The sequence below is a fragment of the Drancourtella sp. An57 genome (genome assembly GCF_002161525.1).
Lineage (GTDB): Bacteria > Bacillota > Clostridia > Lachnospirales > Lachnospiraceae > Sellimonas > Sellimonas catena.
Map to the genome: position 1 here is coordinate 1 of NZ_NFHY01000015.1, position 57,671 is coordinate 57,671.

The following is a 57,671-nucleotide window of genomic DNA, read 5'->3' on the forward strand; positions in this document are numbered from 1 at the left end:
GTTTTCAAAGCTATCAACATAATAACAGCAGTCAAATCTGTGTCCACAATATAGGATTAAATCTCAAAATACGTACAAAAAGGATTTTACCCGTGTCCTCTTTATAGGGCTCATTTTAACGGTCTGGTACGGTTAAAAGTGTGTATTCAGAATAAGATAACCGTATTCAAATCGGAAGAAATACCTCTGAAATAGAGCAATCGCTATTTTTAACCGTATTTTGATTCAAATCCGTACGGTTAAGACAGAGCATTTATAAAAAAGAACCGTAATTGCTGCAGGCAGCTTCAGTTGCAATGAAAATAACTTGATAAAAAGAGAGGAAAAAGCGATGATGACAAATAAGGAGATCCTTCGGACTGCCATGGAACAGTCTGCCGTTGACGCAAACTGTCAGCCGGAGGATTTTATGAAAACGGAACCGGTTATTGTAACATCCAGGAAGAATCCGGATGCACGCAGATATCTGAAACTGCCGCTTGCGTGCAACCTGATTTCTTATGGAAACAATATTGTGGCATCCATTGATAGAAGATATGAGGAAATTGTCCGGAATTATATTCAGAAATATCCGGTGGAGCACTGTTTTGAGACGCCGAATCTACATGTGCTGAATGAAGCATTTGCAAAGCACGATATGATGGTGTGCTTTATGGCTGAGTATTTTCTGCCGGATGTGAATGCTCTCACAAGGGGAGACTGCCGATATGAGATGCGGCTGCTGGAAAACAGCGATTTTCACGAGCTTTATCGGCCGGAGTGGCAAAATGCGCTTTCTGAGGGCAGAAAAGAACTGGATGTGCTTGGGGTCGGAGCGTATGACAATGACGGCCGCCTGATCGGGCTGGCAGCGTGTTCAGCGGACTGCGACAGTATGTGGCAGATTGGAATTGACGTACTGCCACAATACCGCCGTCAGGGAATTGCGTCGGCACTCACCGGCACCCTTGCACTGGAAATACTGGAACGTGGGAAAGTGCCGTTTTACTGCTGTGCATGGTCCAATATCCGGTCTGCCAGAAATGCGATACGAAGCGGATTCAGGCCGGCGTGGGCCGAACTGACCGTGAAACCAAAAGAGTTTGTAGAGCGGATGAATCGATAATATTCCTGAAGTCCAATTAAATCATGGCCAGGCTGTAGATTTTTTATCGAAACAGATGTATAATGAAAAAAAGGAAAGAAGGGATGAATATGAAGCGGTTTGCAATGTTATCCGAGCGTTTGCAGGAGTCCATATCATTTGGATATTTTATGGCAGTCTGGCTGATGAGTGCTGTCGTCCTGATGTTGCTGAACTATCTGACGGTGAACAGCAGAATTCTTGAATTTCTGATTAAGTCCACCTGGGGTGTCTTTTTATTCCTTGTTCCGGTATGTCCGCAGAATCTGGTATTCCGTTACGGAAGAGAAAACTGCCGTTTGTTTATCCGTGTTCTGGCTGTGATGATGATCGGGCTTTATGGGATAGCATTCTTTAGCGTATAAAAGAAACAACTTTCAGATATCCATAAAATGAAAAAATGCCGTTGCTGTGTGATGCACAGTGACGGCAGTTTTGTTTAACAGGAAACTCAAACACTACTAAAATTTAGTAGTTATTTTAAAATATATTTCTTGATTTTAGGGATAAAAGAGATATACTTATATCAAAGGACGACATTTAAACGACATATAAAAGGAAAATCCGGAGGTGTGATATGGAATTTGCCATACAGAAGACAGTATCCGCAGAAGAAGTAAAGGTGATACGGCAGAGACTGCATTTGAAGCAAAAAGAACTGGCAGATCTGATGAATGTATCGGTTAAGACAGTGGAACATTGGGAAAGCAGCCGGGGGACGGTAAAGGGTGCGGCGGCTGTACTGCTTGGAATTCTCTGGGACAGGATGTGGCTGGCAGAAGAACTGGAAATACCGGAAAAAACATTTCCACTTCGTCTCAGATACATGTATCATGACCGCCTTTGCACAGTGATTGATGTGGAGGAACGACAGAAAAGAATAAAAATAAAAAATTTTGTGCAGGATCCGGTTTTCTGTGCGTTTGGAAGAAATGAAAATCCGGACTACAAAGATTATGAGGAATTTTTAGAATCCCGCTGTTTCCCCAGGACACGGGATAAAATGAAAATCATGCTGGAAGAGCTGAATCTTCCATTTTATGATCCGTTCCTGATTGTTCAGAAAACAGAAGGGCGGATGGCAGAGGATGATTTTTGGATTCAGATTGAGGAGTAAAGATCATGGTTAGACTGTTAGAAAAAGATTTGAGAAATTCCCCGATACAATCATCCAAGGGAAATCAGTTGAAATGGGAAGAGGATGGTACTTGGTATAAAGCGGACCATATCGGATATGAAGGACTGGCGGAATATATGGTTTCATCTCTTCTGAAGTATTCTGATATGGATGAAAATGAGTATATTATGTATCAGACAGAAAAGATTGAATATAAAAGCAGCACCTACTGCGGATGCAAAAGCAGAAATTTCCTGCCGAAAGGATATCAGCTGATCACATTGGAGAGGCTGTTTGGAAGTTTTTATGGAGGAAGCTTGTATCGAAATATATTCAAGATACAGGGAGTCAAAGAACGAGCACTTTTCCTGACAGAACAGGTGGAAAAGATGACTGGCTTAAAGGAATTCGGAAGATATCTGTGCAGAATGTTGACAGTAGATGCGCTGTTTCTGAATGAAGACAGGCATATGCATAATATCGCGGTACTATATGATCCGGCCGGAGTCTATCATTATTGTCCGATCTTTGATCATGGATCGGCCCTGTTGTCTGATCTGACAGTAGATTATCCCATTGGAGAGGATATTGTGGAGCTGATTCCGAAGGCACAGGCAAAAACAATAAGCTCAAGCTTTGAGGAACAGCTGGATGCAGTAGAAGAACTATATGGACAAACGGTATCTTTTTCATTCGACGACCGTGTGATCACACGGCTTCTGGATGAAGAATCATACTATCCGGCGGAGATCAAAAAAAGAGTACGAAACATTCTTCTGCAGCAACGCCGGAAATATGAGTATTTATTCAAGTAGTATGATTAGTAGATATAGTGTATTTCAAAACCCATAAACAGCGAAAACCCGTCAGTCTTTCAACTGACGGGTTTCGCTGTTTATAAGTTATCTAAAGGAATGAGAGTAAAGTGGCACTTGGAGGTATCTCTCCGAAGTGCTTACTTTATGAGGGGGGAGATAGTGATTTGTTTATCAACTATCTGAGTCCTAGTATAACCAGAAAATGTGTCTAAAATGTGTTGATTCTATAAAAGAAATGCAAAAATTATTAAGAAAAACAGAAGCCGGGGTACTGGAAAAGTCCCGGCTTCTGCAGTTTCGTGCGCTGGGAGGCGCACATTTTTAAGGGATTTACCCTGTATGTTTTACATCATTTCTTCGGTTTCCAGACCTTCAAACTGCATCTTGTAATAGTGTGCGTAGATGCCGTTTCGTTTCAGAAGATTCTGGTGGGAACCGCGTTCAGCGATACCGTTTTCCGTGATGACGATAATCTCGTCGGCGTTCCGGATCGTGGAGAGCCGGTGTGCGATTGTGATGGTAGTACGGTTCTTTGCCAGAGCCTCAAGACTCTTCTGAATATGGCGTTCGCTTTCGTTGTCCAGTGCGCTGGTCGCTTCGTCGAGGATCAGGATCGGCGGGTTCTTCAGGAAGACACGCGCGATGGAGATCCGCTGCTTCTGTCCGCCGGAGAGCCTTGTTCCACGTTCGCCCACATAGGTGTCATAGCCATCAGGCAGAGACATGACGAAGTCATGGATATTGGCGCGTTTGGCAGCGTCCACGATTTCATCCATGGAAGCGCCCGGTTTTCCGTAAGCAATGTTTTCCTTAATGGTTCCGCAGAACAGATAGACATCCTGCTGGACAATTCCGATATTATTCCGAAGGGATTTTAATGTCAGCCCTCGGACATCTTTGCCGTCGATGGTGATGCGTCCGCCTGTGACATCATAAAAGCGCGGCAGCAGGTTGCAGATTGTCGTCTTTCCGCCGCCGGACGGGCCTACCAGTGCGATGGAGCGGCCGGCCGGGATCTGGAAGGACACATTCTGGAGAACCGGTGTATCATCGTCATCATAACAGAAAGATACATCCTCGTAGGAGACAAGGCCTTTCACATCGGTCAGGTCTTTTGCGTCCGGCTTGTCCTGAATGGACGGCTCTGTATCCATGACATCGAGGAAACGCCGGAATCCGGAGAATCCCTTCTGAATCATCTCTGCCAGCTCCACAAGGATCTGGATCGGGCTGATGAAGATTCCGATATACAGCGCATACATGGCAAGATCCGCCGGATCCATCTGTCCGTGTGCGATGAGATATCCGCCGAATACCAGTGTGACAAGATACATCATGCCCTGGAAGAACAGATTCCATCCCATGAACCCGCCCATGCAGTTATAGTTGGCGTCCTTGGAAAGCAGGAACGCATGGTTGCTCTTTGAGAATTTTTTCTTTTCAATTTCTTCGTTTGCAAAGGACTGCACAACACGGATTCCGCCGAGGGTATCCTGCAGGCTTGCATTGACATCACCGATCTTGCGGCGGTTCTCCATAAAGGTTTCCTGCATACGTTTGTTCTGCTTCAGGGAGAAGAAGAACATGATCACAACGATGACTGCCAGAGGAATGGCGAGCCGCCAGTTGATCAGGAATAAAAAGATAAAGGAACCGATGATCTTGATCAGTGAAATGAACAGGTTTTCCGGTCCGTGGTGGGCAAACTCGGCAATATCAAACAGGTCGGATACGAGCTTGCTCATCATCTGGCCGGAATTGTGGCTGTTATAATAGGAAAAAGAAAGCGTCTCGTAGTGCTCAAACAGCTGCTGGCGCATATCCCGTTCCATATTGGCACCCATCATATGTCCCTGGTAGCTGACGTAGTACTTGCAGAGACTCTGGATGGTGTACATGACGAAAAGTCCGATACCGATCGGCAGAAGCATCTTCAGGATGGTGCTGCTGTCTCTGGTGAACAGAGAGTTTGTAGCGGTCCTTAGAATCTGCGGGTAGACAAGATCGATCAGACTGATGACAGCCGCGCAGAGCAGATCCAGAAAAAAGACCGTCCGGTAAGGTTTATAATAGTGAATAAAACGTTTTAGTGTATCCATAGACTAACCTCTCTTCCATTTTAAAATTTCCCCTCCTAATAATTTACCATATTTGATTGGACCCTGCAATGAATAAAAACGGACATATTCATCAACAATTAAGAATTTATGCTTTGGCTCTTAAAAAATTTCTGGTATTCTAATAAGTAGAAAAAAGAGCGGGGATTCTGCGTGCGAAAACAAGGGGGGGGAGGCCCGCTTTCTATTTCAGGAATATTAGAGAGGTGAGAGACGATGTATACCGTTTTAGTATGTGATGATGATAAGGAAATTGTAGAAGCGATTGAGATTTATCTGTCTCAGGAAGGATACCGGATACTGAAAGCGTATGACGGGGAGCAGGCACTGAAAGTTCTGAATGAGGAGAAGGTGGATCTGCTTGTGATCGATGTGATGATGCCAAGGCTTGACGGGATCCGGGCGACGCTGAAGATCCGGGAGAAAATGAGTCTTCCGATTATCATTCTTTCAGCGAAATCAGAGGACTCAGACAAGATTCTCGGGCTGAATATCGGAGCCGACGACTATGTGACAAAGCCGTTCAATCCGCTGGAGCTTGTGGCGAGAGTCAAGTCACAGCTCCGCAGATATACGAAGCTTGGCAGCACGGTCGGCGCCGGAGATCAGGAAGAGATCTACACGGTGGGAGGTCTTTCCATCAACGATGATCTCAAGGAAGTGACGGTGGACGGCGAGGTTGTGAAGCTGACGCCGACGGAGTACGATATTCTCCTCCTGCTTGTAAAGAATCAGGGCAAGGTCTTTTCCATCGACCAGATCTATGAAAACATCTGGAACGAAGAGGCGATCGGGGCGGATAATACCGTGGCGGTTCATATCAGGCATATCCGTGAGAAGATTGAGATCAATCCGAAAGACCCGCGCTATCTGAAGGTCGTATGGGGAGTCGGATATAAAATTGAAAAGCTTTAGGAAGGAGCAGATAGAAAAACGATATGAATAAATGGTTTTATTCTGCAACATGTAAGGGACTGCTCCTGATTCTGGCGCACCTGTGCATTGTCGTAAGTGTGGTGAGCTTTGTCTGGGTCGGGACCTCGGCAGGACTTCGTTATCTGATTCCGTTTGAAAAGGTGCAGAGCCATTATGAATCAACTGCCCAGTTTGAGAACAGGATGAAGACTATGTCCCGGGAAGTCCTGGATCAGCTGGATACCAAAGCAAAGTTCGAGACAAACGGAAGCTACAATCCCGATAAGCTGATTGATGTGGTACGTTATGATAATGGAAGCCTGGACCAGGACGGGACAAATCATTCCGGCATCGCCTACCGGCTGAAAGACCTGGAGCAGTGGAGCCGGGGATATCAGAACGCGGCGGCGGATCAGGAAAGCTGGGACCAGTTCCTGCATGACTATGTGACAACCGTGATTGTGTGCCTGAAAGAGGACGGAAGCTACCACTATTATTATGGGGATGATTTCCGGAACAAAATGTCCGCAGGAGAGCTTGTCTTTGCGTCAAATGGTGAATTTGTTTCCAATGAGGAGAAGCTTTCGGCACTTCTGGAAGATGATTACAATACGGCAGGCTATGGAGAAGTGCTGGATCAGAACGGGCAGAAACTTTATGCGGACTGCTGGAATCTGGGGCTGGGCGAAGAAGTTTTAAAGGAACCGTATTCTCTGGATGGAGCTGCAAATCTGGTGGAGCTTGCAAATACAGATGAGCGGTGGAATGGAAAGCTTGCAGATGCATATCATGCCCTGTCCAACACACTGGCGGCGATTTCAGGTGATATTCAAAACTATAAAGAAGCGCCGGGAGGATGGGAAGAAGGAAATACCAATTACAGTTACATTTATGTAGACTATGACGAGAACGAGATTTATTCCAACCGGCAGGAATTCCAGGATATTAAAGAGATTGATCATTATCAGGAGAAGATCAAGCAGGCAGGTGCATACGTTATTGTGACACCGAAGCTTGCCGGGTTTGAGTCAACGTTTGAGAATCCGGCGCAGAGCGCGCAGGAGTGGAAATCGGATATTGTGGAATCCCACCGGATCATCGGACGTAATACCAATTATGTCTTTATGGCATCCGTTGATACGACCTACTCGGTTCCGGATGAGTTTGAGAGTGACAGAGAATATTATCAGGAGATTGTGCCGTATATCACGATTGCGTGTGAGGCGGCATGGGGAACGCTGATTCTTTTCTTTATCCTGCTTGTATGTCTGACTGTAATCTCCGGACACAGCAACCGTTCTGAGAACGGGGAGATTGCGCTGTCCGGATTCGACCGGTGGAAGACAGAGATGGCGGCGGCATTTGTAATCATATTCTGGATCATGAGCATGTATCTGATTTCCGAGTGGGGATCCCAGTACGTGATGGCATACGATTATTACTACTCTTCCGATATCTGGAGGGAAGACGGACTGCCGATCTACACTATGGTGATGGCGGGAACAATCGCTTTTGTAAGCTGTCTGTTCTTCTTCTGGTTCTACCTGAGCATGGTTCGGAGGATCAAGGCTCATACGCTCTGGAAGAACAGTATTATGAAAGCGGTCTGCGAGATTTTCAGACATGGATGGAGAAATAAGAAGACGACAACCAAAATCGTGGTGGCTTACATTGCTTTCCTTCTTGTAGAGCTGATTACGTGGGGAAATACTCCGCTGATGGTTATCGGCATTGTGGTCAATATTGGAGTGGGCGTATTTCTCGTGAGGTATGCTCTGGCAAGGCAGAAGATTAAAAAAGGGCTGCTTGAGATTGCGAAAGGAAATGTAAACTACAAGATTCCGTTGGATGATTTAAGAGGCGAAACGCTGGAAATCGCCCAGACGATCAACCGGCTGGGCGAGGGCCTGAACCGTGCACTGGAGAAAAGTGTCCGGGATGAGCGGCTCAAGACTGATCTGATCACGAACGTGTCGCATGATATCAAGACGCCGCTGACGTCCATTATCAATTACGTGGACATCTTAAAACGAGAAAATTTCCAGGATCCGAAAATTCAGAATTACCTCAACATTCTGGAGATGAAGGCCCAGAGACTGAAGACCCTGACAGAAGACGTGGTGGAGGCTTCAAAAGTCAGCAGCGGAAATATCAAGCTAGAATTTATGACGTTGAATCTGGTGGAACTGATCTATCAGGTGGAAGGAGAATACGAGGAGAAGTTTGAAGCGCGCAATATCAAAGTGATCCTCAATATGCCGGATGAACCGGTAACTGTCCGGGTGGATGGCAGAAGGATGTGGCGGGTATTTGCCAATATCTTTAACAATGCGGCAAAATACGCCATGGAAGGAAGCCGCGTCTATGCGGATCTGATGCTCCAGCCGGGGACGGCAAAGTTTATCCTGAAAAATGTTTCGGATCAGCAGCTGAATATTTCAGCCGATGAACTGACAGAGCGGTTTATCCGGGGAGACGTATCACGGAGCACAGAGGGAAGCGGACTTGGCCTTTCCATCGCGAAAAATCTGACGGAGCTTCAGGGAGGAACGTTTGAGCTTTATCTTGACGGCGATCTGTTTAAGGTAATCATTACTTTTCCACGGGTGAGACGGCTGATCAAGGAGCAGACGCCGAAAAAAGAAGACAAGAAAACGGAGCCGGAGACAAAACCGGAAGAAACAGATAAAAAATAAGGAAATCTTTAGATTCAGGAGAGGGTATTTCGATATCCTCTCCTTGCGTTTTGGCGGAATACGCATTACAATAATACAAGAAAAAAGTGGAAAGGAAGTTCCAAATGGAAGAACTGAGAGCATACCTGGAACAGGTATTTTGCATAGAGCTTCTGTCCGCGGTTCTGAGTAACCCAAGAGACAGAGAAAAAGCGTTCAAGGGCCGGATCCGTCCGGTGCTTAAAAAAGGAAATCTCGTATATCAGTTTGAGATTTTTAAAGGGAAACAGGTTTTTCATGAGAATCTGGAAGCGAAGGCAGCGGTGGACCGCGCCTGTGAGTGGATGGAGCATTTCCGCCAGATGCAGATTGACACAAAAAGCGAACGGGCATCGGTGCTGATCAGCAAGAAGGGGAAAGTGACCATCAACAGAAAAAAGGTAACACGCCCGGATCAGGGGAAACAGGATCTTTCCCACAACCGGGAGAAACAGTATATATTAAAGGAAGGAATGGATATTCCGTTCCTGCGTGATCTTGGAGTCATGACGCAGGAGGGAAAGATTGTCCGCTCCAGATTCGACAAATTCCGCCAGATCAACCGGTATCTGGAATTTATCGAGGATGTCCTTCCGAAGCTTCCGAAAGACCGGGAGATCACGATTCTGGATTTCGGATGCGGGAAGTCGTACCTGACCTTTGCCATGTATTATTTTCTGCATGAGATGAGAGGGTACGAGGTCCGCATGGTGGGACTGGATCTGAAGGAAGATGTGATCGAGCACTGCAACGCACTTGCAGAGAAATATGGCTACGACCATCTCCACTTCCTGACCGGAGACATTGCGCAGTATGAAGGAATGACGAAGGTCGATATGGTGGTGACGCTCCACGCCTGCGATACGGCAACAGACTATGCCCTTGCAAAGGCGGTTTCCTGGGGTGCGGACGTGATTCTTTCCGTGCCGTGCTGCCAGCATGAGCTGAACCGGCAGATTGAAAATGACATTTTAAGCCCGGTATTGTCCTACGGGCTTCTGAAAGAAAGAATGGCGGCTCTGGTCACAGACGGGCTCCGCGCCGAGTATCTGAAAAAAGAGGGGTATGATACTCAGATTCTGGAGTTCATCGACATGGAACACACGCCGAAAAATATTCTGATCCGTGCAGTTAAAACAGGGAAGAAAGCGGAAAATCAGCACATAATAAAAGCGTGCGAGGAATTTCTTCATGTGAAACCGACAATAGGAAAGCTTTTATAAAAAAGGGGAGTTATTCATGAGAAAAAAAGCGATACATGCAGGTATTCTGGCCTGCGTATTCGTAGTGGCGATTATCATATTCAGCTATGCGGTGAACAGAAACCATGTGGATATGACGGCAGACATTGGAAATGCGTCGCTTCCGCAGGTTTCTTTTACCCATGATTCTTATACATTCAACACGCTTGCCGGATATACGAATGAGATGGAAATGGCGACCATGCGTGACCAGATCACACCGGTCATGGACGGCAAAATCAGCATGCAGGTGAAGGAAAACGACAAAACGGTCCGTTCCGCATCCTATGAGATCTATTCCATCGACGGCAGGAAAAAGCTGTATTCGGCCGATCTGGAGCTGAAAGAAAATGCGGCTCAGATCGAAATTCCGGAGAAGGTTCTGGAAGAGGGAGAGCGCTTCCTGAGAGTGACGCTTTCCTTTGACGATGACGAACGGGCATATTATTACACACGGATTTCAGACGGATCCAACTGGAATATGAACCGCTGCATGGCCTATATCAAGAACTTTTTTGACAAAGAGAGGGACAAAGATGCGGCAGCAGAACTGCAGTCCGCGCTGGAGCCAAGCAGCGAGGGCGACAACACAACGTACCAGACGGTCACGATTCACTCGGATTTTGAGCATGTGACATGGGGAGACCTTGCGCCTGAGATCGTCGGGGATGTCCGGTGGGATATCAAGGAAGCCAACTCGATGTACATGTCTGTCCTTCTGACCTATCAGGTTGACTGTAAAGGGGAAGGCGAAAACGAGACAGACCGGTATAATGTCAAAGAGTTTTTCCGTGTCAGATATTCGGAAAATCAGCAGATGTATCTTCTGGACTATAACCGGACGATGAACCAGCTCTTTGACGGGGAAGAGAATGACATCGATGAGAATGGTGTTCTTCTCGGCGTGACAGATTCCGATGTGGATTATCTGATCAATCAGGAGGGAACAGTCGTCTCCTTTGTACAGGAGAGGGAGCTTTGGAACTACAATAAGGAAAATGACGAACTCTCCCGTGTATTCAGCTATGAGGACAGCGGCAGCCAGAATGCGCAGAATGGTTACGACCGGCACAGCGTACAGCTTGTATCCATGGACGAGGATGGAAGTACGACATTTACGGTGTCCGGCTATGTAAACAGGGGCACCCATGAAGGTGAGGTCGGCGTCAGCGTATATTATTACGATATCAATAAAAATTCCGTGGAGGAGAAGGTATTTATCCCAAGTACGAAGTCCTACCCGGTGCTGACAAATGATCCGGGCAAGCTTCTTTATTACAGCAATTCCAGCGGAAAGCTGTATGTGATGCAGGAAGGAACACTGTATGAGGTAGATCTGGTTAATAATACGCGTACCACCCTTGTGACCAATCTGGAAACGGGGCAGTATGTAAGCTCCGGGGACGGCCATCTTCTGGCATACCAGAAGGATGGGGAGATCAATAACGCGACTCAGATAGAGGTGTTGAATCTTTCCACCGGGAAGGGATATCAGGTGGAGGCAGGTGCGGATGAAAGCATCCGGCCGCTCGGATTTATCCGGAATGACTTCGTGTTTGGAACTGCAAGGAGCGGCGACTCGGGCACGACAGCATCCGGCGAGACAGTGCTTCCGATGTACCGTCTGGAAATCCGCAACCAGAAAAACGAAACGGTCAAAGACTACCAGGCGGATAACATCTTTATTCTGGACGTCGTATTTGAAAACGATATGGCGACGTTGAAACGTGCCGTAAAAAGCGGAGATTTCTATACGTATACAAGCGAAGATTATATTACGAACAATGAAGAGAGGGAAGAGAGCAATATCACGATTGATTCCTATACAAGCGAGCTCAAAGGCCGTGAAATGCGGATTACCTACGAGGATGGAGTGGACGACAGTTCTCCGAAGATTCTAAAGCCGCAGCTTACGATCGCAAGGGAGCAGATGACGCTTTCCTTTGATTCACCGTCCCGGAAGGGAACCTACTATGTCTATGGATACGGTGAACTTCAGGGGATCTACCAGAATGCGGGATATGCGGTGCAGAGAGCATCCGAATTCAGCGGAGTAGCGGTGACCTCCAGACTGGCAAATGTATATGAAAGCGGCAACAGGCCGTCTGCGTATGAGATTTCGGATTTTGGGGATACTGCGGTCCGTGAGGGTGAGAGCACGCTGGAAGCATGTATGAGGATCATCCTTGCCTCAGCAGGAAATGAGATTGATTTCCAGAAGGATATGGAGGATGGAGAATCCATCATTGACTTCATAGGCAGCCAGGTTTCCGGGGAAGCGCTGGAACTTTCCGACTGCCGGACAGAAGACGTCCTTTATCTGATCGGACAGGGCACTCCGGTGGCGGCGTTGACAGGAAACGGCAATGCAGTACTTTTGACGGGATACAGTCGGACGAATGTTCAGTATCTCAATCTTTCCACACAGGAAGTGGACACGGTGACATTTGAAGAGATGGATCAGATGGTAAATGCAAGCGGGAATACGTTTGTGGGATATACACAATAGCACAAACCATGCTATAATGATACAAAGTCGAAAAGAGACTGGAGGATAATAAAGATGGAATTAGTAACAGTAAAAGAATTATACAGGAAAACAGATTCGTACCTGGACAAGGAGGTATCCATCGGAGGATGGGTAAGAAGCATCCGGGATTCCAAGGCGTTTGGTTTTATTGTAGTAAATGACGGCTCTTTCTTTGAGCCGATTCAGGTGGTATACCACGATACGATGGAGAACTTCAAAGAGATCTCCAGATTAAACGTAGGGGCAGCCATTGTAGTAAAGGGAACTCTCGTTGCGACGCCGCAGGCAAAGCAGCCGTTTGAGATTCAGGCAGAAGAGATTACGGTAGAAGGAGCTTCCGCTCCGGACTACCCGCTTCAGAAGAAGCGCCACACACTGGAATTTTTAAGAACAATGACACATCTGCGCCCAAGAACAAATACGTTCCAGGCAGTGTTCCGCGTACGTTCTCTTGCAGCCTACGCGATTCACCAGTTCTTCCAGGAGAGAGGATTCGTGTATGTGCACACTCCGCTGATCACTGGAAGTGACTGTGAAGGTGCAGGAGAGATGTTCCAGGTAACGACAATGGATCTTCAGAATCCGCCGAAACTGGAAGATGGAAGCATCGATTACAGCAAGGATTTCTTCAACAAACACACAAGCCTGACGGTAAGCGGACAGCTCAACGCAGAGACATTTGCACAGTCCTTCCGTGATGTCTATACATTTGGACCGACATTCCGTGCGGAGAATTCCAACACGACCCGCCATGCGGCAGAGTTCTGGATGATCGAGCCGGAGATCGCATTTGCGGATCTGGAAGACGATATGGATCTTGCAGAAGCAATGTTAAAATATGTGATCCGCTACGTGATGGAAAACGCACCGGAAGAGATGAAGTTTTTCAACTCCTTTATTGACAAAGGACTTCTGGACCGTCTGACAAATGTGGTCGAATCCGAATTCGCAAGAGTGACATATACAGAAGCGATTGAGATTCTGGAGAAAAACAACGACAACTTCGAGTATAAGGTATCATGGGGATGTGATCTTCAGACCGAGCATGAGAGATACCTGACCGAAGAAATTTATAAGAAACCGGTATTTGTAACCGACTATCCGAAGGAAATCAAAGCATTCTATATGAAGCAGAACGACGATGGAAAGACCGTTGCCGCCATGGACTGCCTTGTGCCGGGAATCGGTGAAATCATCGGAGGAAGCCAGAGGGAGGACGACTACGGGAAACTCCGCAGCAGAATGGAGGAACTCGGCATGGATCTGGATGAATACGGATTCTATCTGGATCTGAGAAAGTACGGATCCACCCGTCACGCAGGCTACGGACTCGGATTTGAACGGTGCATCATGTACCTGACCGGAATGTCCAATATCCGTGACGTACTGCCGTTCCCAAGAACGGTCAACAACTGTGAACTGTAGATAAAATTCAGAAAAGGGGAGAAATCATGAATCATATTCTGGTTGTGGATGATGAGAGGGAGATAGCGGATGTTATTGAGCTGTATTTGAAAAATGACCAGTATGAGGTGTTGAAATTCTATACGGGCGAGGAGGCCCTTGCCTGTATAGAAACCACGAAGATTGATCTGGCGCTTCTGGACGTCATGCTGCCAGATATCGATGGATTTACGATTCTGAAAAAGATCAGGGAGAAGTACAATTTCCCGGTGATCATGCTGACGGCAAAGACCGAGTATATCGACAAGATTACCGGACTGACACTCGGAGCGGACGATTACATCGCAAAGCCGTTTAACCCGCTGGAGCTGGTTGCCAGAGTAAAGGCACAGATCCGCCGCTACACGAAGTACAATGACGGCGGCAGGGCGGAGAGCGATGTCATTGATTTTGGCGGTCTGTTTCTGGACCGCAATTCCCACGAGTGTGTCTTCAATGAAAAAAATCTGACACTGACTCCGATCGAGTTTGACATTCTGTGGCTGCTCTGTGAGAACAGAGGAAAGGTCATCAGTTCGGAAGAGCTCTTTGAAAACGTGTGGCACGAGAAGTACTATAAGAACAGCAACAATACCGTCATGGTACATATCAGACATCTTCGGGAGAAGATGAGCGGTCCTATGGGAAAATCAGATTTCATCAAGACGGTCTGGGGAGTGGGATACAAGGTTGAAGAGTAGATTGAAAAAATTTAAGAAAAGTAAATACAGGAAACTGAAGATCAGCCTGCTTCTGCAGACAGTATTGATCACCGCGCTTACAGTTCTGGTCGGTGGATTTCTGCTGGAATACATTATCGATGGGGTCTACAACGATGACGTATCCGAGATTTTCATTGGCTTCCTGAAATTCTTTCATGTAGAAGAGCAGCATGCCATCGCATTGTACTGGCAGATTCTTGGAAACAATAAGACGTTCTTCATGATGATCGGGTTTTTGGCACTGTTTGCGCTTTTTTTCTATATTGCGCTGTCAAAAATGATTACGTATCTGGAAGACGTTGAAAAAGAGATCGGGAAACTCGTCTCCCGTTCCCAGGAGCCGATCCATCTGATTCCGGAACTGGAGCCGATCGAGACAAAGCTGAACAATATCAAGTATACGCTGGAGCGGCAGGAGCGTGAGGTGCAGGAAAGTGAACAGAGAAAGAATGATCTGGTCGTCTTTCTGGCGCATGACCTCAAAACGCCGCTGACATCCATTGTGGCGTATTTGAGTATGCTGGAATCCCATCCGGATCTTCCGGAGGAGGAGAGGATCAAGTACACGGGGATTTCCCTTGAGAAGGCAATCCGACTCGGGAAACTGATCGAAGAGTTTTTTGAGATCACGAAATTTAATGCACAGGACATTGTTCTGGAAAAGACAGAACTGAATTTAAGCAGAATGCTGGAGCAGATTGCAGATGAGATGTACGCGGTCCTTCAGGGCAAGAACTTAAAATGTGAGGTGGAGGCGGATGACGATATCGTTGTCCGGGCCGACCCGGACAAGCTTGCCAGAGTATTTGACAATCTCATGCGGAATGCCATTGCCTACTGCAGGAAGGATTCGACGATCCGGATCCATGTTTCACAGGATGAGAGTAACGCGCTGATTGTCTTTGTCAACGAAGGACCGAAAATTTCCAATGACAAGCTGCAGCATATTTTTGAGAAATTCTTCCGGGCGGACGATTCCAGGTCCAGTGAAACCGGAGGAGCGGGGCTCGGTCTTGCCATCGCAAAAGAGATCGTGGAACTTCACGGCGGCAGAATCTCTGCCCAGAGCGATGATCATGAGACCCGGTTTATCGTAGTCCTTCCAAAGAAAGAGAAAGGGGAACTTCAGGATGAAATTCATACATACATCGGACCTGCATCTCGGAGTGAGGCCTGATGCGGGACCGGAATATACGAAGAGACGCCCGGAAGAGATCTGGGAGACCTTCAAAAGCATTCTTGACCGGTGTGAGGACGAGCAGATTGACCTGCTTCTGATTTCGGGGGATGTGTTCCACAGACAGCCGCTTTTACGGGAACTGAAAGAGCTCAACGCCATGTTTGCGGGACTGTCTCATACAAAAGTCGTATTTACGGCCGGAAATCATGATTACTTAAAACCTAATTCCATGTACCGGAATTTCAAGTGGGCGGGCAATGTCGTCCCGCTTCTGGAAGGACGCCTTCTGAAAGTCGAGTTCCCGGAATTTCGGACCGCAGTATCCGGATTCAGTTACCTGGACAGAGAATTGCAGGGCGGAATCAGGGTAGAGTGGAAGTGTGTCCGGAGCATGGAAAACGAGATTCTTCTCCTTCACGGAGGAGACGAGAAACATCTTTCGTTTAAGAGGGCAGAGGTGGATCTGCTCGGTTATGATTATACGGCTCTTGGCCACATTCACAAACCGGATCCGGAAATAACGGGAAAATGCCGGTACAGCGGTTCTCCGGAGCCGACAGACCCGAATGACACCGGAAAACACGGGTATGTGATAGGAACCGCAGAGAATGGCGTAGTCGAGACGGAGTTTGTTCCTGCGGCAAAGCGGGAGTACATCCATCTGGATATTCCGGTGGACGAGGACATGACAGGCCGTCTCCTTCTGGATACCCTCCGGGAGAAGATCGAGGAAAACGGCGTGGAAAATATGTACCGCTTTACACTGAAAGGACTCCGGGACCCGGATATCCGTTTTGATACCGTAAATATGGATGCGGGCGGAGGTGTCGTTGACATCCGGGATATGACAACCCCGGCTTATGACTATGAAAAGCTGTGCGCTTCCAACGGCCAGAACCTCCTTGGAAGATTTATCCAGAGTTTTCTTGAACAGGAAGAGGAAAGCCGCGGCGAAGTAGAGCAGATGGCGCTGTACGAGGGTGTACAGGCGATTCTGGAGACGAGAAAAGAGTAACCGATACACAAAAGAGAGAAAAAGGGGATACAAGAAGAGATGAAGTTAGAGCGACTGGAACTTTGGAGTTTCGGAAAATTCCATAACAGAACGATTGAACTTTCCGACGGGATCAATCTGTTCAGCGCAGAAAATGAGGCGGGGAAATCGACGGTCTATGCGTTTATTAAAAGTATGCTCTTTGATGTGGAAAGAGGACGCGGAAGAGGCGCGGCAAAGGATGAGTTCCACCAGTATGAGCCGTGGAGGAATCCGACTCAGTACTGCGGAATGGTCCGGTTTGAGAGCGGAGGACGGCATTTCCAGCTGGAAAGGGATTTTGCCAGAAAGGGAAAGAAGACAAGGCTTTTCTGTCTGGATGATGGAGAGGAACTTTCCGAAGAGAGCGGGGATCTTCAGGCGCTGCTGCTGGATCTGGATGTTGCCGGGTTTGAAAATACAGTGGCAGTCGGACAGCTGAAGGTCAGGCCTGGAGAAGAGCTTTCCTCTGCTCTGAAAAATTATGCGGCCAACTATTATGCATCGGGTGCGGGAAATATGGACCTGGAGGCGGCCCTTGCAGGACTTCAGAAGCGAAAAAAGGAGATAAGCATTCTTCTGCGCGAGGAAGCCCGGAAACGGCTTCAGAAACGGGAAGAGGCGGAACGTGCGGCCGAATATATCGCAAAAGATCTGGACCGTATTCAACGGGAAGCGGCAGCAGGCGAAGAAGAGATCCGGAGAGGGAAGCGGCTCCTGGATACGTATGAGCAGGCGCGGGGTGAACAGAAAAAGAAGAAGTTCCCGCTGAAAGGAGCGGCGGTCTGGTTTGCAGTGCTGATTCTCCTGATGATACTTCTTCCATCCTCCATCCGTTATTTTACAGCTGTGATCTGGGCAGTGGCAGGGCTTCTGGCCGAACTTTGGGTAATGCGGCCGGAGCCGGAGAGAGAGCAGACAGAGGAAGAACAGGCTGTCAGAAGAAGAATTGACAAGCTGAAATGGAACAGGGAGAAGCTGAGATCGGACCGAAGAGACAGACAGGTGGAATATGAGAACCTGCAGGAAATGATTTCCGAGGCATGTACTGTTTCCGAAGAGGAGAAGAACCTGGAACAGAAAAAAGCGGCACTGGAACTTGCGGCCGAAAGAATGCAGGAGGTATCCGGAGATGTAAGAAAAGAAACAGGAAACCGCCTTGCAAAGCGGGCAGCTGAAATTCTGGGAGAGCTTACGGACGGACGCTATACCAGGATCTTTATCGAAGAAGGGCTGGAAATCAGCATTTTTGACGGCATCCGTAAGATTCCGATTCACATGATGAGCCGGGGAACGATTGAGCAGATCTACTTTGCGGTAAGGATGGCGGCATCTGAAATTCTTTACGAAGAACCACTCCCGATCATTCTCGACGACACCTTTGCGTATTACGATGATAAACGAATGGAAGCGGCACTCCGGTGGCTGGCCGGACAGAAAAAACAAGTGCTCCTCTTCACCTGTCAGAACAGGGAAAAAGAAGCACTTGATCATATGCATCTTGCATACCGTGACGGATGGGATTAAATCTCCTCTCCGTTGCGGTATTTGTTTACTACATGCTGGATACGCTCGCTCGGACTTAAGATACTGCTGATAGAATCGTCATGATTCAGTGTATCGATCAGAAGAGCGATGTACTTGCTCATGTCGCAGTTGATATAGTACGGACGGCTTAAAAGCTCCGGCGTCTGATAAATCAGGTTAGTTGTGAGGATATTGTTGATGATGCCTTCCTCGTATGCCTTGTCGAATTTCTCAAGACCATTTGTGAACAGACCGAATGTTGCAGCGGCAAAGATCCGGTTTGCCTTTCTTTCTTTCAGCTGTTTTGCGACATCGATCATACTGTCTCCGGAGGAGATCATATCGTCAAGAATGATCACATCCTTGCCCTCTACGGAATCACCGAGGAACTCGTGGGCAACGATCGGATTGCGGCCGTCAACGATTCTTGTGTAATCACGGCGTTTATAGAACATACCCATATTCAGGCCAAGGACATTGGCAAGATAGATTGCACGTCCGGTCGCACCTTCGTCCGGGCTGATTGCCATCATGTGATCACTGTCGATCTTCAAATCTTTTACAGTTCTTAAAAGTCCCTTTACAAACTGATAAGTCGGACGGACAGTTTCAAATCCGCTCAGCGGAATCGCGTTCTGTACCCGTGGATCGTGGGCGTCAAAGGTAATGATATTGTCCACACCCATTTTTACAAGCTCCTGAAGAGCCAGCGCACAGTCCAGAGACTCACGGCTGCTGCGCTTGTGCTGGCGGCTCTCGTAGAGGAACGGCATGATGACATTGACACGGCGCGCCTTCCCTCCGATCGCGGCGATGATACGCTTCAGATTCTGAAAGTGGTCGTCCGGGGACATGTGGTTGATCTGACCGTTCAGGGAATAGGTCAGGCTGTAGTTGCAGACATCCACCATCAGATAGATATCCTTTCCACGGATGGATTCGCTGAGTACGCCTTTTGCTTCTCCTGATCCGAAACGCGGTGTAGCGGCGTGGATCAGATAATTGTCTTTTTCATATCCGGTAAAAACAACGTCGTCTTTGAAGACATGTCCATCTTCTTTTCGCCATTTGACAATATAGTCATTGACTTTCTGGCCCATCTCCTCACAGCCCGTCAGGGCGATAATGCCAAGGGCTCCTACAGGGATATTTTCCAGATTTCGTTCTGTACGGTGCAGCATTGCTTTGCCTCCTATTTCATTAGTTTCTTTTTGATTCTGATATCGTCACCCGCAAGTTTGAGCAGGCGGTAGTTACTGCTGATGCGGGAAAACGTTCTTTCGCTATATATTGATTTTATCTCATTTAATGACAAATTGGTAGAGATAATAGTAGATTTCTTCTGCAAAATCCGGTCATTCAGGCAGATAAACAGCTGGGAGACCGTAAAGGAATTGGTAAGCTCCGTCCCAAGGTCATCGATAATCAGAAGCTCGCACTCGTCCAGCAGGGCGCCGGCCTGGCGCTTCTCCGGGTCTGTGTCAAACTCTCTGCTTCCCAGAATATCAAAGAGCTGCGAGGACGTCACGTAAATCACCGAGTGAATATGATCCATCAGCTCTCTGGCAATACAGTGGGTCAGAAAGGTCTTTCCGACTCCGGTATTTCCATAGATCAGAAGATTCTGGAACTTGCTTCCAAAGCTGTCCACAAAGGATCGGCACACATGAAGCGCCTCTTTTGCCATATCCAGCGAACTTTTGCCGCTCACCGGATCAATAAAATCCGAAGAATAGTAATCCATCCGGAAAGAAGAAAAATTTTCACTCTCTAAAATATCCTGCAGGTTGGACTGGGTGTAGAGCAGGTCAATCTCCGCCTTCTGGAAACAACGGCATTTCCGGCCGTCAAGATATCCTGTGTCCTGACAGTCCGGACATTCATAGGAAGGTTCCAGATAGTCCGAAGGGTAACCGGAACCGGCAAGCAGTGCCTGCTTTTCATCCCTCAGGGCATGAAGCCTTTCCCGGAATCGGGCAGGCGCATCGGCATTGCCATCGATCAGCGCTTTGGCTCCTGCAACACCAAGGTGTGAGATCTCCTCATCAATCTCACGGATCCGGGGAATCTTTTCATATATTTCACTGTAATGGCGGGTCAGCCTGTCGTGCGTCCGAAGATGCTTCTGCTCGTAGATCCGCATGATGGCGTCATACTGTGAATTCGTCAGTGCCATGAAACTTCTCCTTTACTCAGCTCTGTAAAAGCTGTCTCTCCAGGTCGTCCATATTGTAGTCGCGCTCCTCGAAATTGCTGAACTTTGTCTTTTTCCCGGAAGCCGGAGCCGGCTGGGAAGCAGACTTCTCGGAACGCTTCTTGATGTAGGCGGCATCGATAGCCGCAATATCCGCAAGGTGATGCACACCTTTCTGGTGCCAGTTCGTCAGGATCTTGTCCGCGTATTCAAAACTTGGCTGATGGATGGCGGAAACGGTCCGGCTGCATGCCTCCACAATAATATCAATGGTAAAGCCGTACTGCCCGGTCCACTTCTTCACAAGCTCTGTTTCAACCGGAGCGGCCATGCGCCCGGTGATGCCGAATGCTTTCAGAACCGCTGTGCAGTCCTTATTGTAAAAGGAAGCGGATCTTCTTGCCTCTGATACGGTCCGGATACCGGCATCCGCCCAGGCAAGGGCTACGGACTTGATGTAGTGCATGCTCCGGTGTCCGTTCTCTACGCAGTACTCGATCAGATACTCGGTCAGCTCCACGGAGAACTGTAAGGTGTCATAGAAATAAGTAAGTGTCTCCACATCGGAAGGAGACAGGGTACGTCCGATGTACTGCTCGGCGATGAACAGAAGCTGCTTGAATTCCCGGCGGCTTTTGTACTCGCTGATATCACCGATCAAAGGAGCCGCAGGAGCAGAATCTACAGGACTGTCCACGGCAGGAACAGGCGCATCCTCCGAAACCGGCGAAGGAGCAGCACCCTGACTGTCCGGCACAGGCATGTCCACGGAGACAGAAGGCGCAGCCGCCTTTTTCGGCGTATCCGCTTTCTGCGGCGCATCCATCTGAAGTCCGCGCATCTCGCCGTCCGGGCCGTATTCGATCGTAAGAAGCCCTTTCTTCGCCCAGTATTTCAAAGCGCGGATAATATCGCCCTCCGTGTTATCCAGAATCTCCGCAAATTCGGAAACCGAAAAAGGAGAACTGCTCTCCATACGGCGCAGCAAAAGGAGGTATACTTTAACGTATTCCCCGTTTGCCTTTGCCATGTAGGAGTCGATAAATGCATGATCAACACATGTAAAATGTTGTTCCGTACAGTCTGTGATTTTTAACATGCCCATTCCTTGAAACCTCTGTCTTTCTTTCTAAAGTAAAGGTATTATAGCACTTTCAGGCCGGGAGAAAAAGCATTATTTTTCCCACACTTTGTGGATAAAACAGTGTGGATTCTGTGGAAAACTACCGTTTGAGAAGACTCTCCCCAATATTTACAACATCTCCGGCCCCCATAGTTATCAACAGGTCGTCTTTTTTACAATTTTCCAAAATGAATGTTTCGATCTCATCAAAGCCCGGAAAATAGTGCACATCGCACCCTTTTGCCTTTAATTCGTCCGCCAGAAGCCCGGAAGACATGCCGAGTGTATCGGTCTCGCGGGCCGCGTAGATATCTGCAAGAATGATATGATCCGCAAGGGAAAGTGCATCCGCGAACTCATGGAAAAAGGCTTTTGTCCGGCTGTAGGTGTGAGGCTGGAAGACGCACCATGTCTCCTTGTGCGGGTAAGACTTTGCCGCCTCCAGAGTAGCCCGGATCTCGGTCGGATGGTGCGCGTAATCGTCCACAATGTGGAAACCGTTAACATCTCCTTTATACTGGAAACGACGGTCTGTCCCTTCAAAAGAGAGAAGTCCCTCCTGAATCTTCTCCATCGGGACATCCAGAAGAGATGCAGCAGCAATGGCCGCGAGGGCATTGGATACGTTGTGAAGTCCGTTTACGGAAAGATGAATCCGACCGGCCTCCTGTCCTTTTACAAGGAGAAGGAAAGAAACATTGCCTTTCTCATTGTGGGTAATCTCTTTTGCGCTGAAATCCGCATTTTCCCTGTGCACATCGTAGATGATGACATTACAGTCAAGTCCCTCCAGGATCTCTTCCAGAGGGCTGATCTCTCCATTGATAATCAGAGTGCCGTCATCAGGAAGAAGCTTCGCAAAGGTATGGAAAGAATTGCGGATGTCGTCAATATCTTTAAAGAAGTCCATATGGTCTTCCTCGATATTCAGGATGATACTGATCTTCGGGAAGAAGTGATGGTAGCTGTTTGTATATTCACAGGCTTCTGTGACAAAGACCTCGGAGCCGCCGACACGGATATTGCCGTGGATGGCCTTTAAAATACCACCTACGGAGATCGTAGGATCTTTCTCTCCGGCGAGAAGAATATGGGAAAGCATGGAAGTCGTCGTCGTCTTCCCGTGGGTTCCGGCTACTGCGACCGGAATTTTGTAGTTGGTCATCAGCTGGCCAAGCAGCTCGGCCCGGCTGAGCATCGGAAGGCCGCGTCTTACCGCCTCCTGATATTCCTCGTTATCTTCGTGGATGGCCGCCGTGTACACGACGACCTGTACAGTATCTTCTATATTGGAAGCCTTCTGACCGATGAAAACTTTCGCGCCCATCGAAACCAGATGATCTGTGAGAGAAGACTCCTTATTATCAGAACCGCTGACGGTAAAATGTTCGTCCAGTAAGATTTCGGCAAGCCCGCTCATGCTGATACCGCCGATGCCGATAAAATGAATATGAACAGGTTCGTTAAAGTTAATTTTGTACATATTTTACACTTCCGTTTCTGGCTTATTTTACATACCGGCGGGGAGAAAATCCCTGCCGGTCTGCTGTTCCCGTTCATTGTAGCATAACAAAATGAAAGATACAACGCTTCAAGGCCAGAACATTTTACCCTGAAAAATGTGAAAAAGCAGTTCTGAAAGAAAGCCTGTCCGCATAGTAATATATAGAGCAGGAGAGAAAAAAATACACAAAATTGCCTTAAAAACAACACGGTGTCTATAAAAAGCGGTTAAGATTATGTAAAATGCATAAAAAATAGAAGAAAAACGGCAAAAATATATAAAATTTACTCGATATTTATAAAAAGTGTGTTATAATAATGACATTAAATTACTGACAAGGGGTGAGGACATGATAAAAAAAGAGATGATAGCAATGCTGCTGGCCGGTGGACAGGGAAGCAGGCTTGGTGTTTTGACTGCCAAAGTGGCGAAGCCTGCAGTAGCGTTCGGCGGCAAGTACAGGATTATCGATTTTCCGCTCAGTAACTGCATTAATTCGGGGATCGATACAGTCGGAGTCCTGACACAGTATCAGCCGCTTCGTCTGAATTCTCATATTGGAATCGGAATCCCATGGGATCTGGACCGCAATGTGGGCGGTGTCACGATTCTGCCGCCATATGAGAAAAGCACGAACAGCGAGTGGTATACTGGAACGGCAAATGCGATCTATCAGAACCTGGATTATATGGAGTCGTTTAATCCGGACTATGTGCTTATTTTATCCGGTGATCATATTTACAAAATGGATTATGAAGTAATGCTGGATTATCATAAAGAGCACAATGCGGATGTCACCATCGCTGCCATGCCGGTGCCGCTTGAGGAGGCAAGCCGGTTTGGAATTGTAGTTGCGGATGAGGAAGGACGCATCAATGATTTCCAGGAAAAACCAAAGGAGCCGAGGAGCAATCTGGCGTCCATGGGAATTTATATTTTCAGCTGGCCGGTGCTCAAAGATGCACTTGTAAAAATGTCAGACGAGCCGTCCTGTGACTTTGGAAAGCACGTGATTCCGTACTGCCATGAAAATGGCAAGCGTCTTTTCGCGTATGAGTACAATGGTTACTGGAAAGATGTAGGAACACTTGGATCCTACTGGGAAGCCAACATGGAACTGATAGATCTGATCCCGGAATTCAACCTTTACGAAGAATTCTGGAAGATTTACACAAACAGTTCGATCCTGCCGCCGCAGTATATTTCCGATCAGGCGGTTGTGGAACGCAGCATTATCAGCAATGGTTCCGAGATTTACGGAGAAGTCCGTAATTCCGTGATCGGTGCCGGGGTTGTGATCGGAAAAGGAACGGTTGTCAGAGATTCTATTATTATGAAAGACACCGTGATCGGTGAAAACGGCGTGATTGACAAGTCGATCATTGCGGAGAATGTCCGGATTGGAGATCATGTGACGCTGGGCATCGGAAGTGATGTGCCGAATAAGGAAAAGCCGGCGATCTACTCCTTCGGGCTTGTGACGATCGGAGAGAATTCCGTGATCCCGTCCAATGTTCAGATTGGCAAGAATACTGCCATCAGCGGCGTGACAGAGGCGGAGGACTATCCGAACGGAGTGCTGGAAAGCGGAGAGACATTGATAAAGGCAGGTGAACGCGTATGAGAGCAGTAGGGATCATTCTGGCAGGCGGCAATAATCATAAAATGCGTGAACTGACATATAAACGGGCTGTGGCAGCCATGCCGGTGGCAGGAAGCTACCGGTGCATTGACTTCGCACTCAGCAATATGACCAATTCCCATATTCAGAAAGTTGCAGTATTGACACAGTACAACGCGAGATCTTTAAATGAGCACCTGAGTTCATCCAAATGGTGGGATTTCGGTAGAAAACAGGGAGGACTTTTTGTTTTTACTCCGACGATTACACTGGAAAACGGCAGCTGGTACCGGGGAACCGCAGACGCGATTTATCAGAATCTCGACTTCCTGAAAAAATGCCATGAGCCGTACGTTATCATTACATCCGGTGATGCTGTGTACAAACTGGATTATAACGAAGTTCTGGAATATCATATTAAGAAAAAAGCAGATATTACAGTAGTATGCAAGGATCTCGCACCGGGCGAAGATGCGACGAGATTCGGAACAATCAAGATGGACGATTCCATGAGAATTCAGGAGTTCGAGGAAAAACCGATGGTGGCAAATTCCAATACCATTTCCACCGGAATCTATGTGATCCGCCGCAGACAGCTGATCGATCTGATTGAACATGCAGCACAGGAGGACCGTTACGATTTCGTCAACGATATCCTGATCCGTTATAAGAATCTTAAAAAGATTTACGGATATAAGATCTCCAGCTACTGGAGCAATATTTCCACAGCAGAAGCATACTATCAGACAAATATGGATTTCCTGAGGCCGGAAGTGCGGAATTACTTTTTCAAAGAGTATCCGCCGGTATACTCCAAAGTCAGTGATCTTCCGCCGGCAAAATACAATCCGGGATCCTACGTAAAGAACAGTCTTGTCTCCAGTGGATGTATTGTGAACGGAACCGTGGAAAATTCGATCCTGTTCAAGAAAGCATTCATCGGAAACAACTGTGTTGTAAGAAATTCAATTATCATGAATGATGTTTATCTTGGAGATAATACATACATTGAAAACTGTATCGTGGAAAGCCGCGATACAATCCGTGCCAACACAAGGCACGTCGGGGAAAACGGCATCAAAATTGTTGTCGAAAAGAATGAGAGATATGCGCTTTAGCGAGCATATATAGTACTTAAGAAAGGGGCAGGTAATATGCAGATTACAGATGTGCGCGTAAGAAAAGTAGCAAAAGAGGGGAAATTAAAGGCAGTTGTGTCAATAACGATGGATGAAGAGTTTGTCGTACACGACATCAAAGTTATCGAAGGGGAAAAAGGACTGTTCATCGCGATGCCTAGCAAAAAGGCTTTGGACGGAGAGTACAGAGATATCGCTCACCCAATCAATTCTGATACAAGAAACCGTATCCAGAGCATCATCCTCGAGAAATATGAGCAGGCTTTGACAGAAGAGGACGGAGAAGACCAGGAATAAAATGTTTTAGGGTTATGTAAAGGACAATTTAAAGGATAAGAAAGCCGGAAAAAGCAGATACCGAAAAGGGATGCTTTTTCCGGCTTTTTGATTGCCGGTCCATGGAGGAAATCAAAAGACCTCGCCACAGGAAAGATCAAAAGAGGTTGCCCGGATCTTCCGCAGAAAAGAAGGGCCGGATTTCAAAGTGAAGCGGTTTTTTTGTGGACGGGTGCAGAAAATCAAGCCGGCAGGCGCAGAGATGGAGTCTGCGGGAAGGAATGCCGTCCGGATTGTATTTGCGGTCTCCGAGAATCGGGCACCCTGCATGGGCAAGCTGGACGCGGATCTGGTGGTGGCGCCCGGTGTGCAGATGAACCGAAAGCCGGCAGAAACGCTGACTATCCTTTGTAAATTCGCCCAGAACCTGATAGTCCAACAGTGCCTTTTTGGCATCGGGCGTATCCGGTGAACAGACGGAAGAAAGATTCGTGCGTCCATCCCGGACAAGCCAGTCGGTCAAAGTTCCGGAAGACTCAGTCGGAGCACCTTCCGTGACAGCCTCATAATATTTCCCGAAACCATCCCCGGTAAGCTGGGTGTTTAATGCGGCGGCCGCCTTTTTCGTCTTCCCAAATACGAGAATTCCTTCTACAGGCTGGTCAAGCCGATGGATGACAGCAAGATACGGTGCCCCCTTCAACGGAGTCCCGCTTTTCCTTGCCTCCCGCATGAGATGATTTTTCAGAAGGCTGACCATGTCCTGGGACGAAAAAGATGCAGTCTGGACAGCCATCCCGGCAGGTTTATGACAGACGAGGATCTCGGAATCCTCGAATAAGATTTCTGGTTTCATAATGTGCTCCTTTCATTTCACACATCATATCATATCCTGGAATGGTTGGCAAAGGAAAATCCATGTGGCCGGACGGCACAAAAAAATGGGGGAAACAATGTTTCGGCCGGGCAAAGGGAATGGTATAATAGAAACGGAACCAGGGAAAAAGTATATATGGAAATTATTGTCCGGCAGAAGAACTGGAAAAGGGAGATTTGCAAATACTTAAATATTTGCAAAAATATGATAATCAGTAATAAAGGTGTAAAAAATGTTTCAAGCAGTAAATGTTAAAAAAAGGTATGATATTCATTCTTACGAAGTTTTAAATGGAATCAGTTTTCAGATACAAAGTGGAGAAATCATAGGTGTTTTGGGTGAAAATGGGGCAGGAAAAACGACATTAATCAAAACAATGATGAAATTATTAGAGATTGATGAAGGAAAAATAGAATATGCCAACAAGGATATTCGCAATATCCCAAATAAAAAGTATTATAGTATGGTAGCGTCTGTACTTGAGGGGAACCGCAATCTCTACTGGTATCTCAGTGGGTACGAAAACATTTTGTATTTTTGCAGTCTGAAGAAGTTAAAAATAAAATCTGTTCAAAATGAGATAGAATTCTATTTAAAAGAGTTTGAATTATATGACGCAAAAGATAAATGTGTGGGAGAATATTCGCGTGGTATGCAGCAGAAGTTGTCTATCATCATTGCTTTACTGGGGAATCCTCAGGTATTGTTTTTGGATGAACCGACACTGGGGCTGGATGTACAAACCAAAAAGAAGGTTCTGGGAATCCTGAAGAAGCTTGCGCGTCAAAAAAATGTAACCATTATCATTACCTCCCATCAGCTGGATATCATAGATTTGCTTGTGGATAAACTGCTTGTGCTGAAAAATGGAAAAATCTTTTATGAGGGAGATCCCTATTTGTTTAAAGAGATGTACAGCGAAAACCGCTATACGATTTCTGTGATAGCAGAAAACATCGATCGATATTTTGAAAAATATGAATATACAAAAGAAGACAAGCGGGTAAATTTGTATCTGAAAAATATGAATAAGGACAGTATCTTTCAGGTGATATCTGAATTGTATGACAGAGGTTATGAGATAATAGAGATGAAAAAAGATACGGCAGATTTGGAGGAAATCATGCTTCGCTTTCTGGAGAAGGAAGGGGATGAGTATTGATGATTCATTTGTTAAAAGCTGAATATAAAAAAAGCTTTATTGAACTTAAAACATATTATCCTGATCAGATTGTGGATATTATTATCAAATATTTTCTTTTTGTAGCTTTTTTTGTCGGATTTGGAAAAAGTCAGATTGATGTCGGGGCGTTTTACATAGGGTATCTTTATTGGATGATAGCGTCATATATCATAGCGGAAGCGTCTGCCAGCATATCGTTCGAAAAACAGGTCGGAACAATCGAACAGATTTTCTTAAAACCTGTTTCTGTTCTTCAAATCCTGACCTTACGGACGTTCGTGATGTTCAGTATTTCCGTTTTGAAATTCGGTATTCTATTTCTCATAGTATCATTGACACTGAAAATAACATTTACGGTGACACCGGCAGTGCTTCTGATTTTCCTTATTTCTATTATTGGATTTACCGGTATCGGGATCGGACTTTCAGGCCTGACATTATTGTTTGCAAAAACAGCATCGTTTGAATCTATTGTTTCATACGGACTGCTGCTGATTTCCGGTACTGTTATTTCTTACCAGAATATGCCGGATATAATCTTCAAAATCATACGGATCCTGCCTTTTGTATTGGAGATAGATATTTCGCAAAAAGTACTAAAGACGGGAATAATCAGTATTCCGGATTTCTTCCTGGTTTTACTGTCGAATGTAGCGATGTTTTGTCTGGGGTGTTTGGTTTTTCAGTTCTTTTTAAAAAGAGTGAAGCGATATGGAGTCATGAACAAATACTGATTTGTCGCTCCTTTTACTTGACACTCTTGATTTTTTCGGGTAAAATTTGAATAATTTCATGGCGAAAGCCGAATAAATGAACGATGAAGGGGAATAGTAAGCCTAAGAGAAGTTTCAGAGAAGAGGCGGGTGGTGCGAGCCTTTGACGGATCACGGCTGAACCGGACCTGGAGTTCCTGTATGAAAAGTACAGCGTTTTATCAGCGTTAATGATCAATGAAGTGAGCCGCAGATTTTGTGGTTAATGAGGGTGGTACCGCCGGACATCCGGTCCCTGTTTGGGACGGATGCCCGGTGTTTTTCTTTATTTAACAGAAAACTTCGTTCTAAAAACAGGGGGCAGAAGTCCTTGGAAGCTGTGAAAAATATTGATTGAGAGGAGAATGCGACATGGCAAAGGACAACAAAAAATTTGTAAAGTCTATCACATCCAGAGATGAAGATTTCGCTCAGTGGTACACGGATGTGGTGAGAGAGGCAGAGCTTTGCGACTATTCCAGCGTGAAAGGATGCCTGAACTATCTGCCGAATGGATATGCAATCTGGGAAAATATCAAGGCAGATCTGGACAAGAGATTTAAAGATACAGGAGTAGAGAACGTATACCTTCCGATGCTGATTCCGGAGAATCTGCTTCAGAAAGAAGCGGATCACGTAGAAGGATTCGCTCCGGAAGCTGCATGGGTGACACATGGCGGAACAGAGAGATTACAGGAAAGATATGCGATCCGTCCGACATCAGAGACACTGTTCTGTGATCTGTGGAGCCGTATCGTGCAGTCTTACCGTGACCTTCCGAAAGTATGGAACCAGTGGAATTCCGTACTGAGATGGGAAAAGACGACACGTCCGTTCCTTCGTTCCAGAGAGTTCCTGTGGCAGGAAGGACATACCATCCACGCAACTTACGAGGAAGCAGAAGAGAGAACACTTATGATGTGGAAGGTCTACAAAGACTTCATCAGCGAGTCTCTTGCGATTCCATATGTAGCTGGAAGAAAGACAGAAAGTGAGAAGTTTGCAGGTGCAGAAGACACATACACAGTAGAAGCGCTGATGCATGATGGAAAGGCACTTCAGTCCGCGACAAGCCACTTCTTCGGAAATGGATTCCCGGATGCATACGACATCAAATATCTGGATAAGAACAATGAGCTCCACAGTGTTTATGAAACATCCTGGGGACTTTCTACAAGAATTATTGGTGCGATCATTATGGTACATGGCGATGACAGCGGCCTGGTGCTTCCGCCAAGAATCGCTCCGAAACAGGTACGCGTGATCCCGGTGGCACAGCACAAGGAAGGTGTTCTTGACCGTGCAGAAGAGCTGCTGGCAGCGATCCGCGCAGAAGGATTACGTGCAGACATCGACGAGTCCGAAAAGAGTCCGGGATGGAAATTCAGCGAGCAGGAGATGCTTGGAATTCCGGTACGTGTGGAACTTGGACCGAAAGATATCGAAAACGGTCAGGCAGTCCTTGTAAGACGTGACACAAGAGAGAAGACTGTTGTAGCAATCGACGAGGTACCGGCAGCACTGGCTGAACTTCTCGAGACAATTCAGCAGGATATGTATACAAGAGCAAAAGCATTCCTGGACGGCCACATCGATGAGGCAGAGACCATGGATGAAATGGTTGCAAAATTCAAGGACAACAGAGGATTCATCAAAGCGATGTGGTGTGGAGATGAAAGCTGTGAAGAAGCGATCAAGGCAGAGACAGGCGGAGCCGGATCCAGATGTCTGATCGAAGATGAAGAGCCGATTTCCGACAGATGTATTTACTGCGGAAAACCGGCAAAACACAAAGTTTTCTGGGGTAAAGCATACTAAAATGGAACAGGTCAGGATCAGACTGCCGGAAAAAGTGCAGTGGATCATCCGAAAGCTCAAAGAACAGGGCTTTGACGCATACGCAGTGGGCGGATGTGTCAGAGACTCGATACTGGGAAGGGAGCCGGAGGACTGGGATATCACAACATCCGCAAAGCCGGAAGAGATCAAGCAGATCTTCCGGCGGACGGTGGATACCGGAATCGAGCACGGCACAGTGACTGTTCTGGCAGAAAAAGAAGGATTTGAAGTAACGACATACCGGATTGACGGCGAGTACGAAGACGGAAGGCACCCAAAAGAAGTCTGGTTTACAGGAAAGCTTGCAGAAGACCTCAAGAGACGGGATTTTACGATCAATGCCATGGCATACAACGATGAAGACGGCCTTTGTGACCTGTTCGGAGGACAGGAGGATCTGCAAAAAGGGATCATCCGGTGCGTGGGAGATGCCCGTGAGCGGTTTACGGAGGATGCACTCCGGATTCTGCGGGCTGTCCGATTTTCAGCACAGCTTGGATTTTCCATGGAAGAGAAGACAAAGGAGGCAGCGGGCGCGCTTGCCGGAACCCTTGTCAAAATCAGCGCGGAGCGGATTCAGAGCGAGCTTGTAAAGCTTCTCGTGTCACCGCACCCGGAAGAGATGCTGACGGCGTGGGAACTTGGCATCACCAAAGTGATTCTTCCGGAATTTGACCGGATGATGGAGACAACACAGGAGACGCCGCACCATATGTATAACGTAGGCGTGCATACAGTGGAGGCATTAAAGCATATCCGCGCAGACCGGATTCTCCGCCTTTCCATGCTGTTCCATGACATGGGCAAGCCGGAATACAAGACGATGGATCCGGACGGAACTGCCCATTTCAAGAAACATGCCATCGGAAGCGAACGGATTTCAAAAGAGATCATGCGACGGCTGAAATTTGATAATGATACGATCCGGAAGGTGTCAAAACTTGTCTACTACCATGACTACCGGATGCCGCCGAACCGGAGACTGGTCCGCAGGGCGGTGAACAAGATCGGAAAAGATCTGTTCCCTTACTATCTGGAAATCCGGATGGCAGATACTCTGGCACAGAGCCTGTATCACAGAGAAGACAAGATTTCAGATATCGAAGGCGTTGCAAAGTGCTTCCAGGAGATTGTGGATGAGGGCGAATGTGTATCGCTGAAAGAACTCGCCGTGACAGGGAAAGATCTGATCGATGCCGGAATCAGTCCGGGACCGCAGATGGGAGAGATTTTGAATGCTCTTCTTGAAGAGGTGCTGGAAGATCCGGAGAAAAATCAAAAAGACTACCTGATTACCCGGGCGGCCAATATGAATCATTTATAGTACAAAGATACAAAACAAAAAGACAGCCGTGATAGCTGGCGTACACCAGCATTATCACGGCTGTCTCTTTGTATAGCTTCTGTCTGCCATACTGATGGAGAATGATTGAACCGGTTCTATTTAATCCCCCGCATTCATAAGCTAGAAAGACGATTGAATCAGAAGGCAGGGGGCAGTTATGGGTGATTATGATTTAGAGGTACTGGAACAATATCCGATACAAGTGGACAATGTCCGAAAAGTGAGGGGTGCCATCCTGTGTGAGACGGATCGGGGTCTGATGCTTTTGAAACAGGCGGCATTATCAAAGCCGCGCATTTTAGTTATGAATGAAATCCATAAAGCGATGAAAAATCAGGAACATCTGAAGTGCGATGAGCTGATTCCGAATAAAGAAGGAGAGTTTCTGACAGTCTCTGAGGACGGGGTATCTTATTATCTGAAAGCGTGGTATCAGGGACGGGAGTGCGACGTCCGGAAACACTCGGAAATTCTGGAGTCGGCAAAGCTGCTGGCCAAAGTTCACAGGCTGATGGAATTTCCCCGGTGCAGGGAAGGATTCCGGGAACCGGATCTTGTGGATGAGTACCGCAGACATAACAGAGAACTGAAGAAAGTATGGAATTTTATCCGGAAAAAGACAATCAAAGGGGAGTTTGAAAGCAGATTCCTGGAATGTTTTGAGGCTATGTACTGCGTGGCGGCCAGGGTGGAGCAGCGTCTTGAGGATTCGGCCTACCGGCAGCTGATGGAACAGAGCAGAGAAAAAGGAAGTTTTGTCCACGGAGAATACAATTACCACAATATTCTGATTGCTCCGGACGGCATGACAGTGGTGAACTTTGAACATGTGGGCAGAGACATTCAGCCGTCGGATCTTTATTATTTTCTCCGGAAAGTTATGGAAAAGCATCAGTGGAATGAAAAACTCGGTGCGGAGATTCTGCGGGCATACTGTGCGGTCAATCCCCTCAGAGAAGAAGAAAAAGAATACATTGCGCTCCGGCTTTCCTATCCGGAGAAATTCTGGAAATGCGCCAACACGTACTATAATTCCAACAAAGCATGGATTTCTTCCAAAAGTGTCGAAAAACTGCGGCTTTCCATTGAGCAGAACGAGGTAAAGAAGGCGTTTTTAGAACAGATATTTTCTTTCCATTTAGATAAGAGTGGTGTATAATAGACAGCATAGAAGACCAATCAGGAGGTACAAAGATATGGGATATCGTGAAAAATACGATGAATGGTTGACAAGTACATACTTTGACGCTGAGACAAAAGCAGAGTTAAAAGAGATCGAATCCAATGAAAAAGAAATCGAAGACCGTTTTTATAAGGATCTGGAGTTCGGTACAGCAGGACTCCGTGGAGTCATCGGTGCAGGAACGAACCGTATGAATATCTATACGGTACGTAAGGCAACCCAGGGACTGGCAAACTACATCGCCGGAAAAGGTGCGCAGGCACAGGGCGTTGCGATTGCATACGATTCCAGACGGATGTCCCCGGAATTTGCGGATGAAGCAGCGCTCTGCCTTGCGGCAAACGGAATCAAGGCTTATGTATTTGAAAGTCTCAGACCGACTCCGGAGCTTTCATTCGCGGTGAGAAAGTTAGGATGCATTGCCGGAATCAATATCACAGCAAGCCATAACCCGCCGGAATACAACGGATATAAAGTATACTGGGAGGACGGCGCGCAGATTACACCTCCTCACGACAAAGGTATCATGGACGAGGTAAAGGCAGTGACAGATTTTGCCACTGTTAAGACGATGGACAAAGAGGCTGCCAAAGAAGCAGGCCTTTACGAAGTCATCGGAGCGGCGATTGACGATGCTTATATCGCAGAGCTGAAAAAACAGGTACTGCATCAGGATGCCATTGATCAGGTCGGCAAAGAGCTCAAGATCGTATATTCCCCTCTTCACGGTACAGGAAATATCCCTGCAAGAAGAGTATTAAAAGAGCTCGGATTTGAAAATGTATATGTAGTAAAAGAGCAGGAGCTGCCGGACGGCGAATTCCCGACGGTATCCTACCCGAATCCGGAATCAGAAGAGGCATTTGAACTCGGACTGAAACTGGCAAAGGAAGTGGACGCAGATCTTGTTCTTGCGACAGATCCGGATGCTGACCGTCTTGGTGTTTATGTAAAAGATACGAAGTCCGGCGAGTATAAGGTGCTGACAGGAAATATGTCCGGATGCCTTCTTGCTGAATATGAGATCAGTCAGAGACAGGCGTTAAAAGGACTGCCGGAGGACGGCTGTCTGATCAAGACGATCGTTACGACCAATATGGCAGACGCCATTGCAAAGTCATACGGCCTCAGACTGATCGAAGTTCTGACAGGATTCAAGTACATCGGACAGCAGATTCTCGGATTTGAAACGACAGGAAAGGGCGAGTATGTATTCGGCTTTGAAGAAAGCTACGGATGTCTGATCGGAACCCATGCAAGAGATAAAGACGCGATTGTAGCAACCATGGCACTGTGCGAGGCAGCGGCTTACTATAAGACACAGGGCAAGACACTGTGGGATGCCATGATCGATATGTATAACAAATACGGCTACTACAAGGACAGCATCCAGTCCATCACAATGAAAGGAATCGAAGGACTGGAAAAGATCCAGGCGATTCTTGAGACGCTGAGGAATAATCCTCCGGTCAAAGTGGGAGAATACCAGGTATTAAAAGCCCGTGATTACAACGCAGATACGATCAAAGATCTGGCAACAGGCGAAGTGACAGCAACAGGACTTCCGAAGTCCAATGTTCTCTACTACGATCTGACAGACGACGCATGGCTTTGCGTAAGACCATCCGGAACAGAGCCGAAAGTGAAGTTCTACTATGGCATCAAGGGCACTTCTCTTGAGGACGCAGATGCCAAGTCAGAGGCTCTTGGGAAAGCTGTTCTGGAAATGATCGACAATATGCTTTAAAATATCAGAAAACTTTGTGAAACCTGCGGAAAACAGGGGCGCAGCACTATAATTCACTTGACAAATATACAAGAAACCGTTATAACTTTTAATGAAGATAGCCCACGAAAATCAAGGGTTTGGAAAGTTAGATCATAAGAGATCAGAAAGATACTTTTATAACGGGAAAATAGGAGGATAAGTATTTATGAACAAAACAGAATTAATCGCAGCAGTGGCAGAAAAGGCAGAAATTTCCAAAAAAGATTCTGAAAAAGCATTAAAAGCATTCATCGACGTTGTAACAGACGAGTTAAAAGCTGGCGGAAAGATCCAGTTAGTAGGATTTGGTACTTTTGAAGTAAGCGAAAGAGCAGCAAGAGAAGGAAGAAATCCTCAGACAGGAAAGACTATGAAGATCGAAGCTTGCAAAGCTCCTAAATTCAAAGCTGGAAAAGCATTAAAAGACGCAATCAACGCATAAGATATTTATGAACGGAAATAGAGGGCTGTCAGGCCCTCTATTTTGTTACTATATTAAAGATACAGGAGGCAGTTATGAGACTGGACAAATTTTTAAAAGTTTCACGTCTGATCAAACGGCGCACCGTTGCAAATGAAGCGTGCGACGCGGGCAGAGTTACGGTAAACGGCAAGCCGGCGAAGGCATCTACAAAGGTAAAAAAAGGTGACGTGATCGAGATTCAGTTCGGCACGAAAGCAGTAAAGGCGGAAGTACTGGATATTCAGGATACGACGAAGAAGGAAGAGGCAAAAGAGCTTTTCCGTTATATTTAATTCAGAAAAGGAATAAAGGCGGGCGCGGATTCATAGTATATCTCAGAAGCACGTTGGAAGAAGCAGACAGGCTGACAACGAAAGAGAGGTTGAGAGAAGATGATGATGAGCAGCAGTATGATGAGCGTTACAGAAGAGGCACAGGTCCGGAAAGCACACAAACTGGTTGTCAATAACAGAAAGACAAGTCTTGTGACCGGAGTGCTGGATGTCCTGTCCTTTGATCTGAATGAGATTCTCCTGGAGACAGAACAGGGGATGATGATGGTGAAAGGGAGCGACCTCCATGTCAACCGGCTCAGTCTGGAAAAGGGAGAAGTCGACCTTTCCGGAAATATTGACAGCATTACATATTCAGATATGAAACAGACGACCAAACAGGGCGGAAAATTTCTTGCGCGCCTGTTCCATTAGGAGGCGGGCGATGAGCGGGCTGGGAGTCGAGGCGGATGCATTTTTAAGAGCATTTTTTTCAGGGATGTTCCTCTGTGGGGTATATGAGGTGCTGCGTCTTTTCCGGAGGATTATCCGGCATCATTCTATTGTCGTTTCCGCCGAAGATTTTCTGTACTGGCTGTTTTGCGGATTCTATCTGTTTGGCGAAATCTTTCAGACAAGTTCCGGAGAAATCCGGTGGTACTTTATCGCGGGAACTGTGGCAGGAGCAGTCGCCTTTTTTGCGGTTTTGTCAAAAACCGGCAAGTTCTGCGGAAAGATTTTTGAGAAAAAAACTGGAAAACACGGAAAAAGAGTTGATTAATCGTGGGAAAAAGGATACTATTATATGTATAACCTGGAACAACCTGAATCTACGGTGAGGTAAAGATGAAGATTTTTAAGAAAAAAACACGCACGTCTCAGAAGGGACCGCGGTTTTCCAGATATAAAGGAAGCGTTGTATTTATATCCTGTATTCTGCTTGTGCTTACGGCGGTGACGACCGTGCACAGCATTTCGCTCGGAGCTGAACTGCAAGACAAAAATGCGCAGATCACAGAGCTGGAAAAAGAGAAGAAGGCAGAGAAGCAGCGCACAGAAGAGATCGAAGAGTACAAAGAATATGTAGGGACGGATGAGTACGTCGAAGATACGGCCAGAGACAAGCTCGGCATGGTAAAGGAGAATGAAATTCTCTTTAAAGCTGAGGAATAATGATATGACATTGCACACAGAAGATAGCTTTGGGAAAGACTGATTTCCCGAAGCTGTTTTTTATTCTATTCAGGCAAAGTCTTTTCACGATACAGATATAAGAAGGGGCAGAAGATGGAAAAGAAGAGTTGTATGATGAATCCTTATGTGGAGCAGATGGAGAAATTCGGGAGATCGCTGGAGCATCTGGCGGATACGTTTTTCAGAATGGAAGAAAGGAAAGGGCAGTTTACCTCCGGCGAGGTGGAAGAAATGTTTTCCAGGGTATCTGAGAACGTGTGCAGAAACTGTGAAAACCGGTCCTGGTGTCTGGGAGAAAACAGGGTGCGGACGCATCAGATGGTATATGAAATTTTAAAAACTGCGGATGAATACGGAGCGGAACTGAATATGGATCTGAAAAAGAGGCTTCAAAGATACTGTATCCTGGCGCCGCGGTTTCTACGTGAGACGATGGAAACATTTCAGGATGCCAAGCAGGCGATGTTCTGGACCAATCGTATTGTACAGAGCAGAGAAGGATGCGCGGTGGAACTGGACGCCTTTGCGCGACTGATCCGGCATGCGACAAGGGAGCTGGACGCGAGCATTTTTTCGGATGAGCGTCTGGAAAAGCGGATCAGGACAAAGCTGAAAAACGAGAATATGCGGATACTGAGCATGGTCTTTTTGATGACACCGCAGGGAAGATATGAAATCCATCTGACCGCAAAGGCGGGGAAAGGACAGTGCGTCAGCACGAAAGAACTGGCACGGGTGCTGTCGGCCTGCACCGGACGGATCATGGAGCCGGCAAAAGACGAGAGAAGATCGCTGGGGCAGGAGTATGCGACCATTGTTTTCCTGGAGATGCAGCACTACTATACGCTTCAGGGAGTGGCAAAGATCGGAAAGGGGTGCGCGGATATTTCCGGGGACAGCTTTTCCATGATGGAGCTTCCGGCAGGAAAACAGGGAGCGGTTCTTTCTGACGGCATGGGTTCCGGAGAGGAGGCATACCGGGAGAGCGCCATGGTAGTGGATATGCTGGAGGAACTTCTGGAGGCGGGATTTCCGGCGCGGACAGCTCTGGAGATGATGAATACGGCGCTGGTGATCGGCCGGGAGGAGATCCGTTTTTCCACCATTGACATCAGTATTTTCGATCTGTATGAGGGGACCGTGGATATTTTAAAAGCAGGGGCGTCCACAACTTTTATCCGCCATCAAAATGGAGTGGAGAGGATCTGCTCTACCAATCTTCCCCTCGGGGTGATTCAGGATCTGGAAATCCAGAGCGTACATAAGCATTTGCAGAGCGGGGATTTCGTCATTATGATTACAGACGGCATCATGGATGCGCTTCCGGTAGGGGAGCAGGAATTTCTTCTGGACACTATCATCCGAGGAACAAGCCTGAACAATCCGAAAGAAATGGCGCACCACATCCTGGAACAGGTGCTGGAGTGGACGGGGGAAGAGCCGATGGACGACATGACCGTGCTGGTTGTGGGAATCTGGAGAATATAACTTGCTTTTTACGGAATTATTATATAAGATGAAGAAAAAGAGATACAGGAGAAAACGACGTGGCTGAAGAGAAAAAACGGGAAGGATTGCAGAAAAAAGTGGAATCCTATCTAAGACGATGGAATATGATAGAGCGAGGGGAACATATAGTTGCAGGTATATCCGGAGGAGCTGATTCGGTATGCCTGCTTTTTGTACTTTTGAGCCTGCAAAAGACAATGGGAATCCGGGTCACAGCGGTTCACGTCAATCACATGCTGCGGGGAGAGGAGGCCGACGCGGACGAACGGTTTGTGGAAGAACTATGCAGGCAGCAGAACGTCCCATGCCGTGTGTTCCGGATTGATGTGGCAAAAGAGGCGGAAAAGAGAAAATGCTCCCAGGAGGAGGCGGGCCGGGAAGTCCGCCGGGAAGCCATGCGAAAGGTGATGGTGGAAGAGCATGCGGACAAAATCGCGTTTGCCCACCATCAGGACGATAACGCGGAGACTGTCATTATGAATCTCTGCAGGGGAAGCCGGGTAAAGGGGATGCGGGGGATTCTCCCGGTCTCCGAGGAACTGATTCATCCCCTCCTCTGCGTGGGAAAGGCAGAAATCGAGGCGGCGCTGAAAGAGCAGGGGATTCCGTGGAGAATCGACGCGACCAACCTGGAGGATGCTTACACAAGAAACCGGATCCGCAACAGAGTCATGAAAGAACTAAATGAGATCAATCCGGGAACGGCAGAACATATTTCCAGAATGGCGGAAAAAATGTCTGAGTTGTGGGAATATATGGAAGCCGAAACGGGAACATATATTAAAGAATGTGTGAAGGAAACAGACGGCGGAAAGCTCATCCGGAAAGCGGAACTGGAAAGAGTTCCGAAGGTGTTCCGGGAGGAAGTTATCCGTTCTGTACTCTGCGAGGTGTGCGCAGGTGAAAAAAATCTGCGGGCGGTTCATGTGCAGGATATCCACGGGCTTATGGAAAAACAGCCGGGGAGAAGCATATCACTTCCTTACGGAGTCAGAGCACTTCGGACATACGAAGGAGTATTGATACAGAAAAAAGAGAAGATGGGAGAACAGCTGGAGAAAAAAACGGAAATCGGGTTTAAAATGCAGGTCTTTGACCGCCGGGAGGGCGAAAAGTGGCCAGATACCCCCTACACGAAATGGTTTGATTATGATATAATAAAAGGCAGACTTGTCATGCGGACACGCCGGGAGGGTGACTATATTACGGTCACCGCAGACGGAAAGCGTCAAACTTTAAAGAAATTTTTTATTAATCAGAAGGTTCCGGCCGGCAAACGAGATGAAATTCCGCTGATTGCAGACGGGAATGAGATCGTCTGGATCGTCGGGTACCGGCAGAATAAAGCGTATCAGATTACGGAAAGAACAGTAAAAATAGTACAAATAGAGATTTACGGAGGAGAAAAAAATGGCAGAGACAATTAAAGTATTGGTTCCGGAGGAGCAGGTAAATCAAAGGATCGAGGAGCTTGGAAAGAAGATCAGTGAAGATTATGCCGGAAAGCATGTACATCTGATCTGCGTCCTGAAAGGCGGGGTCTTTTTTATGTGTGAACTTGCAAAGAGAATTACAGTTCCGGTTTCCATGGATTTTATGAGTGTCAGCAGCTATGGATCAGGCACGGAATCAAGCGGCGTGGTAAAGATCGTAAAGGATCTGGATGAACCGCTTGAGGGGAAAGATGTGATTATTGTGGAGGATATCATCGATTCCGGCCGCACGCTTTTTCATTTGATGAAGATTTTGAATGAAAGAGGGCCGAAAAGCATGCATATCTGTACACTTCTGGACAAACCGGAACGCCGTGTGAAAGATGTCCACGTTGACTATGTCGGCTTTAATATTCCGGATGAATTTGTAGTCGGCTACGGTCTTGACTATGACCAGAAGTACCGGAACCTTCCGTATATCGGAGTGGTCGAAGGAGTAGAATAGAAAGGAGAAAAAGGAAGGTTGAATAATAAAAAGAACAGAGGCTTCGGCAGCGTATCAGTACTGATATTCATCGTGCTGATCTTCCTTGCTTTCTGGGTAACCAATCAGTCACAGCAGAGAAGCAGGACGCTGACGCTGGATGAATACCATGAGGCCGTCGAAGGGAACCAGGTGGAAAGCGCTGTCATCTATCAGGATCAGGCAGTTCCGACGGGTCAGGTTGAACTTTTGATGAAAGATTCCGGAGAATACCGGTATGTCAATATTTCCAATGTTCAGAACGAACAGAATTATCTGGAAAGTGAAGGAATCAGCTGTGAGTTAAGTGAAGTACCGGGTGAAAATGTATTTCTGACATCGATTCTTCCAACGATCATTATGGTAGGCGCGATTTTCCTGCTTTTCGCATTTATGCGAAGACAGAGCGGCGCAGCTGACGGAGGAGCGGGTGCCAAAGCAATGAATTTCGGAAAGAGCCGGGCCAGAATGAGTACGGATAAAGATAAAAAAGTCACATTCGATGATGTGGCAGGACTCAAAGAGGAAAAAGAGGAACTTGAGGAAATTGTGGATTTTCTGAAAAATCCTCAAAGATATATTCAGGTAGGGGCGAGAATTCCGAAAGGAGTACTGCTGGAAGGACCTCCGGGAACAGGTAAGACACTGCTTGCGAAGGCTGTAGCCGGAGAGGCGGATGTACCGTTCTTTACGATTTCCGGTTCAGACTTTGTGGAAATGTTTGTCGGAGTCGGAGCATCCCGGGTAAGAGATCTGTTTGAAGATGCCAAGAAACATGCACCGTGTATTATTTTTATCGATGAGATTGACGCTGTTGCAAGACGCAGAGGAACCGGTATGGGAGGCGGACATGACGAAAGAGAGCAGACACTGAACCAGCTCCTTGTGGAGATGGACGGATTCGGAGTCAATGAGGGCATCATTGTCATGGCTGCGACGAACCGGGTAGATATTCTGGATCCAGCAATCCTGCGTCCGGGACGATTTGACAGAAAGGTTCTCGTAGGACGTCCGGATGTACAGGGAAGATTTGAGATTCTTGCCGTACACGCAAGATCCAAGCCGCTCGGAGATGACGTTGATCTGCGGCAGATCGCGCAGACGACAGCCGGATTTACCGGGGCGGATCTGGAAAACCTGCTCAATGAAAGCGCGATTTACGCGGCAAAGCAGGCCCGCATGTACATTACACAGGAGGATATCCGGCGGGCATTTGTCAAAGTCGGAATCGGCGCGGAGAAGAAGAGCCGTGTGATTTCAGACAAGGAAAAGAGGATTACGGCCTACCATGAGTCAGGACACGCGATCCTGTTCCATCTCCTTCCGGATGTTGGGCCGGTCTATACAGTTTCCATCATTCCGACAGGAAACGGTGCGGCAGGATATACGATGCCGCTTCCGGAAAAGGACGAAATGTTCAACACAAAAGGGAAAATGCTTCAGGACATCACGGTTTCCCTTGGAGGCCGGGTGGCTGAAGAAATCATCTTCGATGACATTACGACAGGAGCGTCACAGGATATTAAACAGGCTACAAGCCTCGCAAAAGCGATGGTGACCAAGTTCGGCATGTCAAAGGAGGTCGGCTTGATCAATTATGACAATGACAGCGACGAAGTTTTCATAGGAAGAGACCTTGCCCATACAAGGGGCTACGGTGAAGCGGTTGCAGGGAAGATTGATGAGGAAGTGAAACGAATTATTGATGAATGCTATGAAGAAGCAAAGACAATAATAAATGAGCATATGGACGTATTACACAAGTGTGCATCTCTCCTTCTGGAAAAAGAAAAAATTTCCAGAGAAGAGTTTGAAAGTTTATTTACAGAAAGCTCTCAGGAAGAACAGATGCTGCCGGAGTAGATACGGGAAGAAAGGGAGTATGTTTATGAATAAACAGGCATTATTTTGTGATGGGACGGGAGTATATGTCATCCCGCCGGAACCGGTAGAAAATCAGAAGATAATTTTAAGATTCCGAACGGCGAAAGATGATGTGCAGGAAGTAAAAGTGGTCACAAGTGAGGCCTGTTTTTCTATGGAAAAAGGGCAGTCATCAGAAGTTTTTGATTATTATAATACCCGTATTCAGATAGGAAACGAGCCTTTGAAATATCACTTTGAAATTCGGGGAAATGATGGAGAAGTGGTGTATTTTAACCGCTACGGGGTAGTCGAAGAGCCGATGAAGACCTACGAGTTTGTGTTGATTCCCAACTTCTCCACACCGGAATGGGCAAAAGGGGCGGTAATGTATCAGATCTATACGGACCGTTTTTATAATGGAGATCCGGATAATGATGTTGTGACAGGGGAATACTATTATCTTGGAGCCAGATCCGAGAAAGTAGAAGACTGGAACCAGAAACCGGCCAAGGCGATGGCGATCCGTGAATTTTATGGCGGGGATCTTCAGGGAGTGCTTGATAAGCTTGACTACCTGCAGGAGCTCGGTGTTGAAGTCATATATTTTAACCCGCTGTTCGTTTCGCCGTCTAATCACAAATACGATATTCAGGATTATGATTATATTGATCCGCACTTTGGCAGGATCGTAAAAGACGGCGGAGAGATCCTTCCGGAGGGGTGTGCGGACAACAGTCAGGCGACAAAATATCAGGTACGAAGTGCCGGAAGGGCAAATCTGGAGGCAAGCAATCAGTTTTTTGCCCATGTGGTCGAGGAGATTCACAGACGCGGCATGAAAGTCATTCTTGACGGAGTTTTTAATCACTGCGGATCCTTCAACAAGTGGATGGACAGAGAAAAGATCTACCTGAAAGAAGGAACGTATGAGCCGGGCGCATACATTTCAGCGGACAGCCCGTACCGGGACTTCTTCAAGTTTTATAACGAAGATCCGGGCGCATGGCCGGATAACGGAAACTATGACGGCTGGTGGGGTCATGAAACGTTGCCAAAGCTGAATTATGAAGAGTCCGTAAAACTGGAAAACTATATTCTCAGGATCGGGAAAAAATGGGTTTCGCCGCCGTATAATGTGGACGGATGGAGACTGGACGTAGCGGCTGATCTTGGAATGTCAAAGGAATACAATCACGATTTCTGGAAACGCTTCCGGATGGCTGTCAAAAGTGCGAATCCGCAGGCGATTATTCTTGCGGAGCACTATGGAGATCCGAAAGAATGGCTTCAGGGAGATGAATGGGATACTGTCATGAATTACGATGCGTTTATGGAACCGCTGACCTGGTTTTTAACCGGTATGGAAAAGCACAGCGATTTCAGCCGGCCGGATCTGTGTGACAATGCGGATTATTTTATCAATTCCATCACGCACCATATGGCAGCAATGCCGACTCCGTCACTTATGACGGCAATGAATGAACTGTCAAACCATGACCATTCCCGTTTCCTGACACGGACGAATCATATGGTGGGACGTGTTGACCAGCTGGGACATGAAGCGGCAGAGATCTATACGAATCCGGCTATCATGAGAGAAGCTGTCGTGATGCAGATGACCTGGGTAGGAGCGCCGACAATCTATTATGGCGATGAGGCCGGGGTATACGGATTTACAGATCCGGACAACCGGAGAACATACCCGTGGGGAAATGAAGATAAAGAGATGATTGCTTTCCACAAGGAAGTTATCGCTATTCACAAACGTTACCGCGCATTCCGGACAGGATCGCTCAAGATGCTGACCTGGGAAGAAGGGATTCTTGCCTATGCGCGCTTCAATGACAGAAGACAGTTTGTTGTTATCGTGAACAACAGAAGCGAGGCGGCAACAGTCCGCGTACCGGTCTGGCCGGCAGAGATTCCGATGCAGGGATTTATGAGAAGGCTGATCTATACATATGATGAAGGATATACAACAGAGTTTGAAGAGTATATTATAGAAAACGGCGAGATTGTCCTTAATATGGGGAAACATTCCGCAATAATTTTAAAAAAGCGTGAATATTAGCCAAAAACTTGACAAACCGGCATAGATGTAGTAAAAGTTATAAAATAGTACAAGTGCGAACAGACGCAGGAAAGACCTACGAAAGGATAAAAGAACTATGGTCCAGAAAGAGAGTGGAAACGGAAAGCTTCCAGAGAACAGACCGGTACGCCGGCAAAAAAGACGTGCGGACGCATCCGGTCAGAAGAAGTCCGATTCAGACTATAATTTGGATGAGGGACAGGAACGTACAACGACAAGAAAGCGAAAGACAGAGGGGACAAGACGGAAGATTCCTGACAGACTTACGGAGGAGGAAAAACGGGCAAGAAGATTGAAGGAGATCGGAAGACGTAAAGAACGAAAAGCCGAGCGCGCCGGTGCAGCCAGAGGTATGGTATTTTTCGCATTTCAGCTTGCGGCATCTCTGGCATTCTTGTGGCTTCTGTGCTGGATGGATATTCTGCTTATGGAATACCTTCTGGGAATCGCGGGAGTACTTCTGGTACTGCTTGGAATCACATTGATTTCACAGCTGGCTGTACGGGGAAAGGGCAAGATTGTCGGCAAGGTATTCAGTTTTTTGATGACGATTGTTCTGGCTGTCGGATCTTTTTATGTTTATAAAACCGGCGGGGCACTCCTGAGCATTGCAGGCGGCGGATCGGAAAGTCATAAGATGGTTGCGGTTGTAAGAGAAAGTGACAAGGCAGAAGAGCTGAGCGATGCAGAAGATTATGTGTTTGGAATCCAGTATGCAACGGATGGAGAAAACACTGATAAAGCGCTTTCTAATATCAATAAGCAGTTGAAAAAGAGCATCGATACCGAAGTGTTTGATAATATGGAAGAGATGGCGCAGGCTCTGATGGATGAAGAGATCGATATCATTGTTTATGATTCCAACTATCAGAATACGATGGAGAAAGCGTCAGAAGGCTTCGGCTCCAATACAAGGGTGATTTACGAATATACAGTAGAAGAGACGCAGGATGTTTCTCTGGATGTTCCGGTTCAGTCAGAGCCGTTTACCGTGTATATCAGCGGTATTGATATCTACGGAAATGTGGAGGATTCCAGCCGAAGTGATGTTAATATCATCGCCACGGTTAACCCGACAACACATCAGATTCTGCTGGTAACGACTCCGCGAGACTACTATGTGGAGATTCCGGGTATTTCCGGCGGCATGAAGGATAAGCTGACACATGCAGGAAATTACGGGGTGGATGTTTCGATTGATACACTGGAAGAGCTGTATCAGGTATCAATTCCGTTCTATGCGAGACTGAATTTTACCTCCTTTATCAATATTATTGATATTCTGGGCGGTGTAGACGTAGAGTCTGAATATGCCTTCACAACAGGCACCGACGCCGGAGCTGTTGTTGAAATTCAGGAAGGCACGAATCACCTGGACGGTCAGGAGGCACTTGCGTTTGCAAGAGAGCGTCATGCGCTTGTAGACGGCGACAATCAGCGTGGAAAGAATCAGGAGGCACTGATTACCGCAATGATCAAAAAGATGGTATCTCCATCCATGATCGTAAAGGCGGCTGATATCCTTGACGAGGCAGCCGACAGTGTAGAGACAAATATGTCCATGAAACAGATCCGGGCACTGATCAAACAGCAGCTCAGCGATCACTCAGACTGGCAGATCTACTCGATGGCAGCCGACGGTATCGGCGGTCAGGAGATGTGCTATTCGACCGGAAGTCAGTATCTTTATGTGACGATCCCGAATGAAGACACTGTGGCCGAGATTGCGGACATGATTAACAAGGTGGAGGCCGGAGAGATGATCGAAGGCTCTGAGACGGCTGATGGAACCTGATAACCAACGGTTACGATTAAGATTTATGATACAAAAGAAAACGCAAGGGAAATTTTCCTTGCGTTTTTCTTTGGAATGTGGTATAAATAATTATTGGCAGGGCATGATACCCTGTATCATAAGGATGGATTCCCGAGTGGCCAAAGGGGGCAGACTGTAAATCTGTTAGCAACGCTTTCGGTGGTTCGAATCCACCTCCATCCACTTTGCCGCAGTGGCGGAACTGGCAGACGCACAGGACTTAAAATCCTGCGGGACTTATCCTCCCGTACCGGTTCGATTCCGGTCTGCGGCATTTGGAATGAAAACAAGGGATATATAAGAGGCGGAAAAGTCTAGGAAAATCAAGGCTTTCCGCCTTTTCCCTTTGCAGGGGATAGATAAGGGAATGAATGGGTTATGCCCCTTTTCTGCCCCCTCGATCTAAATGATCTTGAGATCCCGGATCTGGTCATTGTCACGCTCTTTCAGCTTTTTCGTGATGTGCAGATAGATCCGTCTTGTCACACGGCTGTTTTCGTGGCCGAGCCGTCTCGAGATCGCATCAATGGTTACTCCGCTTGCCAACAGCAGGGAGGCGTGTGTATGCCGGAGGGAGTGGGCGGTCAGCTTCCGGCCGAGGACTTCCAGCGTTACTTTTTTCAGCTGCTTGTTGTAGCTGTTGTAATTGACACATCCCCCACGCTCATTCGGGAAGAACAGCTTAGATCGGTAGCCCAGAAAGATACTCTCTTTCCGGATATAGATGTTGATCTTCCGGCACAGCTGGAACAGCTCCGGCTGCATATACACGTCTCTGATCGAGCAGAATGATTTTGGAGTGGTAATAACCTTGTTGTTGCCGTCATAAGTTTTGGTGACGTGGATACACTGATTGTCGTAATCAATATCATCCCGATTTAGGGCGACTGCCTCTCCGATCCGGAGACCGGACAGTACCAGGAACTCCGTGAATAGCTTCCAGCGCTCGTGATCCATGGCATTCAGGACGGCATCCAGCTCATAGTCCTCCATATACTTGTCCTGGATCTTGACCTTGTGCGGATCATCCGGAAACGGCTTGAACTTCCGCAACCATCCCACATCTCTGATATAGTCGTTCTCAAATCCCCAGTTAAGCAGAGTCATAAGCCGGACACGGCGCTCATTCAGCCGGCTGTTATCTTCGCCGGACGAAATGAACCGATTCTTAATGTAGCTGGCACTCAGATTGTTGACCAACGTATCCTCTCCAAGCATCGCCAAAAATGCTTGGCATTGATAGTAATCTCTGCGGTAAGTGGACAGCTTGACAGTCCGTTCCTTATAGGCCAGGTACTCAGTGACCAGCTTTTTGAGAGTGATCTCTTCCGGAGTTGCCGGAGCAGTCTGACGCTCTGCAATAATTCCGGCCAGCATCTCCGCAGCCTGTTTTCGGGCGGAAGCGTTGTTTTTCTCCAAGGTGACGGATACTTTCTTCTCTTTTCCGGTCATGTAGTCCTTGTACCGCTCGACAAACTTATAGTTGCCTGCTTTGGTTTTCTCAACCCACATAACATCATCTCCTTTATATTTGAGTATAAAAATAATGGCCAGCACAGAACGAATGTTCCGATTGCGGGCCATCTCCGAAGATGATACAATATAGTTGTTAGTGGGTGTGATCTCTTCGGAGATTCGCAAGTGATTCCGTCCTGGTGTTGCCGCACCAGGGCGGTTTTCTATTTTAAGATATCAGATTAGTTCAGATTAGCTATAGCATAATCTGCTTCTTCCTGAGTAAATTTCTCACCGTATTCGGATGTGAGCTGATCCCGGATAGCTTCCGGAGACATGCTCATGGATTCCTGGTAAGATTTCGCTTTTTCTAAAGCATTTTTATTATAATCAGCCTTGAGATTGTCCACAGCGTACTGCGCTTCTTCAGCAGTAAACTTTTCGCCGTTTTCAGAAACGAGCTGATCATAGATGCCCTGCTTTGACAAATACATAGTGTCGCTATAAGATTTTGCCTTTGCTAAAGCGTTTGCGTTCCAGTCAGCCTCCATATTGTCTATTGCATACTGTGCAGCTTCGGCGCTGAACTGTTCACCATATTCGGAGACAAGCTGATCGTAAATGCCCTGCTTTGACATGCTCATTGTTTCACTGTACTGTTCCGCTTTTGTTAATGCCGAGAGATACTCGGTAGGAACGTCAGGCTCTTGAGATTCTTTTTCGGATGACGTGTCTGTTGATGGCTCATTTCCTTCGGCCGTTTGAGTGTTGCCGGATGAGCTGTCGTCTCCGCTTCCTCCGCCCATGGCAGCAGCACCAATGATAACGACTACTGCGATCAGAAGAATCCATTTCAACTTACCGCCTTTTTTCTTTTGCTTTTCTTTTTTCATTTTCTCCTCACTTTCCACCCCTACATTGAGAAAACCCATTTATATAAACGCATGTGCGATTATATCAATTTATACCATCCCAAAAACAAAATAGAACAAATGTTCGATAAGTACTTTAAAAATCCCTCGTTAAGTGTTATTCTAAATTCAAGGAATTTCGATCAGTGTTTTTGCAGTCGGGAGGGTAACATGAACAAAGAGGAATACAAACAACACATAATTGATGCAGTCAAACAAATTGATGATATCAAATATTTAAACCGTATACTTAATTATGTAATGAAGTATCTTGCAAGGTCGGGGAAATAACTCCCCGGCTTTTTCTTTATGTAAAGATTTTTTTGAAATAATCTTTTAAAACCTTCCTCTGGTTATCATCCAGCTGCAAATAATTTTCGATAATTTTTTTGTCTATATCATCAAGATGATAGTCCTCTGCCAATTCATCAACAACGCTTTCTGGCGTTGTCGTAAATATATCGCCTTTACCATCCGTCAACCATAGAATATTTACATTAAATTCACGACAAATAGATGTAAGCACCCTGTCCGTGACAGATATTCTTCCAGCTTCTATATTCGCAATATTAGCTCTAGACAATCCTAACGGTTCTCCGAATTCTTCTTGAGTAATTTTTAGTTTTTCTTTTCTCAAAATCCTGATACGTTCGCTGATTGTCATAATAACACCTCCTCTCAAAACCATATTAGCACATAAAGAAAGGTTTGTAAAGCACAAAAGGAACAAGGGAAAACGATAAAAAGTATTGACAAACACATTTTTAAGTGATAAGATGTGCTTAACAAAACATTTGGAGGTGAAAATTTGAAAAACACAAGAAATACGTTAAAAGAAGCAAGAGTGGACGCGAAAGAACTCATTAAATTGATCGAGAAGCTTCCGGAAAATAAAAAAGCGGAGGTGCTGGGGATCATTAGAGGATATTCGCTCTGCGCAGAAACCGAAGAAAGAGAAAAAGAAGAAGCAAAGGTGAAATAGAAAGGGGCTGTAAAGATGTACATACATGAAGCTGTAAGGGAAGCCTTGAAAAAAAATACCTTGATTATCAGGGCATCTGCCAAAGAAACAGAATCAGACACATATTCTGCAATCCGTCCGACCAATTCGTATGATACTTGTTTATTACTTGTAATGAAAGGCGAAAGAATTGATAGAGCATGTAGATGGTGGAATCCAACGGCAGATGACCTGATGGCTGACGACTGGACTGTGATTAAGGAATAAATTTTGAAATAAAATCTGCGACAGATAATAAGGCGTCTCTTTTCTGGTTCTCCATTTTGACAACGGCAGAATCAGAAATAGAACAATGATAAACTGTATCGTCAGCATACAAGTTATTTACAAAGCCGTTCCGATCAAGTTCGCGAAGTACATCTTCGATATCGTCAAGAGACCAATCGGGGAAAAGTAAAGCGCGGATCGACTCGGCAGAGCCAAAATCTTTGGCTTGAGCTCTTGAAACCTTATTATCACGGCGCACAAGGTATTCTTTATACATGTGATATAGGACAGTTTTAGCTTCCTTTGTAAGCATGAGGAATCCTCCTTTCTTTTGTACTCGGCATGGCGGTGCCTGTATTTCAAGTATAGGAGATTGGATGGAGGATGACAAGAGATTAACAGAGAAGGAGGGATGAAGCGTGAACATAACATCAATGCGAATCTTACACGGAAACGCAATCGCTACAATCCCGCAGTTGGCGGAGCAGTTCCATGTCTGCGATCGGACGGTCAGAACGATCGTCCGGGAGATGGAAGATCAGAAAGACCGATACGGAAATTACGGGATCTTAAGCGATGGCAACCTGAAACGGGTGAATATCCTGGCTTTTACGGACTATTACAACTACAGAGACATGCTCAAGTCCAAAAACGGAAAGAAGCATGTGCCACCGTATAATCCGCAGGAAATTGCCAAAGCAATGGGATTTTATACAGAGGTTGTATCGTAACGGTGACAAATTGTCACCAATTGAAAAGGAGAGTCAAGATGACGGTAAAAGAAATGAACAGGTACATGAGGTTGGTCAACAGGCTGATGTGGATCATGGATCATTCCGGCGTCAGTTGGCAGCCAGAATATGCAGAGGAAGCAGAGCAGATCCGGAAGGAATTAAAAGAACTTCGGCCGATCATCGAAGAGGCCCGTAGAGCAAAAGGAGGTGAGAAACCATGCACAGAAGAAAACTGAGAAAATACGCAATCCTGAAAGACATTTTCGGACTGCTTGGTGGTACGGCGCTCATGGTGCTGATCGCAACAGTAGGTGGATACAGCAACGGATCCATGACGTTCACCATGTTTATACTGTGGATGTTGATTTCCGGAGAAGCAATGGCAATCTGCTATATGGCGTACCGCTGTGTCCAGTGCCGGGAGCACAGGTATCTCCGGATCCGGGAACTACGAAAAAGAAAATGGCAGCAGGAAATGAAAAAGAGTGCATAGGGACGGCAATCCACATATGCACTCACAAAAATAACCAACTTTATTATGACAGATTCAAAGGGAAAAATCAAATTAGAAAAATTAAAATCGGAAGAACCGATTCTCTGGATTATCCGGTACGACAACGGAGATATCGGGTGCCTGTATGGATCACAGCAGGAGGTAGAAGAGTATGCCGCAAGAGAAGCGGAGAAAAAAGGAACCGGGTACCGAATTGTCTGAGATCGCAAAAAGAATAAAAAATAAGGATACCCGCCCGAAGTCCGAGGGTGACTCGCGGGCGGGTATGCCATATATCAGAACAACTTGAGTATAGCATAAGAAAGAAGAAAACACAATCAACCATCCGGAATCACACGGATACGGACGAAAAAGGAAGGGGAGAGCAATCCCCTTTAAGACTCGATAAGGATATTATTTCAAGAACCGGATGGGGCAGGGAGGGAAGAGGAAATGCCTTATATCAGGACAACCTGCAGGGCAGGATTGACGAAGGAATATGAATTTTATTATTCATATAGATTTGACCAGAAGGGAGGGAGCCGAAAAAAGAAAGAGAACAGGACTCCAGAAGCGCAGAGGCAGGTGAACAGGAGGATGGCCGAGAAGAAACTCACCCGATTGATGAATGCGAATTTTTCCGGAGAGGACTACTACCTCACACTCAGCTACCGGAAAGAGGAGCGGCCAGATCGGGAGACGCTGAACCGGGACATCCGGACACTCCTGCGGAAGATGCGGAAGCGGTACCGGAAAGAAGGGCTGGAACTGAAATACATATGGACAGCAGAAAAAGGAGAGAGAGGGGCGGCGCATATCCATATCGTCATAAACGGGATTAATAATATATCACACATCATAAGAGATCTATGGGAAAAAGGTTGGATCAGCATTAAGCCGCTGGACAAGAGCGGACAGTACCGGAAACTGGCTGGATATTTTATCAAATACTCCGACAAAACCATGAAAACGGAGCAGGGATTTATCAATAAGCGGTACTGCAGCAGTCGCAATCTGCACATCCCGGAACCGGAAAAACGAGTGATCCGGGGACGGAATGCATACAGCCATAAGATTGAGGTTCCGGCCGGATGGTACGTGGACAAAGAAAGCATCAAAGAAGCCTGGCATGAAGTCACAGGATATATGTATTTTTCCTATACGCTTGTAAAGTTACCGGATCATAAGGCGGGCAGAGCAAGAGAGCCGGAAGAAACGTATATCCTGAATCTGGAGACCGGAGAAGTAGAAATTAAAGAGAGGAGGACCGACCGTGGAAAAAGTGCCAAGAAAAACAGCAAGAACCTTGCGACAGCATCTGGAAGAAGTCATAGAAATTGCATGGGATCATGATGCAGAAGAGGCATACCGGATCGCCAGGGAAAAATGGGAGATCGGGAGCAGCAGGTCCTTCCGGGACTTTTTAAATAAACAACACATAACGACATATCAGAAGACGGCAGCGGAAACCATGACTCTGGAAGAAAAGGAAAACTTTACCAGAGAATGGACCGAAACGATAGAGATGATCAACGAATGGAGGAGAAAGAAGTGAGAAATTACCGGGTGAAGGAAAGAAAGACACCAGACGGCCGGATCCAGCTCACCGGATCCGAAGATGAAGAACAGCAGAAAGTGATCCGGTGGGCGCAGTTGATGTGCAATGCGTATCCGGATCTGGAAATGCTCTACCATGTGCCAAACGGCGGGAGCAGGAACAGGGCGGAGGCGGCCAAGCTGAAAAGGATGGGGGTACGGGCAGGAGTGCCGGACCTGGTGCTGCCGGCCCCACACGCCGGATATGCCGGTCTGTACATCGAGATGAAAGTCGGGGAGAACCGAACAAGCAAAAGCCAAAAGGAGTGGCTGGAAAAACTGACACTCCGTGGATATCTGGCACTGGTGTGCTACGGAGGGAATGAAGCGATTGACGCACTGGAAGAGTATGTCAAAGCGCCGGAAACCATATTGCAGATAAGGAGGTGGGATTAAAATGGGAATCTGGAAGAGAATCATGGATCGGATCCGGAAGGGAAAGCAGGAAGAGAAGCCGGAGGAGAAGACGGAGGAGACACCGGATCCGGAACTGGAAGAAAGAAGTAAAAAGATTGTAGTGTGCGGGATTGACATGGGAGAAACAGGAGGTGACATTACCAGAAACATGTATGCCCTTGAAGAGGCAGCGGTGAAAGCAGGAGAGGCAATGGCGGAAGTGCTCAAAGCAATAATGATTGCAGCGGAAAATGTCCAAGCTGATCAAAAAATGTCCAGAGATCAGAAAGAAATGACCAATAACTGGAGAAAAATGCACGGAAAGCCGATGCGGAGAAGATGGAGCAAAATGGTGAGATAAAGAGAAGAGTCTGAGATTGGAGGAGCAACCATGTTTGATAAATTTGGAGAAATGAACTCATACAAGGAGATTAACGAACTGGCGGACAATCTGTTTAACGAGGGAGACCAGGAGAGCCTGAAAAAAATGGCCAAGGAGAACGGAATCATGCAGGAGTTTGTCGAGATGTACCTGCAGGGGGACATCCCGGTGCTCTGCGATCCGCTGACAGCCGCCTTGGGAAAGATTGATGTGGAAGCGGAAGAACTGAAACCGAAAGAAATCATGGAAGACTGGGTGGAATACCTGAGAGGCCAGTGCATGGAGAATGAGATCCTGGCACATCAGGTCCGGAAAAAGGGAAAGAGCCTGAAAGGATGCATTGCGGCTCTGCTGAAATGGTCCTTTGCAAATCAGATCACGGTAGGACAGGACATCCTAAAAGAAGCAGGAGTGAAAGCGGGGAGAGTCACACTGGGGATCCCTGGGATGGCAAGGGCAAAGAAAATCATCACAGATTACTACATGGGAAAGTAGGCGGAGCAGATGAAAAAGAAAGCCATTGAAAAAATACCATATTTTGGTTTGGAGAAAGTAAGTAGGAAGAAACAGGTGAAATACATCGGGGTGACAGGCATCAAGATCGTGGGACACGAAAAGCATCTGTTCCTCGAGGTGTACCGGAATCAGAAAGAGCCAAAAGATACTCCCCTGGTGAGGATCGTGCTCACAAAGAAAGATTTTGGAACATACCGGCCGGAATCGGGAGAATGGACACGCCAGTATGTCCGGTCAGGGAACAACAACAATGGAAGGCTGATCTGGAATAGTGTCGGAGATTCGTCGTACTGGGAGAAGATGGAAAAAGAAAACATCCTTCAGAGTCCGGAGGATCTGGAAAGGATTAAAAAATTCTGCGGGACAACAGTGTGGCGAGAAGAAGGATGGTGGGAATACATAGACAGGAGACAGAGTGACATTGCGACAGAGGTCAGGAGAAAGGCAGAGAGAAGAAAGTATCAGCGCCGGCAGGAAGCACTGAAAGATAGAATCGCACACACAAAGGAACTGCCGGAGAAAAAGATCCTGGACAGGGCGGACAATCTATATTTCCATAATGAGCATTATCTGTACTACAAAAAGCATGGATGCTGGGCCAAGATAGCGTGCAGTAAATGCGGAGGCGTGACAGACGCAAGGTGGAAAAGCGGGATCTCGTATGAGAGCCAGTTCCAGACATGGACGGAAGAACCGAGAGAGGGGAGGTATGGCACCTGTCCGATGTGCGGAGCCCGTGGCCTGTATAAATGTCAGGGAAAAGTGAAAGGAGAACACAGCAGGAAAATCCATTTGTTCCTGGGGCAGCGGTACAAAGAAAACGGAATGGTCATGCGGTATGTGCAAGTGGAGAAATCGTGGATCCTTGGACTTATCTGCGGGGAAAAAGGAACGGAAATGTATAATGCCTGTGAAAAACTATCCGGAGTAGAAATTGCAAGGGCCTATTTTGAGCCGGGGAAAAAGATGCAGATTGACTACCAAAAACACAATCCGTATTCGGGAGAAGATTTTTGGGATGACTGCAACTTGTACGGCATGAATAACATTACGATCAATGCGGCACCGATCATGCCGGAAACATACGAAGAGATGGAAGGAACCATGTTCCAGTACAGCGCATTGCAGGAATATGTAAAATGCGTGGGAGATGTCAATCCGATTGACTATCTGGAAAGATACAGCCACACACCGCAGATCGAAGTCCTGGTCAAGATGGGGCTGATCGGAGTAGTAGAGAACCTGGTCAAATGCTATTACGGAATTGTGGAGAATGAGCATGCAAGCCGGCCGGATGTATTTTTGGGAATCCGGAAAGAAAGGGTAAAGCAGCTGATCCGGAAAAAGGGAGATGTCGAGACCCTGAAAGTCATGCAGATGGAAAAGCGGTTTGGACAGAACTGGACGGAGGATCAGATAGAACATCTGACAGAAACAGGACTAAACGGTATGCAGGTAGAGCGGGCTACAAGATATATGACATTACAAAAACTGCTTAATCGCATTGAGAAGTATGCAGGATGCCAGTATGGAACCGAATGCAGCAGGGCCAAAGCAAGGATCCAGCACGTGGCCACGACCTATGTGGACTATCTGGAAATGCGAGAGGATCTGGGATACGACCTGAACAACACGGTATATCAGTACCCGAGAAATCTGGACGAGGAACATCACAAAATGGTCATGGAAATAAACAAAGAAAAGGCAGAAGCACGCCTCAGAGAAGTGGCCAGGCAGTATCCGGATATCCGGAAATCTTACAGAAGCATCAGAAAGAAATATTTTTACGAAGACGAAAATTATCTCATCAGGCCGGCAAGATCGGCGGAGGAAATCGTCATGGAAGGAAGAATCCTGCATCATTGTGTCGGCGGGGACGGATATCTGAACAGGCATAATACTGGACAAACATACATCCTGATGGTGAGATTGAAAGACGAGCCGGAGATCCCGTACATCACGGTAGAGGTCGATGCCAAGTATCCGAGGATCATCCAGTGGTACGGAGAATTTGACAAAAAACCAGATGAGAAGAATATGCAGGTATGGCTCGATGGCTGGCTGATGAAACTGAAAACAGGAACATTGACGGAAGAGATGGAGACAGCAGCGATAGCGTAAGGAGGAAGAACATGGACTATGTACAGATGACACTGGATGACTGGATGGAGATGAAAAGAAAACTGAGACAGGAGCTGCTGGGAGTCAAGCAGAGTTTTGTCCGAATCGGATACGCACTCCGGCAGATCGAGGATCAGAAACTCTATGAGCGGGACGGATACAAGAGCATTGCGGAATTTGCGAAAGAGGAATATGGACTGGAACCATCCACGACAAGCCGATTCATGAGCATCAATAAGGAGTACTCCATTGACGGGTACTCCGAACAGCTCCGGCCGGAATTTGCCGAACTGGGAAGAAGCCAGCTGGAAGAAATGCTGAAACTCCCGGACAATGACCGGTCTATGATCCAGCCGGAGACATCAAGGGAGAATATACGGGAACTGAAACGCTTTAATAAGACGGAGCCGGCAGCAGGCGTGGCGGATGACCTGAGCCAGCTGGTAGAAAAATTCTACTACGACAATCCGGACATCCTCAATGCAGTATTCGGAGAGCCGGAATTTACAGAAGAAACTATCAAACAGTTTGCGGAGATCGTCAATCCGGGCGGAAACCGGTCCTATAAGAAAGGACTGTACTTTTTGATGATGTATGAAAACCGGGTGGCCGTCAAAAAGTTCAATACGGATCCGAAGAACCTGACCTGGTGGGAATTCTGGGAACTCACAAAGAGTATTTTCGGAAACGTGGCAGCGGGATCCAAGACATGGCAGAGCTACTTCGGGGAACCGGAAGAGCCGGAACCGGAAAACGAGGTTGCGCCGGCGCAAAAAGAGGCGGAATTCCCGGGAAAAGAGGAACCGAAAGACACAAAGGAAGAGAACAAAGAGGAAAAACAGAGGGAAGAAGAGCCGGAGGAAATGGAAGCCGAAAGCCAGGAGCCGCCAGAGGAACCAGACGTGCCGGAGAAACCGGAAAGCGAAATTGCGCCGGCGCAAAGAGAAGAGGAAATCCCAGAAAGAGAGGTGGAAAATGAGACCTGCGAAGAGACCGATCGGGGAGCCGATCCGGGAGAGACGGGAGAACCGGAGGCAGCGGAGGAGGAAAAAGAAGAAGAAACAGAATCCAGCCCTGCGGTTATGAACCGGCCGGAGATCCTGGACAAGCCGTTCGGAAGCCGGAAAGATTGGTTTGACACATTGACGCCATACGGGATGGCGCTTGAGTTGGCCAAGAAAATGAGAGACGTGCCGAATGAGAATCTGGCTGACATGAAAAAAACTGGATTCTGGGAAGAGTGGCTGAAAGAAGAAGTGGATGATTACGGCAGGACCATCGAAGAAGATTAAAAGCGAGGAGGAAACAGGATGTTTTTGAAACCAGGTACTTTAAACGCACTCATGAAGAAAGCATATAAAAGCGGGCTGGCAGTAGGGAGAACCGA

General features: G+C 46.9%; 57 protein-coding genes, 2 tRNA genes and 1 other annotated feature (1 of these 60 running past the window's edge). Of the genes, 49 read left to right on the forward strand and 10 right to left on the reverse strand.

Annotation, left to right across the window (positions count from 1 at the left end; genetic code table 11):
- Positions 1 to 331 precede the first annotated feature (331 nt).
- The 4 genes from B5G11_RS12200 to B5G11_RS12215 all read left to right on the forward strand — a co-directional run bounded on the left by B5G11_RS12200 (position 332) and on the right by B5G11_RS12215 (position 3,055).
- Positions 332 to 1,105, forward strand: a complete 774-nt coding sequence (locus B5G11_RS12200; RefSeq protein ID WP_343215509.1) for a GNAT family N-acetyltransferase — start codon at positions 332 to 334, stop codon at positions 1,103 to 1,105.
- A gap of 62 nt (positions 1,106 to 1,167) precedes the next feature.
- Positions 1,168 to 1,488, forward strand: coding sequence for a hypothetical protein (locus B5G11_RS12205; RefSeq protein ID WP_087168862.1), 321 nt, complete (start codon positions 1,168 to 1,170; stop codon positions 1,486 to 1,488).
- Positions 1,489 to 1,700: 212 nt separating this feature from the next.
- A complete protein-coding gene (locus B5G11_RS12210) occupies positions 1,701 to 2,240 on the forward strand; it encodes a helix-turn-helix domain-containing protein (RefSeq protein ID WP_087254115.1) in 540 nt (179 codons plus the stop codon).
- Between the two features lie 5 nt (positions 2,241 to 2,245).
- Positions 2,246 to 3,055: a hypothetical protein gene (locus B5G11_RS12215; RefSeq protein ID WP_087254118.1), complete on the forward strand. Its 810-nt coding sequence runs from the start codon at positions 2,246 to 2,248 to the stop codon at positions 3,053 to 3,055.
- A 347-nt stretch (positions 3,056 to 3,402) separates the two neighbouring features.
- Here B5G11_RS12215 and B5G11_RS12220 read toward each other — a convergent pair whose 3' ends face one another.
- Positions 3,403 to 5,157, reverse strand: coding sequence for an ABC transporter ATP-binding protein (locus tag B5G11_RS12220; RefSeq protein WP_087254120.1), 1,755 nt, complete (start codon positions 5,155 to 5,157; stop codon positions 3,403 to 3,405).
- A 234-nt stretch (positions 5,158 to 5,391) separates the two neighbouring features.
- Here B5G11_RS12220 and B5G11_RS12225 point away from each other — a divergent pair, with 234 nt between their 5' ends.
- The 9 genes from B5G11_RS12225 (at position 5,392) to B5G11_RS12265 (ending at position 18,480) form a co-directional block, all read left to right on the forward strand.
- Complete coding sequence (locus B5G11_RS12225; RefSeq protein WP_087254123.1) at positions 5,392 to 6,090, forward strand: response regulator transcription factor; 699 nt, start codon at positions 5,392 to 5,394, stop codon at positions 6,088 to 6,090.
- A gap of 23 nt (positions 6,091 to 6,113) precedes the next feature.
- The gene (locus B5G11_RS12230) at positions 6,114 to 8,786 is read left to right on the forward strand and encodes a HAMP domain-containing sensor histidine kinase (RefSeq protein WP_087254128.1); all 2,673 of its coding nucleotides are present in this window, start codon (positions 6,114 to 6,116) and stop codon (positions 8,784 to 8,786) included.
- A gap of 104 nt (positions 8,787 to 8,890) precedes the next feature.
- The gene (locus B5G11_RS12235) at positions 8,891 to 10,027 is read left to right on the forward strand and encodes an SAM-dependent methyltransferase (protein ID WP_087254131.1); all 1,137 of its coding nucleotides are present in this window, start codon (positions 8,891 to 8,893) and stop codon (positions 10,025 to 10,027) included.
- A gap of 16 nt (positions 10,028 to 10,043) precedes the next feature.
- On the forward strand, positions 10,044 to 12,554 hold the full coding sequence (locus tag B5G11_RS12240; protein ID WP_087254133.1) for a hypothetical protein: 2,511 nt from the start codon (positions 10,044 to 10,046) through the stop codon (positions 12,552 to 12,554).
- A gap of 54 nt (positions 12,555 to 12,608) precedes the next feature.
- Complete coding sequence (gene asnS, locus B5G11_RS12245; RefSeq protein ID WP_087168855.1) at positions 12,609 to 14,000, forward strand: asparagine--tRNA ligase; 1,392 nt, start codon at positions 12,609 to 12,611, stop codon at positions 13,998 to 14,000.
- Between the two features lie 23 nt (positions 14,001 to 14,023).
- Positions 14,024 to 14,719 carry a VanR-ABDEGLN family response regulator transcription factor gene (gene vanR / locus B5G11_RS12250; protein WP_343215511.1) on the forward strand — a complete coding sequence of 232 codons (696 nt, stop codon included), beginning with the start codon at positions 14,024 to 14,026 and terminating at the stop codon, positions 14,717 to 14,719.
- Between the two features lies 1 nt (position 14,720).
- Complete coding sequence (locus B5G11_RS12255) at positions 14,721 to 15,917, forward strand: HAMP domain-containing sensor histidine kinase (protein ID WP_087168853.1); 1,197 nt, start codon at positions 14,721 to 14,723, stop codon at positions 15,915 to 15,917.
- Positions 15,871 to 16,935 carry a DNA repair exonuclease gene (locus B5G11_RS12260; RefSeq protein ID WP_087254135.1) on the forward strand — a complete coding sequence of 355 codons (1,065 nt, stop codon included), beginning with the start codon at positions 15,871 to 15,873 and terminating at the stop codon, positions 16,933 to 16,935. Before B5G11_RS12255 ends, B5G11_RS12260 begins: the two co-directional genes overlap by 47 nt.
- A gap of 39 nt (positions 16,936 to 16,974) precedes the next feature.
- A complete protein-coding gene (locus B5G11_RS12265; protein ID WP_087254138.1) occupies positions 16,975 to 18,480 on the forward strand; it encodes an AAA family ATPase in 1,506 nt (501 codons plus the stop codon).
- On the opposite strand, the gene B5G11_RS12270 is transcribed toward B5G11_RS12265, so the two are convergent.
- The 4 genes from B5G11_RS12270 to murC form a co-directional block, all read right to left on the reverse strand.
- On the reverse strand, positions 18,477 to 19,661 hold the full coding sequence (locus tag B5G11_RS12270; protein ID WP_087254141.1) for a ribose-phosphate pyrophosphokinase: 1,185 nt from the start codon (positions 19,659 to 19,661) through the stop codon (positions 18,477 to 18,479). The genes B5G11_RS12265 and B5G11_RS12270 overlap by 4 nt on opposite strands.
- Positions 19,662 to 19,672: 11 nt before the next feature.
- Positions 19,673 to 20,656 (reverse strand): ATP-binding protein, encoded by a 984-nt coding sequence (locus tag B5G11_RS12275; RefSeq protein WP_087254144.1) that lies wholly within the window; start codon positions 20,654 to 20,656, stop codon positions 19,673 to 19,675.
- Between the two features lie 16 nt (positions 20,657 to 20,672).
- On the reverse strand, positions 20,673 to 21,773 hold the full coding sequence (locus B5G11_RS12280) for a DnaD domain protein (RefSeq protein WP_343215510.1): 1,101 nt from the start codon (positions 21,771 to 21,773) through the stop codon (positions 20,673 to 20,675).
- 124 nt (positions 21,774 to 21,897) lie between these two features.
- Entirely contained in the window at positions 21,898 to 23,280 is a 1,383-nt protein-coding gene (murC, locus tag B5G11_RS12285; protein WP_087254150.1) for a UDP-N-acetylmuramate--L-alanine ligase, read from the reverse strand.
- A gap of 370 nt (positions 23,281 to 23,650) precedes the next feature.
- Here murC and B5G11_RS12290 point away from each other — a divergent pair, with 370 nt between their 5' ends.
- From B5G11_RS12290 to spoVG, 3 genes are read left to right on the forward strand one after another with little or no spacing between them, the layout of a single operon-like run.
- Entirely contained in the window at positions 23,651 to 24,925 is a 1,275-nt protein-coding gene (locus B5G11_RS12290; protein WP_087168846.1) for a glucose-1-phosphate adenylyltransferase, read from the forward strand.
- Positions 24,922 to 26,040 (forward strand): glucose-1-phosphate adenylyltransferase subunit GlgD, encoded by a 1,119-nt coding sequence (gene glgD, locus B5G11_RS12295; RefSeq protein ID WP_087168845.1) that lies wholly within the window; start codon positions 24,922 to 24,924, stop codon positions 26,038 to 26,040. Before B5G11_RS12290 ends, glgD begins: the two co-directional genes overlap by 4 nt.
- A 36-nt stretch (positions 26,041 to 26,076) precedes the next feature.
- A complete protein-coding gene (gene spoVG / locus B5G11_RS12300; protein ID WP_087168844.1) occupies positions 26,077 to 26,358 on the forward strand; it encodes a septation regulator SpoVG in 282 nt (93 codons plus the stop codon).
- A gap of 136 nt (positions 26,359 to 26,494) precedes the next feature.
- On the opposite strand, the gene B5G11_RS12305 is transcribed toward spoVG, so the two are convergent.
- A complete protein-coding gene (locus tag B5G11_RS12305; RefSeq protein WP_087254153.1) occupies positions 26,495 to 27,193 on the reverse strand; it encodes an RNA pseudouridine synthase in 699 nt (232 codons plus the stop codon).
- Positions 27,194 to 27,446: 253 nt separating this feature from the next.
- Here B5G11_RS12305 and B5G11_RS12315 point away from each other — a divergent pair, with 253 nt between their 5' ends.
- From B5G11_RS12315 to B5G11_RS12405, 19 genes are all read left to right on the forward strand, one after another.
- Positions 27,447 to 28,376 carry an ABC transporter ATP-binding protein gene (locus B5G11_RS12315; protein WP_087254160.1) on the forward strand — a complete coding sequence of 310 codons (930 nt, stop codon included), beginning with the start codon at positions 27,447 to 27,449 and terminating at the stop codon, positions 28,374 to 28,376.
- Positions 28,376 to 29,131 (forward strand): ABC transporter permease, encoded by a 756-nt coding sequence (locus tag B5G11_RS12320; RefSeq protein WP_087254164.1) that lies wholly within the window; start codon positions 28,376 to 28,378, stop codon positions 29,129 to 29,131. Before B5G11_RS12315 ends, B5G11_RS12320 begins: the two co-directional genes overlap by 1 nt.
- A gap of 74 nt (positions 29,132 to 29,205) precedes the next feature.
- Positions 29,206 to 29,410: a binding site (T-box leader), on the forward strand.
- 111 nt (positions 29,411 to 29,521) lie between these two features.
- Entirely contained in the window at positions 29,522 to 30,967 is a 1,446-nt protein-coding gene (gene proS / locus B5G11_RS12325) for a proline--tRNA ligase (protein ID WP_087168836.1), read from the forward strand.
- A 1-nt stretch (position 30,968) separates the two neighbouring features.
- Positions 30,969 to 32,312 carry a CCA tRNA nucleotidyltransferase gene (locus B5G11_RS12330; protein ID WP_087254167.1) on the forward strand — a complete coding sequence of 448 codons (1,344 nt, stop codon included), beginning with the start codon at positions 30,969 to 30,971 and terminating at the stop codon, positions 32,310 to 32,312.
- 178 nt (positions 32,313 to 32,490) lie between these two features.
- Positions 32,491 to 33,492 (forward strand): CotS family spore coat protein, encoded by a 1,002-nt coding sequence (locus tag B5G11_RS12335; protein WP_087168834.1) that lies wholly within the window; start codon positions 32,491 to 32,493, stop codon positions 33,490 to 33,492.
- A gap of 37 nt (positions 33,493 to 33,529) precedes the next feature.
- Positions 33,530 to 35,263 (forward strand): phospho-sugar mutase, encoded by a 1,734-nt coding sequence (locus tag B5G11_RS12340; protein WP_087168833.1) that lies wholly within the window; start codon positions 33,530 to 33,532, stop codon positions 35,261 to 35,263.
- 187 nt (positions 35,264 to 35,450) lie between these two features.
- Positions 35,451 to 35,726 (forward strand): HU family DNA-binding protein, encoded by a 276-nt coding sequence (locus B5G11_RS12345; RefSeq protein ID WP_087168832.1) that lies wholly within the window; start codon positions 35,451 to 35,453, stop codon positions 35,724 to 35,726.
- Positions 35,727 to 35,785: 59 nt separating this feature from the next.
- Positions 35,786 to 36,040, forward strand: coding sequence for an RNA-binding S4 domain-containing protein (locus B5G11_RS12350; RefSeq protein WP_118636889.1), 255 nt, complete (start codon positions 35,786 to 35,788; stop codon positions 36,038 to 36,040).
- Between the two features lie 105 nt (positions 36,041 to 36,145).
- Positions 36,146 to 36,454 (forward strand): sporulation protein YabP, encoded by a 309-nt coding sequence (yabP, locus tag B5G11_RS12355; RefSeq protein WP_242959055.1) that lies wholly within the window; start codon positions 36,146 to 36,148, stop codon positions 36,452 to 36,454.
- Between the two features lie 10 nt (positions 36,455 to 36,464).
- Positions 36,465 to 36,800, forward strand: a complete 336-nt coding sequence (gene yabQ / locus B5G11_RS12360; RefSeq protein WP_087168830.1) for a spore cortex biosynthesis protein YabQ — start codon at positions 36,465 to 36,467, stop codon at positions 36,798 to 36,800.
- 65 nt (positions 36,801 to 36,865) lie between these two features.
- Positions 36,866 to 37,192: a septum formation initiator family protein gene (locus B5G11_RS12365; protein ID WP_087168829.1), complete on the forward strand. Its 327-nt coding sequence runs from the start codon at positions 36,866 to 36,868 to the stop codon at positions 37,190 to 37,192.
- Between the two features lie 114 nt (positions 37,193 to 37,306).
- Positions 37,307 to 38,701 carry a SpoIIE family protein phosphatase gene (locus B5G11_RS12370; protein WP_087168828.1) on the forward strand — a complete coding sequence of 465 codons (1,395 nt, stop codon included), beginning with the start codon at positions 37,307 to 37,309 and terminating at the stop codon, positions 38,699 to 38,701.
- Positions 38,702 to 38,760: 59 nt separating this feature from the next.
- The gene (gene tilS / locus B5G11_RS12375) at positions 38,761 to 40,149 is read left to right on the forward strand and encodes a tRNA lysidine(34) synthetase TilS (RefSeq protein WP_087254170.1); all 1,389 of its coding nucleotides are present in this window, start codon (positions 38,761 to 38,763) and stop codon (positions 40,147 to 40,149) included.
- The gene (gene hpt / locus B5G11_RS12380; protein WP_087168827.1) at positions 40,133 to 40,660 is read left to right on the forward strand and encodes a hypoxanthine phosphoribosyltransferase; all 528 of its coding nucleotides are present in this window, start codon (positions 40,133 to 40,135) and stop codon (positions 40,658 to 40,660) included. Before tilS ends, hpt begins: the two co-directional genes overlap by 17 nt.
- A gap of 18 nt (positions 40,661 to 40,678) precedes the next feature.
- Positions 40,679 to 42,541, forward strand: a complete 1,863-nt coding sequence (ftsH, locus tag B5G11_RS12385; RefSeq protein WP_087168826.1) for an ATP-dependent zinc metalloprotease FtsH — start codon at positions 40,679 to 40,681, stop codon at positions 42,539 to 42,541.
- A gap of 25 nt (positions 42,542 to 42,566) precedes the next feature.
- Positions 42,567 to 44,615, forward strand: a complete 2,049-nt coding sequence (locus tag B5G11_RS12390) for a glycoside hydrolase family 13 protein (RefSeq protein ID WP_087168866.1) — start codon at positions 42,567 to 42,569, stop codon at positions 44,613 to 44,615.
- 97 nt (positions 44,616 to 44,712) lie between these two features.
- Positions 44,713 to 46,431 carry an LCP family protein gene (locus B5G11_RS12395; RefSeq protein WP_087254173.1) on the forward strand — a complete coding sequence of 573 codons (1,719 nt, stop codon included), beginning with the start codon at positions 44,713 to 44,715 and terminating at the stop codon, positions 46,429 to 46,431.
- A gap of 122 nt (positions 46,432 to 46,553) precedes the next feature.
- Positions 46,554 to 46,635 (forward strand) — tRNA-Tyr (locus tag B5G11_RS12400).
- Between the two features lie 4 nt (positions 46,636 to 46,639).
- Positions 46,640 to 46,726 (forward strand) — tRNA-Leu (locus B5G11_RS12405).
- A gap of 128 nt (positions 46,727 to 46,854) precedes the next feature.
- On the opposite strand, the gene B5G11_RS12410 is transcribed toward B5G11_RS12405, so the two are convergent.
- The 3 genes from B5G11_RS12410 to B5G11_RS12420 form a co-directional block, all read right to left on the reverse strand.
- A complete protein-coding gene (locus B5G11_RS12410; RefSeq protein ID WP_158099280.1) occupies positions 46,855 to 47,964 on the reverse strand; it encodes a site-specific integrase in 1,110 nt (369 codons plus the stop codon).
- 185 nt (positions 47,965 to 48,149) lie between these two features.
- Positions 48,150 to 48,800 carry an Ltp family lipoprotein gene (locus tag B5G11_RS12415; RefSeq protein WP_087254179.1) on the reverse strand — a complete coding sequence of 217 codons (651 nt, stop codon included), beginning with the start codon at positions 48,798 to 48,800 and terminating at the stop codon, positions 48,150 to 48,152.
- Positions 48,801 to 49,125: 325 nt separating this feature from the next.
- On the reverse strand, positions 49,126 to 49,482 hold the full coding sequence (locus B5G11_RS12420; protein WP_158099281.1) for a helix-turn-helix transcriptional regulator: 357 nt from the start codon (positions 49,480 to 49,482) through the stop codon (positions 49,126 to 49,128).
- 144 nt (positions 49,483 to 49,626) lie between these two features.
- Here B5G11_RS12420 and B5G11_RS16375 point away from each other — a divergent pair, with 144 nt between their 5' ends.
- The gene (locus tag B5G11_RS16375; protein WP_158099282.1) at positions 49,627 to 49,800 is read left to right on the forward strand and encodes a hypothetical protein; all 174 of its coding nucleotides are present in this window, start codon (positions 49,627 to 49,629) and stop codon (positions 49,798 to 49,800) included.
- A 15-nt stretch (positions 49,801 to 49,815) separates the two neighbouring features.
- Positions 49,816 to 50,046 carry an MW1434 family type I TA system toxin gene (locus B5G11_RS12425; RefSeq protein WP_087254185.1) on the forward strand — a complete coding sequence of 77 codons (231 nt, stop codon included), beginning with the start codon at positions 49,816 to 49,818 and terminating at the stop codon, positions 50,044 to 50,046.
- On the opposite strand, the gene B5G11_RS12430 is transcribed toward B5G11_RS12425, so the two are convergent.
- Positions 50,036 to 50,359: a hypothetical protein gene (locus tag B5G11_RS12430; RefSeq protein WP_087254190.1), complete on the reverse strand. Its 324-nt coding sequence runs from the start codon at positions 50,357 to 50,359 to the stop codon at positions 50,036 to 50,038. The genes B5G11_RS12425 and B5G11_RS12430 overlap by 11 nt on opposite strands.
- 106 nt (positions 50,360 to 50,465) lie before the next feature.
- Here B5G11_RS12430 and B5G11_RS12435 point away from each other — a divergent pair, with 106 nt between their 5' ends.
- The 12 genes from B5G11_RS12435 to B5G11_RS12485 form a co-directional block, all read left to right on the forward strand.
- Positions 50,466 to 50,777 (forward strand): hypothetical protein, encoded by a 312-nt coding sequence (locus tag B5G11_RS12435; RefSeq protein ID WP_144289698.1) that lies wholly within the window; start codon positions 50,466 to 50,468, stop codon positions 50,775 to 50,777.
- Between the two features lie 38 nt (positions 50,778 to 50,815).
- Entirely contained in the window at positions 50,816 to 51,016 is a 201-nt protein-coding gene (locus B5G11_RS12440; protein ID WP_087254198.1) for a hypothetical protein, read from the forward strand.
- Entirely contained in the window at positions 50,998 to 51,273 is a 276-nt protein-coding gene (locus B5G11_RS12445) for a hypothetical protein (RefSeq protein ID WP_087254201.1), read from the forward strand. Before B5G11_RS12440 ends, B5G11_RS12445 begins: the two co-directional genes overlap by 19 nt.
- A 45-nt stretch (positions 51,274 to 51,318) precedes the next feature.
- Positions 51,319 to 51,495 (forward strand): hypothetical protein, encoded by a 177-nt coding sequence (locus B5G11_RS16380; RefSeq protein ID WP_158099283.1) that lies wholly within the window; start codon positions 51,319 to 51,321, stop codon positions 51,493 to 51,495.
- 375 nt (positions 51,496 to 51,870) lie between these two features.
- Positions 51,871 to 52,626 (forward strand): hypothetical protein, encoded by a 756-nt coding sequence (locus B5G11_RS12450; protein WP_144289699.1) that lies wholly within the window; start codon positions 51,871 to 51,873, stop codon positions 52,624 to 52,626.
- Entirely contained in the window at positions 52,580 to 52,828 is a 249-nt protein-coding gene (locus tag B5G11_RS12455; protein WP_087254207.1) for a hypothetical protein, read from the forward strand. Before B5G11_RS12450 ends, B5G11_RS12455 begins: the two co-directional genes overlap by 47 nt.
- Positions 52,810 to 53,265 (forward strand): VRR-NUC domain-containing protein, encoded by a 456-nt coding sequence (locus B5G11_RS12460; protein WP_087254210.1) that lies wholly within the window; start codon positions 52,810 to 52,812, stop codon positions 53,263 to 53,265. Before B5G11_RS12455 ends, B5G11_RS12460 begins: the two co-directional genes overlap by 19 nt.
- A gap of 1 nt (position 53,266) precedes the next feature.
- A complete protein-coding gene (locus B5G11_RS12465; RefSeq protein WP_087254213.1) occupies positions 53,267 to 53,626 on the forward strand; it encodes a hypothetical protein in 360 nt (119 codons plus the stop codon).
- A 30-nt stretch (positions 53,627 to 53,656) separates the two neighbouring features.
- Positions 53,657 to 54,142 (forward strand): hypothetical protein, encoded by a 486-nt coding sequence (locus B5G11_RS12470; RefSeq protein ID WP_087254216.1) that lies wholly within the window; start codon positions 53,657 to 53,659, stop codon positions 54,140 to 54,142.
- Positions 54,143 to 54,151: 9 nt separating this feature from the next.
- Positions 54,152 to 56,284, forward strand: coding sequence for a PcfJ domain-containing protein (locus tag B5G11_RS12475; protein WP_087254219.1), 2,133 nt, complete (start codon positions 54,152 to 54,154; stop codon positions 56,282 to 56,284).
- Positions 56,285 to 56,295: 11 nt separating this feature from the next.
- Positions 56,296 to 57,576, forward strand: coding sequence for a hypothetical protein (locus B5G11_RS12480; RefSeq protein WP_087254222.1), 1,281 nt, complete (start codon positions 56,296 to 56,298; stop codon positions 57,574 to 57,576).
- An 18-nt stretch (positions 57,577 to 57,594) separates the two neighbouring features.
- On the forward strand, positions 57,595 to 57,671 hold the beginning of the coding sequence (locus tag B5G11_RS12485) for a hypothetical protein (RefSeq protein WP_087254225.1). 514 nt of this gene lie beyond the right edge of the window; 77 of the gene's 591 nt are visible here — the first part of the coding sequence; the start codon lies at positions 57,595 to 57,597; its stop codon lies beyond the right edge, outside the window.

What these genes read in the sequence shown, in the direction of transcription:
- B5G11_RS12320 (WP_087254164.1), top strand. Translation starts at nt 28,376, where the DNA reads ATGATTCATTTGTTAAAAGCTGAATATAAAAAAAGCTTTATTGAACTT.
- B5G11_RS12215 (WP_087254118.1), top strand. Translation starts at nt 2,246, where the DNA reads ATGGTTAGACTGTTAGAAAAAGATTTGAGAAATTCCCCGATACAATCA.
- glgD (WP_087168845.1), top strand. Translation starts at nt 24,922, where the DNA reads ATGAGAGCAGTAGGGATCATTCTGGCAGGCGGCAATAATCATAAAATG.
- B5G11_RS12200 (WP_343215509.1), top strand. Translation starts at nt 332, where the DNA reads ATGATGACAAATAAGGAGATCCTTCGGACTGCCATGGAACAGTCTGCC.
- spoVG (WP_087168844.1), top strand. Translation starts at nt 26,077, where the DNA reads ATGCAGATTACAGATGTGCGCGTAAGAAAAGTAGCAAAAGAGGGGAAA.
- B5G11_RS12430 (WP_087254190.1), bottom strand. Translation starts at nt 50,359, where the DNA reads ATGCTTACAAAGGAAGCTAAAACTGTCCTATATCACATGTATAAAGAA.
- B5G11_RS12410 (WP_158099280.1), bottom strand. Translation starts at nt 47,964, where the DNA reads ATGTGGGTTGAGAAAACCAAAGCAGGCAACTATAAGTTTGTCGAGCGG.
- B5G11_RS12315 (WP_087254160.1), top strand. Translation starts at nt 27,447, where the DNA reads ATGTTTCAAGCAGTAAATGTTAAAAAAAGGTATGATATTCATTCTTAC.
- B5G11_RS12470 (WP_087254216.1), top strand. Translation starts at nt 53,657, where the DNA reads ATGTTTGATAAATTTGGAGAAATGAACTCATACAAGGAGATTAACGAA.
- B5G11_RS12290 (WP_087168846.1), top strand. Translation starts at nt 23,651, where the DNA reads ATGATAAAAAAAGAGATGATAGCAATGCTGCTGGCCGGTGGACAGGGA.
- B5G11_RS16380 (WP_158099283.1), top strand. Translation starts at nt 51,319, where the DNA reads ATGACAGATTCAAAGGGAAAAATCAAATTAGAAAAATTAAAATCGGAA.
- B5G11_RS12365 (WP_087168829.1), top strand. Translation starts at nt 36,866, where the DNA reads ATGAAGATTTTTAAGAAAAAAACACGCACGTCTCAGAAGGGACCGCGG.
- B5G11_RS12460 (WP_087254210.1), top strand. Translation starts at nt 52,810, where the DNA reads ATGGAGGAGAAAGAAGTGAGAAATTACCGGGTGAAGGAAAGAAAGACA.
- yabP (WP_242959055.1), top strand. Translation starts at nt 36,146, where the DNA reads ATGAGCAGCAGTATGATGAGCGTTACAGAAGAGGCACAGGTCCGGAAA.
- B5G11_RS12390 (WP_087168866.1), top strand. Translation starts at nt 42,567, where the DNA reads ATGAATAAACAGGCATTATTTTGTGATGGGACGGGAGTATATGTCATC.
- B5G11_RS12450 (WP_144289699.1), top strand. Translation starts at nt 51,871, where the DNA reads ATGGCCGAGAAGAAACTCACCCGATTGATGAATGCGAATTTTTCCGGA.
- B5G11_RS12445 (WP_087254201.1), top strand. Translation starts at nt 50,998, where the DNA reads ATGCACAGAAGAAAACTGAGAAAATACGCAATCCTGAAAGACATTTTC.
- B5G11_RS12205 (WP_087168862.1), top strand. Translation starts at nt 1,168, where the DNA reads ATGAAAAAAAGGAAAGAAGGGATGAATATGAAGCGGTTTGCAATGTTA.
- B5G11_RS12370 (WP_087168828.1), top strand. Translation starts at nt 37,307, where the DNA reads ATGGAAAAGAAGAGTTGTATGATGAATCCTTATGTGGAGCAGATGGAG.
- hpt (WP_087168827.1), top strand. Translation starts at nt 40,133, where the DNA reads ATGGCAGAGACAATTAAAGTATTGGTTCCGGAGGAGCAGGTAAATCAA.
- B5G11_RS12225 (WP_087254123.1), top strand. Translation starts at nt 5,392, where the DNA reads ATGTATACCGTTTTAGTATGTGATGATGATAAGGAAATTGTAGAAGCG.
- B5G11_RS12465 (WP_087254213.1), top strand. Translation starts at nt 53,267, where the DNA reads ATGGGAATCTGGAAGAGAATCATGGATCGGATCCGGAAGGGAAAGCAG.
- B5G11_RS12335 (WP_087168834.1), top strand. Translation starts at nt 32,491, where the DNA reads ATGGGTGATTATGATTTAGAGGTACTGGAACAATATCCGATACAAGTG.
- B5G11_RS12475 (WP_087254219.1), top strand. Translation starts at nt 54,152, where the DNA reads ATGAAAAAGAAAGCCATTGAAAAAATACCATATTTTGGTTTGGAGAAA.
- B5G11_RS12415 (WP_087254179.1), bottom strand. Translation starts at nt 48,800, where the DNA reads ATGAAAAAAGAAAAGCAAAAGAAAAAAGGCGGTAAGTTGAAATGGATT.
- B5G11_RS12345 (WP_087168832.1), top strand. Translation starts at nt 35,451, where the DNA reads ATGAACAAAACAGAATTAATCGCAGCAGTGGCAGAAAAGGCAGAAATT.
- B5G11_RS12270 (WP_087254141.1), bottom strand. Translation starts at nt 19,661, where the DNA reads ATGCTGCACCGTACAGAACGAAATCTGGAAAATATCCCTGTAGGAGCC.
- B5G11_RS12340 (WP_087168833.1), top strand. Translation starts at nt 33,530, where the DNA reads ATGGGATATCGTGAAAAATACGATGAATGGTTGACAAGTACATACTTT.
- B5G11_RS12480 (WP_087254222.1), top strand. Translation starts at nt 56,296, where the DNA reads ATGGACTATGTACAGATGACACTGGATGACTGGATGGAGATGAAAAGA.
- B5G11_RS12220 (WP_087254120.1), bottom strand. Translation starts at nt 5,157, where the DNA reads ATGGATACACTAAAACGTTTTATTCACTATTATAAACCTTACCGGACG.
- B5G11_RS12210 (WP_087254115.1), top strand. Translation starts at nt 1,701, where the DNA reads ATGGAATTTGCCATACAGAAGACAGTATCCGCAGAAGAAGTAAAGGTG.
- murC (WP_087254150.1), bottom strand. Translation starts at nt 23,280, where the DNA reads ATGTACAAAATTAACTTTAACGAACCTGTTCATATTCATTTTATCGGC.
- B5G11_RS12240 (WP_087254133.1), top strand. Translation starts at nt 10,044, where the DNA reads ATGAGAAAAAAAGCGATACATGCAGGTATTCTGGCCTGCGTATTCGTA.
- B5G11_RS12260 (WP_087254135.1), top strand. Translation starts at nt 15,871, where the DNA reads ATGAAATTCATACATACATCGGACCTGCATCTCGGAGTGAGGCCTGAT.
- B5G11_RS12420 (WP_158099281.1), bottom strand. Translation starts at nt 49,482, where the DNA reads ATGACAATCAGCGAACGTATCAGGATTTTGAGAAAAGAAAAACTAAAA.
- B5G11_RS12235 (WP_087254131.1), top strand. Translation starts at nt 8,891, where the DNA reads ATGGAAGAACTGAGAGCATACCTGGAACAGGTATTTTGCATAGAGCTT.
- proS (WP_087168836.1), top strand. Translation starts at nt 29,522, where the DNA reads ATGGCAAAGGACAACAAAAAATTTGTAAAGTCTATCACATCCAGAGAT.
- B5G11_RS12275 (WP_087254144.1), bottom strand. Translation starts at nt 20,656, where the DNA reads ATGGCACTGACGAATTCACAGTATGACGCCATCATGCGGATCTACGAG.
- B5G11_RS12230 (WP_087254128.1), top strand. Translation starts at nt 6,114, where the DNA reads ATGAATAAATGGTTTTATTCTGCAACATGTAAGGGACTGCTCCTGATT.
- B5G11_RS12330 (WP_087254167.1), top strand. Translation starts at nt 30,969, where the DNA reads ATGGAACAGGTCAGGATCAGACTGCCGGAAAAAGTGCAGTGGATCATC.
- B5G11_RS12265 (WP_087254138.1), top strand. Translation starts at nt 16,975, where the DNA reads ATGAAGTTAGAGCGACTGGAACTTTGGAGTTTCGGAAAATTCCATAAC.
- B5G11_RS12305 (WP_087254153.1), bottom strand. Translation starts at nt 27,193, where the DNA reads ATGAAACCAGAAATCTTATTCGAGGATTCCGAGATCCTCGTCTGTCAT.
- yabQ (WP_087168830.1), top strand. Translation starts at nt 36,465, where the DNA reads ATGAGCGGGCTGGGAGTCGAGGCGGATGCATTTTTAAGAGCATTTTTT.
- B5G11_RS12425 (WP_087254185.1), top strand. Translation starts at nt 49,816, where the DNA reads ATGTACATACATGAAGCTGTAAGGGAAGCCTTGAAAAAAAATACCTTG.
- B5G11_RS12440 (WP_087254198.1), top strand. Translation starts at nt 50,816, where the DNA reads ATGACGGTAAAAGAAATGAACAGGTACATGAGGTTGGTCAACAGGCTG.
- B5G11_RS12395 (WP_087254173.1), top strand. Translation starts at nt 44,713, where the DNA reads ATGGTCCAGAAAGAGAGTGGAAACGGAAAGCTTCCAGAGAACAGACCG.
- B5G11_RS12280 (WP_343215510.1), bottom strand. Translation starts at nt 21,773, where the DNA reads ATGTTAAAAATCACAGACTGTACGGAACAACATTTTACATGTGTTGAT.
- asnS (WP_087168855.1), top strand. Translation starts at nt 12,609, where the DNA reads ATGGAATTAGTAACAGTAAAAGAATTATACAGGAAAACAGATTCGTAC.